Below are 55,439 nucleotides of genomic sequence, written 5' to 3'. Positions count from 1 at the left end.
GCCCCATGTCGATGACGTAGTCGGCGGTAAGGATCGCCTCCTCGTCGTGCTCCACCACCAGCACCGAATTGCCGAGATCGCGCAGTCCTCGCAGGCTGTTCAGCAGACGGGTGTTGTCGCGCTGGTGCAGGCCGATGGAGGGCTCGTCGAGGACGTAGAGAACCCCGGTCAGGCCCGAGCCGATCTGGCTGGCCAGGCGGATGCGCTGGCTCTCGCCGCCCGACAGCGTGCCCGAGGACCGCGACAGGTTGAGGTAGTTGAGGCCGACGTCGACCAGGAAGCGCAGGCGGTCGTTGATCTCCTTCAGGATCCGCCGGGCGATCTCCATCTGCTTGTCGCTCAGCACCTGCTCGAGCGAGGCGAACCAGTCGCGGGCGTGCTGGATGGACAGGCGGGAGATCTCGCCGATGTGGCGGCCGTCGATCTTCACCGCCAGCGCCTCGGGCTTCAGGCGGTAGCCCTCGCAGGCCTCGCAGGGCGTCTCGGACTGGTAGCGGCCCAGTTCCTCGCGCACCCAGGCGGAGTCGGTCTCGCGCCAGCGCCGCTCCAGGTTCGGCAGCACGCCCTCGAAGGTCTTGTTGACCTCGTACTTGCGGGCGTTGTCGTCGTAGACGAAGTGGATCTTCTGGCCCTTGGAGCCGTGCAGCACCACGTTCTTGGCCTCGTCCGACAACTTCCACCACGGCTCGTCCATGGAGAAGCCGTAGTGGCGCGAAAGCGCCTGCAGCGTCTGGGTGTAGAGGGGCGAGGGACCCTTGGCCCAGGGCGCGACGGCGCCCTTGTGCAGCGACTTTTCCTTGTCGGGCACGACCAGGTCGGCGTCGAAGGCGAGCTTGGCGCCCAGGCCGTCGCACACCGGGCAGGCGCCGAAGGGATTGTTGAACGAGAAGAGCCGCGGCTCGATCTCGCTGATCGTGAAGCCGGAGACCGGGCAGGCGAACTTCTCGGAGAAGATGATCCGCTTCGGCTCGGTCTCGCCCTCGGCCACGTCCGCCCATTCGGCCACCGCGATGCCGTCGGCCAGGCGCAGGGCGGTTTCCAGGCTGTCGGCGTAGCGGCTTTCCTGCTCGCCGCGGGTGACCAGCCGGTCCACGACGATGTCGATGTCGTGCTTGAACTTCTTGTCGAGGGCGGGCGCGTCCTCGATCGGATAGAACTCGCCGTCGATCTTCAGCCGCTGAAAGCCCGCCTTCTGCCACTCGGCGATTTCCTTGCGGTACTCGCCCTTGCGGCCGCGCACCACGGGCGCCAGCAGATAGAGGCGCGTCCCGTCGGGCAGGGCCGTCAGCTTGTCGACCATCTGGCTGACGGTCTGGCTCTCGATGGGCAGGCCCGTCGCCGGCGAATAGGGCACGCCGACGCGCGCCCACATCAGGCGCATGTAGTCGTGGATTTCGGTCACCGTGCCGACGGTGGAGCGCGGATTGCGGCTGGTGGTCTTCTGCTCGATCGAGATGGCCGGCGAGAGGCCTTCGATCAGGTCCACGTCGGGCTTGCCCATCAGCTCCAGGAACTGGCGGGCATAGGCCGACAGGCTCTCCACATAGCGGCGCTGGCCCTCGGCATAGATGGTGTCGAAGGCGAGCGAACTCTTGCCCGAGCCGGACAGGCCGGTCAGCACCACCAGCTCCCCGCGGGGAATATCGACGCTGACGTCCTTCAGATTGTGCTCGCGCGCGCCGCGCACGCGGATGAAGTTCAGCTGATCGGCCATGTTGTCCTGGAAGTCCTGGGGAGGGGGCGGGTTCCCCCTCCGCTCGATCCTTATTTAGTGCGCGGACTCACAGATAACACAAGAACAAGAGGGGAACAAAGCCGCGGCGTCAGCGCGTCGACTTCGCCTGGGCCTCGCCGAACACGCGCAGGGCGTTGCCGCCCCAGAACTTGTTCAGGTCCTCCTGGGTGAAGCCGGCCGCGACCAGCCGCGCGGTCAGGGCGGGGTAGTCGGTCACGTCGTCCAGGCCGGCGATGCCGCCGCCGCCGTCGAAGTCGCCGGAGAGACCGACATGGTCGATGCCGGCGACCTCCACCGCGTGCAGGATGTGCTGCATGAGGTCGTCGAGATCGGCGCGCGGCACGGGGTATCTGGCGTCGATGGCCCGCCGTTCGGCCATGTAGGCTTCGCGCACCGCCTGGGTCTGCGGCTGGCCGGCGTACTTCTGCGACAGGGCCGCGAGGGCCGCGCGGCGTTCCGGGATGTCCGGCTGGTCGGTCATGTAGCCGGAAAAGGCGTTGATCTGGATGACGCCGCCCTTGGCCGCCAGTTTGCGCAGCAGGTCGTCGGGGATGTTCCGCGGATGGTCGTAGACCGCCTTCACCCCGGAGTGCGACAGGATGATCGGCGCCGTGGACAGGTCCAGCATCTGGTCGAGCACGGCGTCGGAGGCGTGGCTGGCGTCCAGCAGGACGCCGAGCGCGTTGGCCCGGGCGACGAATTGCTTGCCCTTGGCGCTCAGGCCGTTGAACTCCGGCCCCTTCGGATCGGTGGCGGAATCGGCCAGGTCGTTGTTGGCGAAGTGGACGGGCCCCATCATGCGGACGCCGAGCTTATAGAAGGCGTCCATCAGGGTCAGGTCGCCGGCGACGGGCGCGCCGTTCTCCATGCTGATGAAGACGAACTTCTTGCCGGCCGCATTGGCCGCGGCGGCCTCCTGCGGGGTGGTCACAAGGGCGAAGTGCTCGTGCTCGCGCGCCACCATCTCGTGGATTTCGGTCAGGCGGACCAGGGCGTGGTCGCGGGCGGCGACATCGGCCTCCGGACCCCGGGCGCGCTGGGGGGTGAACACCACGAAGACGCCGCCGTCGACGCCGCCCTCGACCATGCGCGGATAGTCGACCTGGGTGCCGTCGGCCTCGTGCTCGTGCCGGTCCATGATGCTCCAGCCGGGCAGGGCGAAGTTGGCCGGGGTGTCGAAATGGGTGTCGAGCACCACAGCCTTTTCGTGCATCGCCTTCGGGTCGGCGGCCGGCGTCTGGGCCAAGGCGGCGGTGGCGGCGGTGGCCAGAAGCCCCGCCAGCAGGAGGGAATGGATCTTCACGGAAAGCGCCCCAAGGAAGGAATGAGAGCTCAGGTTAGGGCCAGCCGCAGCGCGAGCGCAACGACCGCGCCGGCGTTCGGAGCGATGATTTGCCTCCCGCGGGCCGCCCGCCTAGATAAGGGTCACACGAAGACAGGAGCCACGATCATGCGCATCGCGACGGACGCCCGCACCGCCCCGAACGCCCACGTCGCCATGGCCTCCTCGCATGTCCGCCCCCTTCGTCACCCTGGACGGTCTTTCCTGCCGCACGCCTGACGGCCGGCCGCTCTTCGACAACCTGACCCTGAGCCTCGCCGACGAACGAACCGGCCTCGTGGGCCGCAACGGCGTGGGCAAGTCGACCCTCATCCGCACCATCCTCGGCGAGCAGGCGCCGGCCGCAGGAACGGTCACCGTGGCAGGCCGCATGGGCGTGCTGCGCCAGGTGGTCGAGCCGCCGGCCGGCGCCTCTGCGGCGGACCTGATGGGGCTCGCCCCGGCGCTGGATCGGCTCGCCCGGATCGAGGCGGGCCATGGCGATGAGGCCGATTTCGTGGAGGCCGACTGGGACTTGCCCGCGGCGCTGGAGGCGGCCCTCGCCCGGGTGGGGCTGGCGGGCCTCGATCCGTCGCGGCCGGCCTGCACGCTCAGCGGCGGCGAGGCGACCCGGGCGGCTCTGGCCGGCCTGCTCGTCCAGGAGCCGGACCTCCTGATTCTCGACGAGCCGACCAACAATCTGGACGCCGCCGCCCGCGAGGGCGTGGCCCAGGTGCTGGCGAACTGGCGCGGCGGCGCCCTCGTGGTCAGCCACGACCGCAACCTGCTGCGCCGCGTGGACCGCATCGTCGAACTCTCCAGCCTCGGCGCGCGCATCTACGGCGGCGGCTACGACCTCTATGCCGAGCGGCGGGCGCAGGAGACCGCCGCCGCCGAGCACGCGCTTGAGGACGCCGAGAAGGCGCTGGCCCGCACGGCCCGCGACAGCCAGTCGGCCCGCGAACGGCAGGCGCGGCGGGATTCGGCGGGCCGGAAGTTCGCCGCCAGGCGCTCGGAGCCCAAGATCCTGCTGGGCGCCATGGCCGAGCGGGCGGAGAACACCGGCGCCCGGCTGAACCGCCTGGCCGAGCGGCGGCAGGCCGAGGCCGAGACCGACCGCGCCGAAGCCCAGGCCCGTGTGGAGCGGGTGCGCGCCCTGACCTTCGACCTGCCCAGCGCGGGCCTGCCGCCCGGCCGGAAGGTGCTGTCGGTCGAGGGCCTGAGAATCGATCTGCCGGACGGGCGTCGCCTGTTCGACAAGCTCGATTTCCGGATCGACGGACCGGAGCGGATCGCCCTGACCGGACCGAACGGGGCGGGCAAGTCCACCCTTCTGCGCGTGATCGTCGGGGCGCAGGCCCCAGAGGCCGGAGAGGCGCGCCTGCACGTGCCGACAGCGGTGTTCGATCAGCGGACGTCGATCCTGAAGCCGGAGGAGACCCTGCTGCAGGCCTTCCGGCGGCTCAACCCTGAGGCCGACCGCAATGCGGCCCAGGCGGCGCTGGCGCGCTTCCTGTTCCGCAACACAGCCGCCGAACGGACGGTGGAGACCTTGAGCGGGGGCGAGCGGCTGCGTGCGGCTCTGGCCTGCGTGCTGACGGGCGGGGAACCGCCGCAACTGCTCATTCTCGACGAGCCCAGCAACCACCTCGACCTCGACTCGCTCGCCGCGGTCGAGGCGGCGCTGCGCGGCTATGACGGCGCCCTGCTGATCGTCAGCCACGACCGCGATTTCCTGGCGGGCGTAGGCGTCGAGCGGGAGATCGCCCTCTAGCCCCGGCTGACGACGCGAAACACCCCGTTGGCCCGGGCGCACGGGTGGCCGTCGGCGGTGACGAAGGCCTGGGCGAAGCAGAGGGTGGAGCCGGGCTTCACGAAGGTGGTCTCGAAGGCCAGCCACTGGCCGATCTGGGCCGAGGCCAGGAAATCAAGGCTGAGGTTCACCGTCACCAGTGAGCGATCGCCGCCGACCCCGTGGGCGCAGGTCAGGCCCATGGCGTTGTCGGCGAGCGCCATCAGCAGTCCCCCGTGGACGAAGCCGCGGCCGTTGGCGTGGGCGGGCCGCGCCTGCAGGCCCAGGATGACGGCCTCCTCCGTGCGGCGGACGAAGATCGGCTCCCAGGGCTCGGTGAGCGGGCTCCTCCGGTCATGCGGGACGAATCCGTCGGGCGGGGCGATATCGGTCTGCATCGCCTGCCCTCACGCCGCCAGCCGGGCGAGGTTCTCGAGCGTCAGCACGCAGGCCTCGGCGGCCTCTGCGCCCTTCACCCGGAAGTGGCTGTGGAAAAAGTCCTGGTGGACCGCGTGCTCATGGAAGTGGTGGGGCGTGAGGACGACGGAGAAGATCGGCGTCTCGGTGGCCAGCTGCACCTGCATGAGGGCGGCGATCACCGTCTCGGCGACGAAGTCGTGGCGATAGACGCCGCCGTCGACCACGAAGCCGGCCGCCACGACGGCGGCGTAGCGTCCGGTGCGGGCGAGGCTCTGGGCGTGCAGCGGAATCTCGAAGGCGCCGGGCACCTCGAAACGGTCGATCTGATGGGCGGCGAAGCCCTTCTGCGCCATGGCGTCGAGAAAGCCGGCATGGGCTTCGTCGACGATCTCGCGATGCCAGAGCGACTGGACGAAGGCGATGCGGGCGGCGCGGTAGGCGCCGTTGGCGGTGGGCAGTTCGTAGGCGGCTTGGGTCATGGTCTTTCCCTGGGCGGGTTTCGAAAACCACGACTCAGGGGATCGCCAGCGCTCACGCGGACTCAGACTCCGCCCGTGCGCCAGCGGTTCTCATAACCGGACTATGACCGTCGGCCCCGGGATCGCACCGGGTCTGCTCGTCCCTGGAGCCGCAAGGCCCCAGGCGCCCGCGGGCTCGTCCCGGCGGAAGCCGGGCATTACCGCCGGTGGGGAGTTTCACCCCGCCCTGAGAACGCAGATCGCCGGAACGGCCCGGCGACGGCCGAAGCTTATGCCCGAGGCGCGCGCTTAAACAAGTGTTTGGATGCTCAGGCGCGCTGGTTCAGCGTGATCGCGCTGGCCGCGCGGTTCGCCGTCTGGGCGGACTGGGGACCATAGCCGACGCTCTGGCCGCGCTGGCTGGCGACTTCGTCGGCGATGGCCTTCACCAGGCCCTCTGTGATCGTCTTGGCCGCCTCGATCGCGCGCCCCTGGCGTGCGAGCACCGCGTCGAAGGCCTCGGTCGCCCGGACCAGGCGTGTCCGCTGAGCAAGCGAGGCGGCCGCAACCAGGCCTGGATCGGCCCGCACGCGGGCGGATTCGTGCCGATAGACATTGGCCAGGCGCGTCGTCTCCTCCAGGTCGGCGGCGGCGTCCTGGGGACGGCCTTCCTCGAAGCTCTGGGCGCTGCGGGCGACCAGCTCGGTCAGGCGCCCGGTGAGGATGATCAGTTGTTCGACGCGGTCCTGCGCGTCGGAGGCGGCGATCGCCATGACGGTTACTCCTGTTCCAGGCCCTGCAGCTTCAGCATTTCACGCGCCACCGTATCGGCGATCCCGACGCCCCCGGACTTCGTCGTCTCCCTGGCGAAGGCCTCGGTCAGGAACGACCGGAACATGGCTTCGCCCTGGCCGCCGCCGAAGGGGGCGGAGGTGTCTGTGGCGGTGAACATCTGCTGCATCATGATGCTGAGAAAGGAGGCTTCGAACTCCTGGGCCGTCTTCTCGATCTGGCCGCGCTTGGCGAGGTCGGCGGCCGTCGTGCCGGCGGCCGGCGCGGCCGTAATGGGGGCGGCGAGGGCGGAGAGGGCGCTCATCACATCACCTCGATGTCGGCCTGCAGGGCGCCGGCGGCCTTGATGGTCTGCAGGATGGAGATCATGTCGCGCGGCGTGACGCCGAGGGCGTTCAGCCCGGAGACCAGATTGGACAGCGAGGCGCCGCTCTGGACGGTGAGGAACTGCTTGCCCTTCTCTTCCTCGACGCTCACCTCGCTCTGCGGCACCACGGCGGTCTCGCCGCGGCTGAAGGGCGCCGGCTGGCTGACGGCGGGGCTCTCCTGGACCTTGATGGTCAGGTTGCCCTGGGCGATGGCGACGGTTGAGATGCGAACATTCTCGCCCATCACGATGACGCCCGAAACCTCGTCGATCACCACCTTGGCCGGGGCGTCGGGATTGACCGACAGATTCTCGACCTGGGCCATGAAGCTCGTCATGTCCTGGCCGGCGGGCGGCCGGACGGCGACGACGGTGGGGTTCTGGGCGTAAGCCGTGCCGGGATAGGCGCGATTGACCGCCTCGGCGATGCGGCGCGCGGTGGTGAAGTCGGGATTGCGCAGGGTCATGCGCATCTGGCCCATCGAGGCGAGCTGGAAGCCCAGCTCCCGCTCCACCAGGGCGCCGCCGGCGATCCGGCCGGCGGTCGGCACGCCCTTCGAGATCGAGGAGCCGGAAGCGCCAGAGGCCGAGACCGAGCCGGTCTGCACCGTGCCCTGCGCCACCGCATAGGCCTCGCCGTCGGCGCCCAGCAGAGGCGTGACCAGCAGGGTGCCGCCCTGCAGGCTCTTGGCGTCGCCCATGGCCGAGACGGTGGCGTCGATGGGCGAGCCGGCCGCGGCGAAGGCGGGCAGGCGGGCGGTGACCATGACGGCCGCCACGTTCTTGGTGTTCAGGTTGGCGTCGCGGGTGTTGACCCCCAGGCGCTCGAGCATGGCTTCCAGGCTCTGGCGGGTGAAGGGCGCGTTACGCAGGGAGTCGCCGGTGCCGTTCAGGCCGACCACGATGCCGTAGCCGACCAGCATGTTCTCGCGGACGCCTTCGAACTCGACGATGTCCTTGATGCGCGAAGCCGCCAGGGTCGGGCCGGCGAAGAGGCTGGCGGCGACCAGGACGGCGCTGAACAGTCGGACGGGGCGAAGCATGGGCGACCTGCGGACGGCGTGAGAACTCGCTGAGCCCTATGCGATGGTCGTGCCAGCGCGCGGCGTCGCGAAAACTGCAAATGAATCAGCGAAAGAGGCCGCGGCGGGGTCTGCGGGAAGCGACCCTGTGCAGATTTTGCCCGGCATTAACCATACCCTAAGCGGGGCGACGGAGAGTGCCGGCCAAGGTTCCTTCGAGTGATGTGGGGCGCATGAAGATCAGTGGTGCTGGCGGCCCGGGCGCCGCATCCGGCGCAGGCCGGGCCAAGGGGGCGAGCGGCGGGGAGGGCTTCCGCCTTCCGGGCGCCGGCGCAGCCTCGCCCGCCGCCTCCGCCGGGCAGGCGACGGGGGTGGCCGGGGTCGCCGGCCTGGGCGCGCTGCTGGCCTTGCAGGAGACCGGCGGACCTCTCGAACGCCGTCGGCGGGCGGTGAGCCGCGCCGGACGTCTTCTCGATGTTCTCGATGAAGTGAAGGCCGCGCTTCTTGGTGGCGACCTCTCCCTCGTGCAGATGGAGCGCCTGAGCCGGGCGATCCGGGAGGAGCGGCAACAGACCGACGATGCGCGACTGGAGGGCGTTTTGGACGAAATCGAAACCCGCGCCGCCGTCGAACTCGCCAAGCTGGAGATGGCGCGCGAGGCTTCGCGACCGCAGGTTGGTGAGTCGCGTTGAATGATCCGGCGGTTCTGCTATACAGCCGCCTCCCAAGTTCCGGGAACTAGTCCAGGGGCGTGAGGTAACGAGAATGACAGCCGCAGTCTTGGCTAAACAGGATTCTTATCGTCCGTCTGAAGACGAAGAATTCATGAACGAGCGCCAGCTCGAGTACTTCCGGCAAAAGCTGTTGACATGGAAGGAAGAGATTTTGCGGGAATCCCGCGAGACTCTCTCCCATCTCCAGAACGAGACTGAGAACCTGCCAGACGATGTCGATCGCGCCTGGTCGGCCACTGATCGGGCTCTGGAACTTCGCACTCGCGACCGGCAGCGCAAGCTGATCTCCAAGATCGACGAAGCGCTCCGCCGGATCGAAGACGGGAGCTACGGCTACTGCGAAGAGACCGGGGAGCCGATCGGCCTGGCGCGGCTCGAAGCGCGGCCCATCGCCACCCTGAGCCTGGAGGCGCAGGAGCGGCACGAGCGCCGCGAGCGGGTCCATCGGGACGAATAGAGCGAGACTTCGCCACGGGCGGGCCGGGATGCCGGACCCGCCCGTGGCGTTTCCGGGCTCAGGTCACGCGGCTGGCGGCTCGGGGAGCCTCGTCATCGTCGCCGTGGGCCAGGCGTTGCTGAATGGTCGGCAGGATGTCTTCCACGGTCTCCGCGACGGCGTAGCTCGTCAGGAAGTCCTCCGGCGTCAGGCGTGCGGCGACCGTATGCGCCAGCAGCTCGAACAGCGGATTCCAGAAGCCGTCGGGGCTGTAGAAGACCACCGGCTTGCGGTGCAGTTCGAGCCGGCGCCAGGAGAGGAGCTCGATCACCTCCTCCAGGGTGCCGATGCCGCCGGGCAGGACCACGAAGGCGTCCGACCTCTCGAACATGATCTGCTTCCGCTCGTGCATGGAGCGGACGACGATGGTCTTGACCACGTCCAGGGCGCGTTCGCGGCCGGTGAGGAATTGGGGGATGACGCCCAGCACGTCGCCGCCGGCCTCGTGGGCGGCCCGGGCGCAGGCGCCCATCAGTCCCACGCCGCCGCCGCCATAGACGAGACGCAGCCCGGCGCGGGCCAGGGTGCGGCCGAACGCCCCGGCGTCGGACAGGAACCGCGGATCGGCGGCGTCGGATGAGCCGCAGAAGACGCAGACGGACTCGATGCGATCGGGCGAGGCGCCCATGTGTGGACTATCTCCGGACGAAGGACGGAATCGCGCGTGCGTCGCGCGGAATCTGTCTAGCTAGGACCTGACGTGACACGATTCAACCCGACGCACCTCGCCGCCGCCCTGGGCCTCGCCGCGCTTGCGGCCTGCAGCGATCCGGCGCCTCAGGAGCCGGCGGCCGGTCGGGAGACCGCCGGCCGAACAGGCTATGTCGAAGCGCCTCGGGCCGTCTCGCTCACGGCGACGCCGGCCGGACTGCGCCTGGTGGGCCGGGCGGCGCCGGGCGCCCGCGTGCGGCTGGCCTCTCCGGAGGGCGAGGCCCGCTTCGCCGACGCCAACGGCGAAGGCGTTTTCGTGATCGACCTTCCGGCCGCCGACGCGCCCCGCATCTACGGCCTTTCCATGATGCTCGAGGAGCGTCTGGTGCAGGCGCAGGGTTACCTTCTCATCCTGCCGGAGCCTCGCCTGGTGCTGCTGCGCGCCGGCGCCGGCGCCGTGGTTCACGCCCCGAGCGGCGAGGGCCCGAAGATTCTCGCCTTCGACTATGACGCAGAGGGCGGGGCGGTGGTCTCCGGAGTCGCTCCGGCCGGCGCCAGCCTGGCGGCGCAGATCGACGGCCGGCCGGCCGCGACCAACGGCCGGGTCGGCGAGGATGGGCGGTTCAGCCTTCCCTTCGGCGCGCCGGTTTCGGCGGGCGAGCATCGGATCGCCGTCCAGGGCGACGGGTTCGAAGCCGAGGCCCGCGTCCAGGTCACGCCCGGCGAGGATCCGCAGAGCGGCGCCTTCCGGACGGTGACCACCGCCTATGGACAGAGGATCGACTGGCTGACCCCCGGCGGCGGCCTGCAGTCGACCCTTCTGCTGGATTGAGATCGTGACGCCGCACGGCTTGGCGCGGGGCCGCACGCAGCCGGCTGGCGCAAAGGATGGGCCGGGGGAGGGCTTCCGCTTCTGGCGGGCCATGGCCGACCTCGGCCGGCTGGTCGGACGTTCCGGCGCGCCGCAGCTTCGCCTGCGGATCACCCTGGCCGTTCTGCTGGTGCTGGCGGGAAAGGTGGCGGCCGTCCTCGCCCCGGTCGCGCTGGGGGAGGCCATCAACCGTCTGGCGGCCGCCGCCGCCGCCGCCGCCGTCGGGGCCGGCTTTCTCGGCCTGGCGATCGGCTTCGCCGGCCTTCGCCTGCTCGCCGCCTGCGCGCCCTACGCCCGGGACGCCGTGTTCACCGCCGTCTCGCAGGCGACCATGGCGACCGCGGCGGTGGAGGGCTTCGGCCACGCCGTCGGACTGTCGCTGGACTTTCACCAGAGCAAGCAGACCGGCGCCCTGGCCAGACTGATCGAGCGTGGCGCCCGATCCACCGACTTCCTGATCCGCAGCGTGGTCTTCAATCTCGGCCCGACCGCGGTGGAGCTGGCGCTCGCCGCCACCGTGATGTTCTTGCGCCTGGACTGGCGTTTCGCCGCCACGGCGCTGGCCACGGTGGTGATCTATGCCGTGGTCACCTTCAGGATCACGGACTGGCGTCTGGCCCATCGGCGGGCGCTGAACGAAGCCGATTCCCGCGCCGCCGGCGTGTCCGTCGACGCCCTGCTGAACTTCGAGACGGTGAAGACCTTCGGGGCCGAGGGGCGGACGGTCGGGGTGTACCGCTCGGCGTTGGGCGACTATGTCGGCGCGGCCGTGAAGGCGAACCATTCGCTCAACCTGCTCAACGCGGCCCAGGCGGTGATCCTCAACCTCGGCCTGGCCGTCATGACGGTGCTGGCGGGGCTGGAGGTGGCGGCCGGGCGGATGCAGATCGGCGACGTCACCATGGCCATTCTGCTGCTCACCGGCATCTATGCGCCGCTGAACATGCTGGGCTTCAACTATCGGGAGATCCGGCAGGCCTTCATCGACATGGAGCAGTTGGTCGCCCTGACCAGCCGGACCCCCGACATCGTGGACGCGGCGGACGCCCAGGACCTGCCGCCGGCCTCGGGCGCTGGGGCGCGACTGGCGTTCGAGGATGTCTCCTTCCGCCACGACGCCCGCAGCCACGGCCTGTCGCAGGTCAGCTTCACGGCCGAGCCGGGGACGACGGTGGCCCTGGTCGGCCCCTCCGGCGCGGGGAAGACCACCGCCGTTCGCCTGGCGCTTCGCCTCATCGATCCGCAGCAGGGCTGCGTGCGGCTGGACGGGGTCGATCTGCGGAAGGTCCGGCAGGCCAGCCTGAGGCGCGCGGTCGCGCTGGTGCCTCAGGACGTGGCGCTGTTCAACGACACGCTCCGGGCCAATATCGGCTTCGCTCGGCCCGATGCGGACGAGGCGGCGGTGCGCGCCGCCGCGGAGATGGCCGAGCTCGGCCCCTTTATCGACAGTCTGCCGGAGGGGCTCGACACCCTGGTGGGCGAGCGGGGCCTGAAGCTCTCCGGCGGTGAGCGCCAGCGGGTGGGCATCGCCCGGGCCCTGCTCGCCGACCCGCGGCTGCTGATCCTGGACGAGGCGACCAGCGCGCTCGACGGTCCGACCGAGGAGGCGATCCAGGCCACGCTGCGCAAGGTGCGGGCCGGCCGTACGACGATGGTCATCGCCCACCGCCTTTCGACCATCGTCGACGCCGACCTGATCCTCGTCCTGCGTCGCGGCCGCATCGTCGAGCGCGGGCCTCACGCCGAACTGCTGGCCGCGGGCGGCGAGTACGCGGCGCTCTGGCGGCGGCAGACGCGAGCCCGCTAGCGCCTATTCCGCCGCCCGGGGCAGGTGCGGTTCGTCATTGGCCGCCCCACCGCCGCCGCCCCGTCCGAAGCGGTGACGCAGATGGCCGAAGCCGCGCCGCATCCGGGCGCCATAGACCTTCGGCGCGGCCAGCATGACCGGCGTCAGCACGAGCGTCAGGAGCGTGGCGAAGGAGAGCCCCCAGACGACGGCGGCCGACAGCTGGACCCACCATTCCGAACCCGGCGCGCGATATTCCACATGGCCGCTGCGGAAGTTCGGGTGCAGCTGGAACATCAGAGGCAGCAGGCCGACCACGGTCACCACCGTCGTCAGGATGACCGGGCGGAAGCGCTGGGCGGCCGCGCGGATCGCCGCGTCGTCGGCGGCGTAGCCCGAGCGGCGGAGCTGGTAGAAGGTGTCGACCAGCACGATGTTGTGGCCCACGACCACGCCCGCCAGCGCCACGATGCCGGTCCCGAGCATGATCACCGACACATAGTCGAAGGTGCCCAGGAAATTCACCTGCACGCCCAGCAGCACGCCGACCGTCGACAGCGCCACGGCCGACAGGGTGACCAGCACGCCGTAGAAGCTGTTGAACTGCCAGAGGAGGATGACGCCCATCAGGAAGAGCGAGACCGCCATGGCGACGATGAAGAACTGAGCCGCCTCCTGGCCTTCCTCGTCGGCGCCGCTGAACTTCCAGCGGACGTCGGGATCGATCGGCGCTTCCTCCAGCCAGGGCCGAAGCTCGGCGATCTTCTGGTTGGCGGCCACGCCCTCGACCGCGTTGGCCTGCACCACCACAAGCCGTTGGCCGTCGCGGCGCTGGATGGTGGTCACCTGCTGAGCCGGCACCTGCTTGATGAAGTAGCTCGCCGGCACCGGGCCGAGCGCCGTGGAGATCTTGAGGTTGTCGAAGGCGGCCATGTTCCGCGCCTCCGGCGGGAAGCGCACGCGGATGTCGAGTTCGTCCTCGGCGTCGTCGGGGCGGAAGCGGCCCACCAGGACCCCGTTGGTGACGAACTGGATGGCCTGTCCGACAGACAGCACGTCGACGCCGTAGCGGCCGGCGGCCTCGCGATCCACGGCCAGGTTCAGCTCGATGCCGGGCGAGGTGCGGTTGTCCTCCAGTTCGAAGAGCTGCGGATCGGAGGCGAGCTTCGTCTTGACCAGTTCGGCGGCCGCGTTGAGGGCGGCCGGATCGTGACTGCGCAGCTCCACCTGCACGTCCTTGCCCACCGGCGGGCCGCCCTGGGGTTCGCGCACCTCGATCAGGACGCCGGGCACGTCCACCAGCCGGCGCCGGATCTCGCCCACGATGTCGGCGCCGCGCAGGCCGAGTTCCTTGCGCTCCTCGAAATCGACGAAGTCGATCTGCAGCCGCCCGACCGTGTCGTTGGGCGGCCCGCCGCCGCCGCCGCCGGGGCTGGTGGCGCCGGAGCGGGTGTAGATGGAGTTGATCCCCTTCACGTCCATCAGGCGGTTCTCCACCTGCCGGACCAGGACGTCGTGGGCCTCGGGCGAGAGGTTGCCGCGGGCCTTCACATAGACCTGCGCCCACTCCGGATCCTCCTCGAGGAAGAACTCGGTGCGGTGCGGACTCATGGCGAACCAGGCGACGATGGCCACCACCACCAGCAGGGAGGCGGCGAAGGTGCGTGTCGGCGCGTGGCTGAGCGCCCAGAGGGAGCGGGCGTACCAGCCCATGAAGCCCGACATGTCGCGCGGATCGCCGCGCTCGGACTTTTCGATCTCGGCCAGATGATGCTCGTCGACGCCGGCCTCGCGGCCGAAGATGGAGCCGAGCGCCGGCGTGAAGATCAGGGCCACGAAGATGGACGCGCCCAGGACGTACATCAGCGTCAAGGGCAGGAAGCTCATGAACTTCCCGGGAATGGAGTTCCAGAACATGAACGGCAGGAAGGCGCAGAGCGTCGTCAGCGTGCCGTTCAGCACGGGGAAGAACATCCGCTTGCCCGCCGCGGCGAAGGCCTCTTCCTTGGGCAGGCCCTCGGCCATCTTCCGGTCGGCGTACTCCACCACCACGATGCCGCCGTCCACGAGGATGCCCACGGCCAGGACAAGGCCGAACATCACCATCTGGTTGAGGGTCACGCCCGAGGCGTTGAGCATCAGGAAGGCGATCATGAAGCAGGCGGGGATGGCTGCGCCCACCATCAGCCCCTGCCGGATGCCCAGGCTGTAGACGATGATCATCATCACCAGGACGGTGGCGATCAGCAGGCCGGATTCCAGAACCACCAGGGTGCGGTGGATGAAATCGCTCTGGTCGAAGGTGTAGGAGACCTTGACCGTCTCGGGCCAGCGCTCCTGCTCTTCGGCCACCACCTCCCGGACCGCCTCGACCGTGTTGAGGATGTTGGCGCCGCTGCGTTTGGCGACCTCCAGCGAGAAGGCCGGCTCGCCGTTGAAGCGGGTGATGTAGTTCGCTTCCTTGAACGTCCGCCGCACGTCGCCGATGTCGCCGACCGTGATCACCCGGTCGCCGTTCTTCTTGATCGGCAGCTCCAGGATGTCCGACGGCTCCTCGACCACGCCGGGAACCTTGACGGCGAACTGGCCGGCCCCGGAGCGCAGGTTGCCAGCCGGGACCAGCTGGTTGTTGCGTCCGATCACCTGGGCCAGCTCGCCGGTGGTGACGTTGTAGGCCTCCATCCGCAGGGGATCGATGGTGACCTCGAGCAGCTCCTCGCGGCCGCCGGTCAATTCGACCTCCAGGACGCCGGCCGTGCCTTCCAGCCGCTCCTGAAGCGTGCGGGCGATCCCATAGAGTTCGCGCTCGGGCGCGGCGCCCGACAGCACGATGCCGATGATCGGCTCGCCGCTGAAATTGGCCTCCTCGATGATCGGCTCCTCGGCGTCGGGCGGGAACCGTCCGCGCGCCAGGTCGACCTTGGCGCGAACCTCGGCCAGCGCCTTGTCCTTGTCGAAGTCGGCGTCGAACTCGAGATTGACGATGGCCATGCCCTGGCGGGCCGCCGAGTTCATCTCCTTCAGGCCCTCGATGGCCTGCAGCTCCACCTCCAGCGGCTTGACCAGCAGCCGTTCGGAATCCTCGGGGCTCACGCCGGGGTAGGGGACGATGACCGCCACGAAGGGGAAGTCGATGTCCGGATTGGCCTCCCGAGGCATGGCGAGATAGGCGAAAAAGCCGAAGATGGAGGCGATGAGGGCGACCCCCAGCACGACCTTTCTTCGCTTGATGGCGCCGTCGATGAGCGGACCGATCATTGTCTCATGCTCTCCTGATCCCAGTCCCTAGCGGGCCTGGGCGACGCGGACGGTCTGCCCCTGGTCGACATAGGCCTGGCCGGCGGTGATCAGGCGGATGTCGCCCGTCAGCCCGCGCACCCAGGCGCCTTCGGCCGTCTCCTCCATCACCTGGACCGGCGCAAAGCGAACGACGTCGCCCTGCGTCACGTGACGGACGCCCTGCCGCCCCTCGGCGTCGAGCACCAGGGCGGAGGGGGGAATGAGGTGGGCGGGACCCGACGCCGTGGTCACCCGCACATCGGCCGAGAGACCCGAACGCACGGCGTAGTTCGGATTGCGCGCCGTGACTTCCAGCCGGTAGGTGCGCGTCTGCGGATCGGCGTCGCGCGCCACGTATCGGACCTGGCCTTGCAGGCTCTCGCCGGAGACCAGGGTGGCCACCGCGGGCTCGCCGATCCGGATCCGCCCGGCCTGGGTCTCGGGCACGTCGCCGACGATCAGCAGCGGGTCGAGTTCGATCATCGTGCCGCAGGCCTGGCCCGGGGACAGGTAGGTCCCGATCTCGGCCTCCCGCCGGTCGAAGACGCCGGTGAAGGGGGCCCGGATGTTGACCTGTTCCAGGGCGATCTCGGCCTGGCGCACGGCCGCGGCGGCGGCGTCGAGGTTGGCCTGGTCCTGAAGGACCTGCGTCTCGGAGCGGTAGCCCTTCTCGGCCAGCGCCGCGGAGGCCTTGCGCTGCAGCTCGCGCGAGCGCATGGCGGCCCGCGCCTGGTCCAGGGTGGCCTGGCGCGCGTCGACCGACAGGCGGCAGAGGACGGCGCCCTTCTGCACCACGGCGCCTTCCCGCGCGGGGGTCTGTTCCACGACGCCGGCGGTCTCCGAGCGGACGACCACGGCGCGGGCCGCTTCGGTGCGGCCGCGAAGCACCACGGCGTAGGGGCGGACCGCCTCGGGCACGAGCTTCACCTGGACGGTCGGCACGTTCGTCGTCTTCGAAGCCGCGGCCTGCGCCGGCTCGGCCTCGCCGCCGAAGATCGACCGGATGGCGAAGTAGGCGACGAGCAGCCCGACGACCACGATAATGAAGATATGAGACGACTTCAGTCGCATGTGCGTTTCCCCGGCCCCATCCGCGGCTGGAAAGCGCGGTACGGTCACATCCCAGTGTTCGCTGGACACCGGCGGTTGTGCTGCGGCGAGGGTTCCTTCGCAAATGAAATCGCGGAAAGGATGCCCGAAGGTTGGGGACTGTGCCTGGCGATCCTCAGCTTCCGGCATAGATTTGCAGGCGACCGAGCCGGCCGCAGCGGCCGCCGCCCCACGAGATCCTCAGGAGACTGCCCGTGAGATACCTCCACACCATGGTCCGCGTTCGCGATCTGGACGAGTCGCTCGCCTTCTACTGCGACAAGCTCGGCCTGAAGGAAGTGTCGCGGATGGAGAACGAGGCCGGCCGCTTCACCCTCGTCTTTCTCTGCGCTCCGGGCGACGAGGCCGCGGCGAAGGAGAAGCGCGCGCCGACCGTCGAGCTGACCTACAACTGGGACCCTGAGGACTATCAGGGCGGCCGCAACTTCGGCCACCTGGCCTATGCCGTGGACGACATCTACGCCGCCTGCCAGCGCCTGATGGACGGCGGGGTGACCATCAACCGGCCCCCGCGCGACGGCCGCATGGCCTTCGTCCGCTCGCCCGACGGCATCTCCGTGGAGCTGCTGCAGGCCGGTCCGGCGCTCGCGCCGGCCGAGCCGTGGGCCTCCATGGCCAATACGGGCACCTGGTGATGAGGAGCCCGGAACTGACCCTCAACGACGGCCGTAGAATGCCGCAACTCGGCCTCGGGGTCTGGCGGACCCCCGCAGACGAGACCGCCAGGGTCGTGGCGACGGCGCTCTCTGCGGGCTACCGCGCCGTCGACACGGCGGCCGTCTATGGCAACGAGGCCGGCGTGGGCGAGGGGATTCGCGCCTCCGGCCTGCCGCGCGGGGAGGTCTTCGTCACCACCAAGCTGTGGAACGAGAGCCAGGGCTACGACCGCGCCCTGCGGGCCTTCGACAAGAGCCTCGAGCGGCTCGGGCTCGACCATGTCGATCTCTACCTGATCCATTGGCCCTGCCCGCAGCAGGATATCTTCGTCGAATCATGGAAGGCGCTCGTCCGCCTGCGGGAGGAGGGACGCGCCGGCTCGATCGGGGTCTCCAACTTTCGGGTCGGGGATCTGGAGCGGATCATCGGCGAAACCGGCGTGACGCCCGCGGTCAACCAGATCGAGCTGCATCCGCGGTTTTCGCAGGCCGGACTGCGCGAGGCCCACGCGCGGCTCGGCGTCCTGACCGAGTCCTGGAGCCCGCTCGGCCAGGGCCAACTGCTGGACGAGCCGGTCCTGACGCGGCTGGCCGAAAGGCACGGCAAGACACCCGCGCAGATCATCCTGCGCTGGCACGTTCAGCTCGGCCTGCTCGTCATCCCGAAATCGGTGAACCCGCAGCGCATCGCCCAGAATCTGGATGTCTTCGACTTCGAACTGGACGAGGCGGAGATGGCCGCCGTCGCCAGCCTCGACGTCGAGGACGGCCGCATCGGCCCCGATCCGGCGGAGTTCGGCTGATCGTCGCCCTGGCGGCGGCGCGGCGGCGATTCGGACACTGGAGGCGGGCGATTCGCCCCGGTCCCGACTCGGCCGCGCCGCGAGCGTGTCCTGACGCATGCGGTTGCGCCGATCCGTGACGATCCGGCGTGGGGAGGGCGGCTTGCTTGTGGGACGGAGGCCCCGAAGGTCCTTGGTGCGGTGGCTCCCCGAGCAGGACTCGAACCTGCGACAAGTCGGTTAACAGCCGACTGCTCTACCAACTGAGCTATCGGGGATCAGCACCGTAGGGCGGCGCGTATACGCTGGCCTCGCCCCCAACGCAACCCTCCGTTCCCGGCTTTCCACAGCCCCCGGCGCCGGGGGCGAAAAAAGAGCCCGGCCGAAGCCGGGCTTGAGAAGGTCGGTGATGGTGGGGTGTCTTCAAGGAAGACGTGATGAGGGTCGGCGGTTATGGTTAAGCGTCCCTTAACGCGATGCTCCGCAGTGGCGGCCAGGTCGCCTGAGGCGCCGCCCGGGTGCTCGCGCGATCATCACGCCTGCGGCGAGGCGGCGGTTCAAGAAAACGGCAGGAACTGTTCGGGCTTTGTCGGGAGGCGGATAGACGAACACCTGGGACAGAACTAGGTAGATCGACGCCGGGGACGATCGTTCGGCGAGCGGGGCGGGTGAATGCGTCTATTCGAGCGGAACCTGCTCCTGGGCTACGGCCTGGCGATCGTGACCGCAACGGTGGCGCTCTATGTGCGCTTCGCGACGGACGACCTGCTGCCGCCGGGCTTTCCCTACCTGACCTTTTTTCCGGCGGTGATCGTCACCGCATTCGTCGCCGGACTGTGGCCAGGCATCGTCTGCGCCGTCCTGTCCGGCCTGGCGGCGTGGTGGTTCTTCATTCCGCCGGCCGGGTTCGCGATCACCGGCGCCGGCGCCGTGACCTTGATCTTTTACGCCTTCGTGGTCGGCGTCGACATCGCCCTGATCGAGGTGATGCGGCGGGCGATGGCCAAGCTGCAGGCCGAACAGGAGCTGACCGCCCGGCTCTATGACCAGCAGCGCGTGATGTTCCAGGAACTGCAGCACCGCGTCGCCAACAACATGACCTTCGTCGCCTCGCTCCTGCAGCTGAAGCGCCATGGCGCGACGCCCGAAGCGGTCCAGGCGCTGGACGAGGCGCATGACCGGCTGATCACCATGTCCCAGGTCCACCGGCGCCTCTACGATCCGCAGGCCATGGAGATGAGCCTGGGGGACTGCCTCTCCGCCCTCTGCGAGGACCTGGTGCACGCCGTCGGCGCGAAGGACGTGGTCTGGGAGGTTCGGGCGCAGGACGTGCAGATCGACACCACGCGTCTGGTCACCCTGTCGCTGCTGGTCGCGGAGGTGGTCACCAACGCCCTCAAGCACGCGTTCAAGGGGCGCGACGGCGGCAGGATCGTCGTCACCCTCGAACAGGCTGCGGGCGAAGCCGACGCCGTTCTCGAGGTGCGCGACGACGGGCCGGGCTTTCCGGGCGAACCCGCCTCGCCGGGGGCCAGGAGCCTCGGCTTCGGCATCATGCGCAGCCTGGCCGCCCAGCTCGGCGGCCGCCTGGAATTCCCCAGGGGCGAGGGCGGCGTGGTGCGGCTGAGCTTTCCCTGCGGCTGAACGTCAGACGACGGATCAAGGGCTTGAGCGCCCTTCCGCCGGGCTCGACAACCGGCCTGGCGATGGAGGCTGGCCGCCGCGCCGTGTCACGCCTGCGACACGTCGGGGTGCGACACCGCCACACGCCGGGCAGAGACAGCCGGCGAGGTTCCAGGCGTAGGGGCGAGACATGCGGCTCACCGGCGCGATCCTGGCGATGGCGGGCGTGGCGCTCGCCGGCTGCGGGGGCGAGGCGAAGGTCGCCGACGGCGACTGGCGCGGTCAGATGAAGGAAGTGCGCATGGCGGTGCGCGGGTCGGAGGACGACCCGATGATCACCCGGCGCCTCAACGGCTACAAAACCTATATCGGACGGGCGACCGGCCTGCCGGTGAAGCTGTTCGAGAGCTCCGACTACAACGGCACGATCCAGGCGCTCTCCAGCGGGCAGGTCGACATCGCCACCATGGCGGGCGGCAGCTACGCCAATGTGGACGCCCAGATCGGCGAACTCGCCGCGCCGATCCTCACCGTCCGCCAGGCCGAGGGGGAGACCGGCTACTATTCCGCCCTGCTGGTGAAGGCCGACAGCCCCTACCGGTCCATCCAGGACCTGAAGGGCCGCACCCTCGGCTATGTCGATTTCAACTCGACATCGGGCTACCTCTTCCCCCGCTCGGTGATGCGCGATCAGGGCATCGATCCGGACGCCTTCTTCGGCAAGTCGAGCTTCGCCGGCGGCCACACCCAGGCGGTCATGGCCCTGGAGAACGGCCAGTTCGACGCCACCATCATCCAGGCGGGCGGCGGCGATCCGGAGCACGGTTTCACGACCGGCGCGCATTACACCATGGCCCGGCGCGGCCTGGTCGACCTGGAAGACTTCCGCATCATCTGGACCGCCGGGCCCATCCCCAACACCTCGGTGGTGCTTCGCACCGATCGGCCGCAGCCCTTCATCGACGCGGTGCGGGGCGCGATGGCGGCCCTGCCGTACGACGATCCCGACACCTGGCGCGACATCGGCCAGCCGGACGGCGCCACCTTCACGGCCGTGACGCGGGACCACTACGCCAAGATCATCCAGTTGCGGGCGGAAGACATCGCCGCGCGCCGCAATGGGGCCCGCCCGTGAAGCGTCTGCTGCTCGCAATCGCCGCGCTGCTGGCCAGCGCCGCTCAGGCCCAGACGCCGGGCGCGCCGCTGCGCATCGCCCAGCTGTCGGAGACGACCGCGCCCTGCCGGCCGCTCGCCGCCGGCGACCCGCCAGGCCAGCGCGCCTATCATCGCCTGCTGGGCGAGCGGCTGGGCGTCACGACTCAGACCTGCGCCTTCGCCGACCGCGCCGCCGCCGCCCAGGCCCTGGCCCGGGGGCAGGTGGACATCGCCGTGCTGGATGGCGAGGCCTATCGGCCGGTGGCCGGAGAGGTCCGCGCCGTCATGACGGTTCGCCCGCGCGGCCAGCTGACGCGCCTGCCGATCGTGCTTTCGGTGGCGAAGGATTCGCCGGCCCGGACCCTCGCCGATCTTCGCGGGGCGGATCTGGTCTTTGGCGGCCGGATGAAGGCGCATCTGGATGCGCCGCGGCGGGCCCTGGCCGACTACGGCGCGCCGGAGAGCTTCTTCGGGGAGGCCCTGGTGGCCGCCGACTACGAGGAGGCCGCGGCGCGCCTGCGCTCGGGCGAGGCTGCGGCCATGGCCCTGCACGCCGGCGCCTGGCAGCGTCTCTGCCGCGGCAACGCGCCCGGAGAGGACCTGTGCGACGACCTTCGGGTCGTGTGGCGCGCTCGTCCGCTCGCGGACCTCGCCCTGGCCGTCCGCAGGGACATGCCCGACGAGCGGCGCTTCCGCCTGATCGGCGTCCATGTGGCCATGCACCTGGAGGCGCCCGAGGCCTTCGCCTGGGCTGCGGCCTTCGTGCCCGAGGCCGAGGAGTTCGAGCCGACAGAGGCCGAGGCCCTGGTCCGTCAGGGCGCAGGCGTCGAATGACCGTCGGCGTGGTCGAGGCGTTCGAGCGCGACCGCCGCCGCCTGCTGATGCGGCAGCGCGCCGAGGCGGCCATCGGCCTGGCCATATTCTCGATCCTGCTGGCGGTGTCGTTCCAGCGCAGTCAGTTCTTCGGCTCCGACCTGGGCGGCGACCCGCTGGGCCGCATCGGCGACTTCCTCGACCGGATGATCCCCGACCTGCGCGCCGAGGCTCTGTTCGAGGGACGGCGCACGCAGGGGTCGCTGGCCTCCTGGTTCTACGCCCTGCCGCTCTGGCTGCGGGCCGCGTGGCAGACGGTGGAGATGGCGATCCTGGCGACCGGCTTCGGGGCCGTGCTGGCGCTCTTCGCCTCGTTCCTGGCCGCGCAGAACCTCATGCCCTTCGCCCCGGTCCGCTTCATCGTGCGGCGGGCCCTGGAGGCGATCCGGACCCTGCCCGACCTGATCATGGCCCTGATCCTGGTGGCGGCCTTCGGCGTCGGGCCGCTGGCTGGCGTGCTGACCCTGGCCATCTCCACGCTCGGAGGCCTCGGAAAGCTTTTCGCCGAGATCAACGAGGAGATCGATCCGCGCCAGCTCGAGGCCCTCACCGCCAGCGGCGCAGGCCCGGTGAAGAAGATCCGCTACGGCGTCCTGCCCCAGGTGCTGCCCAACTACGCCTCCTATGCGCTGATCCGGCTGGAAGGGAATCTGGCCGGCGCGGCGGCGCTCGGCATCGTCGGGGCAGGGGGCATCGGGCTCGAGCTGCAGCGGGCGATCACCTACACCGAGTTCGACACCTACCTGGCCATCCTGATGATCATCATCGGCATGATCTTCGTCATCGACCTGGTCTCCGAGGCCGTGCGGCATCGGCTGATCGGGCTGGAGAAGGCGTGATGGCCGGCGCGACCGTCGAACAGGCCCGGGCGATCGCGCCGGAAGTGCTGCGCCCCGCCTGGCGGCGCCGCGCGAGGGGGCTGGTCTTCACGGTCGCGGCCCTGGCCGCCTTCCTGGCCATGGCGATCGATCTGCAGCTCGCGCCCGGGGCCTTCATGTCGGGCTTCGGCAAGCTCGGCCGGTTCCTCGGCGAGATGGTCCCGCCCAGCTCGGGCGGGCAGTTCGTCCGGATACTGAAGGCTCTGGCCGAGACCTTCGCCATGGCCTTCGCCGGGACGGCGATCGCGGCCCTGGTCGCCCTGCCGCTGGGCGTGCTTGGGGCCAAGACGGTCGTCTCCCACGGCGTGCTCCACTTCCTTTTCCGGCGCTTCCTGGATGTGTTCCGCGGGGTGCCTGCGCTCGTCTGGGCGCTGATCCTGGTCTCCGCCTTCGGGCTCGGCCCCTTCGCCGGCGTGGTGGCCCTGGCGCTGGCCGACATCCCGAACCTCGCCAAGCTGTTCTCGGAAGCCCTGGAAAACACCGACGGCAGGCCGCTGGAAGGCGTCCGCTCGGCCGGCGCCTCGCCGCTGAACGTCATGCGCTACGGTCTGGCGCCGCAGTTCGCGCCCGTGGCCACCAGCCAGACCCTGTTCTTTCTGGAGGGCAACTTCCGCAATGCCGGCGTGCTCGGCATCGTCGGCGCGGGCGGGGTGGGCTTCGAGCTGGAGGAGCGGATCCGCATCTTCGCCTTCGACCAGGCCGCCTTCATCATCCTGCTCTACATGGTCGCGGTCGCCGCCCTGGACAGCCTCTCGCGCTGGCTGCGCAACCGCCTGGCCTAGTCGCCGGTCGGGTAGGGCCGATAGAGTCCGGCCGGCGCGTCGACCGGGGCGGAACTGGCCAGCTCCACCGTCGCCGCGCCCCAGGCGCTGGCGTGCGCCAGAGCCGCCTCCATCGCCGCGCCGGCGCGCAGCGCGTCCAGAAGGCCGGCGGCGAAGACATCGCCGGCTCCGGTGGAATCCAGGGCCCGCGCAGGCGGCGGCGCGGCGAACAGCTCGTTGCGTCCGTCATGGGCGCGTGCGCCGTCCGCCCCATAGGTGACCACGACCCAGGTGAGGCGCGGGCCGAGGGCCGCCCGCGCGGCCTCGAAGGGTGCGGCGAGAATGCCCCGCGGAAGATCGTCGGCCGAACAGACGACGACATCGGCTGGGCCGTCATAGCCGGGCGCCGGCCAGTGCAGCACCACGGGGCCGGCGGAGCGCGCCGCCCAGGCCGCGGCGCCCGGATAGGGCGTGCGCACATAGACGCCCTCCGGCGTCAGGTCGGACCGCTGGTCCGGAGTAGGGAGAGGCGGCGGCGCGGGCAGGGGGCTCGCCGCATCCAGGCCCATGACCACCCGCTCGCCGTCAGGATCGATCAGGAGGAGCGTCATGCGGCTCTCGCCGGCCCGGCGGACCACCAGGTCGACGTCCAGGCCAGCCTCCCGGGCGCGGGCGAGGACGTCGTCGCCGCCGGCGTCCGCCGCGACCGCGCTGGCCACGGCCACCCGATGTCCGGCCTTGCGCAACGCCACCCCGGCATTGGCCGCGCCGCCGCCGAGCCTTGGCTCAAGCCGTCCGCCCAGGGTGCGGCCGATCACGCGGCCGCCGCGCTGAATCGGCGCCGAGAGCCAGACCGGCCGGTCCAGGGCCAGGGCGCCGATCACCAGGAATTCCGCCACGGGTCACCTCCGCGCAGCTAGCTAGGCGACCGCCGTGACGGCGGCGAGACAGCGCGGGTGCGCCTCTGCGACAAATCCCTTGTTGGTTCAGGACCTTGCCGGAATTTGCGTCACGTCCGGGTCACCGCTTGCCCCTAGGCTTCCAGGATCGAGCCAAGCGGGACCTGGAGGCAGGATGCTGGAGCTGCGCGACGTGACCAAGCGGTTTGGGGAGGTCAGCGCCGTCGACGGCGTCTCCCTGCGCTGCGACCGCGGGGAATTCATCGGAATCATCGGCCGCTCCGGGGCCGGCAAGTCCACCCTGCTGCGCCTTATCAATCGTCTCGCCGAGCCCAGCTCCGGTCAGCTGCTCTGGGACGGACAGGATGTCGGCGCCCTGAAGGGCCGTCCCCTGCGCCAGTGGCGCCGCCGCTGCGCCATGATCTTCCAGCAGTTCAACCTGTGTCCGCGGCTGGACGTCGTGACGAACGTCCTGGTCGGCGTGCTAGCTGAGCGTCCGCTTTCCACCTCGCTCCTGAAGATCTTCCCGGCCGAGGATCGCGCCCGCGCCATTCTCGAGCTCGACCGCCTCGACATGGCGCAGGCTGCGCTGCAACGCGCCGCCACCCTGTCCGGGGGCCAGCAGCAGCGGGTCGCGATCGCCCGGGCCATGCTGCAGGAGCCCGACATCCTGCTGGCCGACGAGCCCGTCGCCTCCCTCGATCCGATCAACGCCGAGGTGGTGATGGACGCCCTCCAGGACGTCTGCCGCCAGCGAGGCATTCCCGTGATCGTCAATCTTCACAGTCTGGATATCGCCCGCCGCTACTGCACGCGGGTCATCGGCATGTCCAAGGGCAAGGTGGTCTATGACGGCGCGCCCTCGGGCCTGACGCCCGAGGTGGTGGACCGGATCTACGGCTCGCGGAACGGCCGGCAGGGCTTTGCGACCCCGGTGGTGGCCGCCGCCTGATGAGTCTGAAGCTTTCCACCCGGCCGCTGGAGCCGGGCTACCGGTACTTCGAGCGTTTCGTTCCCCCGGCCGAGCCCGCGGGCCGGCCCAAGGGGCCCGAGCCGCACATCAGCGCCGAGGCGCAGGTCCACGACAGCATCCTCGGCCCCTGGTGCCGGGTCGGCGCGCGCACCAGCCTGTCCGAGACGGCGATGGGCGCCTACAGCTACATCGTCAACGATTCCAGCGCCGCCTATGCGGAGATCGGCAAGTTCTGCTCGATCGCCCGCGACGTGCGGATCAATCCGGGCAACCATCCCACCTGGAAGGCGGCGCAGCATCACTTCAGCTACCGCGCCGTGTCCTACGAGATGGGCGAGAGCGACGACGAGGACTTCTTCGAGTGGCGCCGCTCTCATCGGGTGACCCTCGGCCACGACGTCTGGCTGGGCCACGGGGTCACCATCCTGCCGGGCGTGACCGTCGGCACGGGCTCGGTCGTCGGCGCCGGCGCCGTCGTCTCGAAGGACGTGGCGCCCTTCACCATTGTGGGCGGCGTGCCGTCCAAGCCGATCCGAGAGCGCTTCCCCAAGGCGGTGCAGGACGGCATCCTCGCCATCGCCTGGTGGGACTGGGAACATGAACGGCTCGCCGACGCCCTTGCAGACTTCCGCGCCCTCGACGCCGACGCCTTCGTCGAGAAGTACGTCTGAGGCGGGGCTCCTTGTGCTGGTCGTCGGCCCGTCCGGCGTCGGCAAGGACACCCTGATGGACGGCGCCCGCGCAGCCCTGGCCGACGATCCCAGGGTTGTTTTCGTCCGCCGTGAGATCACCCGTCCGGCCGAGGCCGGCGGCGAGGATCATCTCGAGGTCGACGAGACGGAGTTCGGTCGGCGGGAGGCGGCCGGGGACTACGCCCTCTCATGGCGCGCCCATGGTCTCTGCTACGGAGTCCCCGCCGACATCCTCCCCCAACTGGCGGCCGGCCGACGGGTGGTGGCCAACGTCTCCCGCGGCGTCTTGGACGAGGCTCGCCGCAGATTCGGCGCGATGCGGGTGATCTCGGTCACCGCGCCGCCGGAGGATCTGCGGCGGCGCCTGCAGTCGCGCGGCCGGGAGACCGCAGCCGAGATCGCCGACCGCATCGCCCGGGCGAGCGCCTACAGCGTGGTGGGGGACGATGTCGTGGAGTTATCCAACGGCGGGTCACGAGAAGCCGGCGTAATGGCTATGATAAGGGCCATCACGACCTGATCCTTTGGGCTGATCCTGAGGCGCGGCTCTGATAGCAGGGCGCGCCTCCCGCCGCTTTCGGATACTCGCCCGTGGTCGACTCGCTCCAGCCCGCCCTGACGAACCTGCTCACGCCGGCCATCCTCTTCTTCCTGCTCGGTTTCGGCGCGGGCTGGTTCAAGTCGGATCTCGCCGTGCCCGAAGGCGCGGCCAAGACGCTGGCGCTGGTCCTGATGCTCTCCATCGGCTTCAAGGGCGGGGTCGAGGCCGCGCGGGCGGGCCTCAGCGCCGACTTCATGAGGGCCGCGGGCCTTGGCCTTGCGCTGAGCTTCGGCATCCCCGTCATCGCCTTCGGCGTGCTGCGGCTCATCAGCCGCCTCGATCGGACGACGGCGGCCGCCACGGCGGCCCACTACGGATCGGTCTCCATCGTCACCTTCGTGGCCGGGACGGAGTTCCTCAGGGTCAGCGGCGTGCCCTTCGGCGGCTACATGGTCGCGGTCGTGGCCTTGATGGAGACGCCGGCCATCCTGTCGGCCCTGATCCTGGCCGGCGGCGGGGCGCCCGGCCGCCAGGGGCTGCGGAGCGAGCTGTTTCGCGAGGTCGCGCTCAACGGCTCGGTGGTGCTCCTGATCGGCGCCTTCCTCGTCGGCCTGCTGACCGGCGACGCCGGCATGGCCAAGATGGAGGTCTTCGTCGGACCGGTCTTCCAGGGCGTGCTGGTGCTCTTCCTGCTCGACATGGGCCTCGTCGCCGCGCGACGGCTCAGCGCCGCCCGGTCGCTGACCTTGCCGCTGGTGGGCTTCGCCCTGGTCATGCCGCTCGTGTCTTCGGCCCTGGCCCTGACTCTGGCGCTGATCCTCGGACTGGCCCCCGGCAATGCGGCCGTGCTGGCGATCCTGGCCGCCAGCGCCTCCTATATCGCCGTGCCTGCGGCCATGCGCATCGCGCTTCCGGACGCCGATCCCGGGGTCTATCTGACGCTCTCCCTGGCCGTGACCTTCCCCTTCAACCTCGTCTTCGGCGTTCCGCTCTACGCCGCCGCGGCGCAGGCCTTCATCGGGTGAGCCCATGCAACTGACGCGACGCAAGAAGCTGGAGATCGTGATTGAAGCGCCGGTGCTGAGGCGGGTGGAGGCCTTCCTGAGCGAGGCCGGCGTGCGTGGCTGGACCGTCCTGCCGAGCCTGGCCGGCGCGGGCGACAGCGGGGAATGGCGCAGCGGCGACTTCACGCCGGGCCAGGAAAAGCGCCTGATCCTGGCGCTCGTCTCCAGCGAGGCGGCCGAAAAGGTGCTGGCGCGCCTGGCCGACTTCTTCGCCGACTATCCCGGGGTGGTCGCGGTGTCTGATGTGGAAGTGCTGCGCGGCGAGAAGTTCTAGCGACAATCGGCGCTGTAATCGTCTGGCCACATCGGCGGGCGGCTCCAGGCGCGGCAGTCTTCGAAAAAACGGAGACCTGCTATGGCCTATCTCGTTCGCGGCCTGGACAGCCGACTGTTCCAGCCCCTCTTCGGGCTCAGCGACGCCGAGCTCACCGCCCGAGGCGTCGTCCGCCAGGAGGTGGACGCGCCTGTCGGCTATCCCTGCCGGATCAGCCTCGCGGACGCGCCTGCGGGGGCCACGGTCCTGCTGCTGAACCATGTCCACCAGCCGGCGGACACGCCCTATCGCGCCAGCCACGCCATCTTCGTGGAGGAGGGGGTGATCGAGACGGCGGAGGTGAGGGACGAGATCCCGCCCGTTCTTTCCCGCCGGCCGTTCATCTCCCTGCGCGCCTTCGATGCGCAGGGGATGATGGTCGATGCGGACCTCTGTCCAGGCGCTGATCTGGATGCGCCGGTCCGGCGCCTGCTCGGCCTGCCTGGCGTCGCCTATCTGCAGGCGCACTTCGCCGCACGCGGCTGCTATGCCGCGCGCATAGAACGCGCCTAGGCCGGGCTCGCCGCCGCCTGAGCCGAGAAGCCGAAACGCTGCATCACCTCGAAGGGGGCGTCACGATCGGCTTGGCGGTAGATGGCGACGCCGTCGAAGCGATGCGGTCCGCTGACATAGGCGAAGAGCTGGCGCAGAGCGTCCAGCACGCGCTCACGCAGGGAATCGTCGTCGATCCTGTTGGTCAGCGTCATGTGGAAGCGGAAGTCTTCGAAGATGTAGGGATAGCCCCACTGCAGCATGCGCGCGTCCTGGGCGGGCGTCAGGTCCGCCTTGCGCCGCCGGGCGATGTCGAACTCGGAGAGCGGGGCCCGGAAGGGGTCGAATTCCTTCACGCAGGCCGCGGCGAAGGCGCTCATCTCGGGACAGGGCGCGTCCAGCCGGAAAGCCAGGAAGCGCCCCAGCGCCTGCGGCGAGATCGCGGCCGTGAAGGGCGAGCGGCCCTTCGCAAAACCCTCGGCGAAGTCCAGCAACTCGACCTCGCGCCGCCCCTCGGCCAGTTCGAACGGCGCCTTCAGAGTCGCGTGGAAGCCGTAGCCGCGCGGGCTGGCGGTGAGGGCGTCGAGATCGACATCGGCCAGGCCGGGCATGTCCGGGCGTGCGCAACTGGTCTTGCGATGCGGGTCGCGGCCGAGCCAGGCGCAGGCCAGGTTCCAGAGCTGCCCCTGCGGATCGGGCGCGTAGTAGACGGCGTAGCGGGCGCTCATGCCACCCGCGCGCCCTGACGCCAGACCTCGACCGGCGCCGGCCAGCCGCCGCTGCGTCGCGACACGCGGACGAGATCGGCGCGCTGCCCCGCCGCGAGCTCGCCGCGGTCGGTCAGGCCGACGCTGCGCGCGGGGCCGGAGGCGACGGTGGCGATCGCCCGCTGCGGCGTCCAGCCCAGGTCGTCGATCAGCATGAAGGCGGAGCGGATCATGGAGAGCGGCACATAGTCGGAGGCGAGGATGTCGAGCGCGTCGGCCTGGGCGGCCTCGCGCGCCGACAGATTGCCCGAATGCGAGCCGCCGCGCACGAAGTTCGGCGCGCCCATGGCGACGAACATGCCGTATTCGCGCGCCTTGCGGGCGGCGGGCAACGTCACCGGAAACTCGGCGATGACGCAGCCGTCGTCCTGCGCCTCGTCGACATGTTCCAGCGTCTCGTCGTCGTGGGCGGCCAGCGGCAGGCCGTACTCGCGGGCGAAGGCCACCACCTTGCGGCGGTTGTCATAGGCGACGCCGGGATCGCGGCCGGCGTGACGGCGGGCCATGATCTCCTCGATCTCCTCGGCCGAACGGCCGGCGGCGACCAGGCGCTCGTGCATCCGTTCGACGTTCGCCGTCTGACGCTGGCCCGGCGTGTGGTCCATGATCGACAGCAGCTTGAGCCGCGGATTGTCGGCGTGCGGCTCCAGGAGGTTGAGCAGCTCCGGATTGGTCACCTCGCAGCGCAGGTGCAGCAGGTGATCGGCGCGCAGGGCGCCGTCCTTCTGCGCCTGGTCCACGCCGGCGATCATGGGCCCGAGCGCGTCCTTCCGGTCCAGTCCGTCCTTGCGGCCGTGCAGGCTGAGCGAGTCGAAGACCGTGGTGATCCCCGCCGTCACGCACTGGCCGTCGTGGGCCAGCGCCGCGCCATAGGCGTCCCAAAGGGCGCCGGGCCTCGGCTGATAGTGCTTTTCCAGATTGTCGGTGTGGATATCCACCAGCCCCGGGATCAGCACGTCGCCGCGCCAGTCCAGGGCCGCGGCGGACGGCGCGCTCTTGGGCTCCACGGCGGCGATGGTTTCGCCCCGGACGATCACTTCGGCGGCGATCTGGCCCTCCGGCGTCACCACCTGATCGGAGAAGATGCGGGTCTCGGTCATGGTCCTCAGGCCGCCGCCTTGAATTGGGAGACTTCGAACAGTCGCGTGGCGACCGCGTCGCGGACGTCGTGGTCATGGAAGATGCCGATCATGGCCGCGCCTTCGGAGAGCGCCTCCTGGATCAGGCGGACCACGATCGCGCGGTTCTCCGCGTCCAGCGAGGCCGTCGGCTCGTCCAGCAGCATCACCGGATACTTGCGGATGAAGCTGCGGGCGATGTTCACCCGCTGCTGCTCGCCGCCGGAGAAGGTGGCCGGCGGCAGGTCCCAGTGGGCCTCGGGCAGGCGCAGCGCCGAGAGCAGGGCGCAGGCGCGCTCGCGGGCCTGCGCCTCGGCCACGCCGTTCTCCAGCAGAGGCTCCATGACGAGCTGCAGGGTGGGGATGCGCGGGATGACCCGCAGGAACTGGCTCACATAGCCCAGGGTGCGCCGGCGCACGTCCAGCACCTCGTGCGGGCTGGCCCGGGTGATGTCCACATACTGTCCGTCGTGCAGCACGCGCACCGCGCCCTGGGTGGGCAGGTAGTTGCCGAAGATGGAGCGCATCAGGGTGGACTTGCCCACGCCCGACTCCCCGGCGAGCACGACGCATTCGCCGCCGGCCACCTCCAGCTTCAGGTCCTGGAAGACCGGGATGACGGCGGACTCGGCGTTGTGGAGGACGAAGGTCTTGGCCAGGTCCTCGACGATGATCAGCGGCTGGTCGGTCATGGCTCTAGATCTGCAGGACGGAGGAGACGAGGAGCTGGGTGTAGGGATGCTGGGGATCGTCCAGCACCTGGTCGGTCAGGCCGGTTTCGACCACGAGGCCGCTCTTCATCACCATCAGCCGGTCGGCCATCAGGCGGGCGACGGCCATGTCATGGGTGACGATGATGACGGCCAGGCCGAGGTCTCGGACCAGTTCGCGCAGCAGGTCGAGCAGGCGGGCCTGAACCGAGACGTCCAGGCCGCCGGTGGGCTCGTCCATGAACACCAGGCGGGGGCCGTGGATCAGGTTGCGGGCCACCTGGATGCGCTGCTGCATGCCGCCGGAGAAGTTGCGCGGCTTGTCGTCGATGCGGCGGGTGTCCAGCTCGACGCGATCCAGCCAGTCGATGGTCGCCTGGCGCATTTTGCCGTAGTGGCGCTGGCCGAGATTCATCAGCGGCTCGGCGACATTGGCGCCGCCGGAGACGCGCATGCGCAGGCCGTCGCGCGGGTTCTGGTGCACGAAGCCCCATTCCTCGCGCTGCATCCGCCGACGGTCCGGCTCGGACAGGCCATAGATGTCGGTCAGGCCGAAGCGCCGGGTGTCGAAGCGCACCTGGCCCGAGGTCGGCGTCAGCTTGCCCGACATGCAGTTGAGCAGGGTGGTCTTGCCTGAACCGCTCTCGCCGACCACGCCCAGCACTTCGCCGGGCCGCAGCTCGAAGGAGACGTCGCGGCAGCCCAGCACATGGCCGTACCACTTGGTCAGGCCCTCGACGCTCAGCAGCGGCGCGGGCTGGATGCGTCCGGGAATGGCGTTCATTGGGCAGGTTCCTTGGTCGCGGCGTCCTGGTCCAGCGCATGGCCGGCCATGGGACCGGCGTGGCCGGCTTCGCGGCGTTCGGCGCAGTAGTGGCTGTCGGAGCAGACGAACATCTTGGCCCCGGCGTCGTCGAGGATGACCTCGTCCAGGTAGGAGTCCTCGGCGCCGCAGAGGGCGCAGGTCTCCTCCCAGGTCTGGGTCTCGAAGGGATAGTCCTCGAAATCCAGGCTGCGGACCCGGGTGAAGGGCGGCACCGCATAGATGCGCTTCTCGCGTCCGGCGCCGAACAGCATGATGGCTTCGTTCTGCGCCATCTTCGGATTGTCGAACTTCGGGATGGGCGAGGGCGACATCAGGTAGCGCTCCTCGACCATCACCGGATAGCCGGCCGTGGCGGCGATCCGTCCGTAGGCGGAGACGTTCTCGTAGAGCGAAACGTACTGCAGGCCATACTCCTCGTAGGCGTGCATGGCCCGCGTCTCGGTCTCCCGCGGCTCCAGGCCCCGCAGGGGTTCCGGCTGCGGCACCTGGTAGACCAGCACCTGGCCTTCCTTCAGCGGCTTCTCCGGGATGCGGTGCCGCGTCTGGATGATGGTGGCCTCGCCCGTGTCCTCCGTGGTGGCCACGTCGGCCACCTTGGCGAAGAAGTGACGGATGGAGACGGCGTTGGTGGTGTCGTCGGCGCCCTGGTCGATGCACTTGTAGACGTCGTCCGGGCCGATGATCGCCGCCGTCAGCTGGATGCCGCCCGTGCCCCAGCCGTAGGGCACCGGCATCTCGCGCGAACCGAAGGGCACCTGATAGCCGGGGATGGCCAGGGCCTTCAGGATCGAGCGGCGGATCATCCGCTTCGTCTGTTCGTCCAGATAGGCATAGTTGTAGTAGCGCTCGGGGGCGTTGCCGCGAGCCTCGGGGGCGGTCGTCATTCGGCGGCTTCCTTCAGGGCGGCGCGGCGCTCGAAGTGCTCCTTGCGGAGCCGGCGGATCAGCTGCAGGTCGGCCTGGAAGTCCACGTAGTGCGGCAGCTTCAGGTGCTGCACGAAGCCCGAGGCCTCCACATTGTCGGAGTGGTAGAGGACGAATTCCTCGTCCTGCACCGGCGCATCGGCCTGTTCGCCCACCTCGCGGTGGCGCAGCGCCCGGTCGACGATGGCCATGCTCATCGCCTTGCGCTCGCAGTGGCCGAAGGTCAGGCCATAGCCGCGGGTGTACTGCGGCGGGCGCTCCGCCGAGCCGGCGAAGCCCGACAGCATGGTGCACTCGGTGACCGTCATCTCGCCGATCTCGATGGGGAAGCCCAGCTCGTCGGGCACGAACTCCACGGCCACTTCGCCCATGCGGATCTCGCCGCAGAGCGGATGGGTGGAGCCCCAGCCGCGCTGGGAGGAATAGGCGAGGCTGAGCAGGAAGCCCTCGTCGCCGCGGGCGAGCGCCTGCAGGCGCTGGTCGCGGTCGGCCGGGAACTTCATCGGCTGGCGGGTCAGGTCGTAGGGCTCCTGGTCCTCGGCTGTCCGCTCGTCATGCTCCAGCAGGTCCTCGTGCCGGAACACCGAGGCGATGTTCGGCATCGGATAGGTCTGGGGCTCCTCGGCCTGCGGCGCGGGCGCCGGCGGGGCGACGCCGTCGGCGGCGAGCTGAAAGTCCAGCAGGCGGTGGGTGTAGTCGAAGGTCGGGCCCAGCACCTGGCCGCCCGGAATGTCCTTGAAGGCGGCCGAGACCCGCCGGCGCACGGCCATCTGCTCGGTCTCCACCGGCAGGGTGGCGCCGAAGCGGGGCAGGGTGGTGCGGTAGGCGCGCAGCAGGAAGATGGCTTCCGGCAGGTCGCCGCGGGCCTGCTTGATGGCCAGGGCGGCGAGGTCGCGGTCGTAGCAGGAGCCCTCGCTCATCACCCGGTCGACGGCCAGCGACATCTGCTCGCGGATCTGGGCGACGGTCAGCTCGGGCACGCTCGTATCGCCCCGGCGATCCTCGGCGAGCCACTGGTGGGCGTGGGTGATCGCCTTCTCGCCGCCTTTGACGGACACATAGGCCATGATCAGTCTCCCTTGGTCTGGGCGGAGGTGGTGCGCGGCAGCGCGATCAGCCGGTCGCCGGCGACCAGCATCACGTCGACGCCGAACTGGAACTGCGCCTGGTTGGTCTCGAGCTGCGCCCAGAAGTCGGCCGGCAGGCCTGCGGGCGCGATGTCTGTGGTGGTGCGGATGCCCGGGCCGCTCAGCGTCACCGTCGGACCGCCCTCCAGGGCCTGGACCTGCAGGATCACCGTGGTCGAACGGTCCGGATACTTGGCGTCGCCCTGATTGAAGGCCGAGAGGGCCGGCGCGGCGGCCATGTCGGTCACGATGGCGAAGTCCGCCTGGCCGGCCTCGCCGGTCAGCGGACAGCCGCAGTGGAAGCGCAGCCAGGACTCCGCCTCGGTCTCGCGCAGGGCCGGATCGAGCCAGACCGGCGTCTCGAAATCGAAGAGCGTGAGGGCGACCGCGCCGGCCGCGCGGGAGAGGCCGTGCGGCGCGGCGGCGGCGAAGCCGAGCTGGGCCACGCGGCCGGGCCGGGCGACGGACTCCATCACTTCCCGGAAGACGGCCTGGCTGTCGCGGACCGGGTCGGCGAAGCCCGGCGCGATGCGGCTGAGGTCGAGGGCGGCGGCGGTCATTGCGGGCCTCGCGTGCGGACCATGGTGAAGAAGTCGACCTTGGTGGCAGCTGCCTTGCGGGCGGCGGTCTCGCGCCGCTCCGTCTGGGCCTGGGCGAGCTTGTCGATCACTGCGCCTTCCACCGCGCCGCGCAGGGCGGGGGCCTGCATCATGGCGTCGAGACAGGCCGCCAGTTCGGCGTGCCGGCGATCGCGGCCGGCGACGTAGCCGACTCCGGTCTCGCCGCTCTCCAGGCGGACCGCGGCCCGGGTCACCGTCATCTCGCCCACGTTGAAAGCGTCGCCGGCGCCGCCCATGCGGCCACGGACGAGGACGAGCCCCGTCTCGGGCGCGCGAAGGGCCGAATAGGCCGGACGCTGGGGCAGGGCGTCCCAGGCGGCGGCCACCTCGTCGGGGCGCGCCTTGGCCAGGACGGACAACCAGTGGCGGCGGTCTTCGTTCACCGCAAGCTCGACCGGTTCAACCGGCATATCTCACCTCGACAACCAAGCAAAATGTTGTATTCGTCTTATGTATTGGGTATTCGAAGAGCGAATTCGCGACAACACGGCAAGTATGAAACTTATTTTACAGCAGTAAAACTTGTCTAGGACAGCCCGCTAACACTGATGTCGAGGTGCTGAAATGCCAGGTGGAATGCCGCTTTGGCGCGAGATCGCGCAGTCGCTGGAACAGCGCATCCGGTCGCGCGAACTGGTTCCCGGAGACAAGCTGCCGACGGAGTACGAGCTCTCGCGGCAGTTCATGGTCAACCGCCATACGGTTCGCCGCGCCCTGTCGGACCTGCAGGAGAAGGGGATCGTGGAGTCGACCCAGGGGCGGGGGAGCTTCGTGCGCCGGCCCACGCGCCCGGCCCAGCTGAAGCGGCGGCCGCGCTTCACCGAAGGCGTGCGAAACGGCGGCCGCGAGCCGGCGACCAAGATCATCAAGCTTGAGGTTCGGCCGGCCGACACCCGCGTCGCCGCCGCCCTGGAGCTGAAGATCGGCGCGCCGATCATCTTCATGGAGCGCCACCGGTTCGTGGACGGCGAGCCGACGGCCCTCGGGATCCACCACTTCAGCTTCGAGCGGTTCCCCACCTTCATCGAGATGTACAAGGTGCGCGGCACCATCACCCAGACCCTGCGCGACAGCGGCGTGCCCGACTACACGCGCCGCCGCACGGCCATCTCGGCGCGGCTGCCGACGCCTCAGGAGTCGGAGCTGCTGCGCATCCCGCGTCACGTGCCCCTGATGGTTCACCGCTATCTCAACGTCGACGGTCTCGGCCGTCCGCTGGAGTTCGGCGAGTCCCGCTCGACCAACGAGGTCGAGATCGTCTTCCCAGAGCCGGGGCGCGACGGCGGCGGCTTCTAGTTCGGATCGGAGAAGAGCGTGGAACTGGCGTTTCGAAACGCCCGCATCGTGGCGGGCGACGAGGAGTTCACCGGCAGCCTGCTGGTGCGGGACGGGACGATCGCGGCGGTGGACCGCGGGCGCGGCGGCGTCGGCGAGGACCTGGAAGGCGACGTCCTGATGCCGGGCGTCATCGACCTGCACACCGACAGCCTGGAGAAGCACTACTTCCCGCGGCCGAACATCGACTGGAACCCCGTCTCGGCCGCCGTCACGCACGACGGCTGCTGCCTCTCGGTCGGGGTGACGACCATCTACGACTCCATGTCGCTGGGATCATTCAACGCCTCGGCGGCCCGGGGTGACGACAATCTCCGCAAGCTGGTCGACGGCCTCGATCTGGCCCGCCGCGAGGGCATGCTGAAGGGCGATCACAGGCTGCACTGGCGCTGCGAGACGACGGCCGATGATCTGCGCGAGCGTCTGGACGGCCTGGCCGACCATCCCATGGCCGCGCTGTTCTCGCTGATGGACCACACGCCCGGACAGCGGCAGTACCGGAATCTCGAGAAGCACTTGGCCAACTGGCAGGCGAACGGGATGAGCGCGGAGGCCGCTCAGGAGCGCCTGGCCTGGGCCCGCGAGCGCCAGGCGCGCAATGCGGTCCAAAATCGCCGCTTCGTCGCCGAGGTGGCGCGGGCCCGCGGCGCCCCCCTGGCGAGCCACGACGACGAGGATGTCGCCCATGTGGACGAGGCGGCCGAACTGGGGGCGACGATCGCCGAGTTCCCCGTGACCGCCGAGGCGGCGCGCCGCTCGCGTGAGCACGGCATGGTCATCGTGATGGGCGGACCCAACCTGATCCGCGGCGGCTCCTATTCCGGCAACGTCCCCGCCGCCGAACTGGCCGAGGCCGAGCTGCTGGACGCCTTCGCCTCCGACTACGTGCCGCGCAGCCTCATCGAATGCGCCTTCGCCCTCACCGACGAGCGCTTCGGCTGGAGCCTGCCGAGGGCCGCAGCCCTGGTGACCTCTGCGCCGGCCGAGGCGGCGCGGCTCGACGACCGCGGCGTCATCGCGCCCGGACTGCGGGCGGACCTGCTGCGCGTGAAGGTGGCCGGGGGCCTGCCTCTGGTCCGGGGCGTGTGGACCGAGGGCCGCCGGGCGGCCTGAGGCCATGCGCATCGTCACCCTCAACACGTGGAAGAACGAGGGCGACTATGCGCGGCGCCTGGGGCTGATGGCGCGCGGGCTCCAGGCGCTGGGGCCTGACGTCGTCTGTCTGCAGGAGTGCTTCGCCGCGCAAGGGTTCGACACCGCCTGTGCGCTGGGCAAGGCGCTGGGCCTGTTTGTGGCCGCTCAGCCCGCGCGATCGAAGATCCGACCTCACGCCGGCCGCCCGACCCTGAGCACCTCGGGTCTCGCCATCCTCAGCCGCTGGGCGGCGGCGGGCGAGGAGCGGCTGGCGCTGGCCTCGGACCCGCGCGACGGCGAGCGGATCGCCCAGCGGCTGGACCTCGTCACGCCGGCCGGAGACCTGCGCCTGCTCAACCTGCACCTGACGCACCTGCGCGGCCCGGAAGGCGACCGGCTGCGTCGGCGCCAGCTGGAGGATGCGCTCGCCTGGGCCGGCGAGGGGCATGGCGGGAGCCTTGTCGTGACGGGCGACCTGAACGCCGGTTCCCGTGAGCCGGCTCTACAGGCGCTGGGGCCGGCCCTCGACCACGACATGCCGCCGACCCTGCTGGGCCCGCGTGAGGGCGCCGACGCAGATGGCCGCCCCGCCATCGACCACGCCGTGCTGGCGCGGCCTGTGGGCTGGCGCGTGACCGGCCGCGCCCGCGTGCTGGACGGCGTGGACTCCGAAGGCTGGCGCGCCAGCGACCACGCTGGCGTCATGCTGGACCTGGCCGAGCTTTAGACGCCTCCCGCTCCGCCGGAAAAGAAAAGCGCCCCGTGCGATGCAGGGGCGCCCAAGGGGCGGTCCGTCGCCGGACCGCCCGCAGGTGAGGGGATGATCAGAAGTTGGCGCGGACGCCGAAGAGGAATTTCCGGCCGAAGCTCTCGACCTCGTACGGCCGATCCTCGGAGCCCTGGTAGCGGATGCCCTTCTCGTCGGTGAGGTTGTTGGCGTCCATGAAGATCGAGACGAAGTCGTTGACCTGATAGCGCGCCGAGAAGTCCAGGCGCGTGGTCTCGTCCCAGTAGAGGTTCGAATTGGCCGCCGAGCCCGAGGGGAACACCTCGTCCAGCCAGTCGGTGCGGTACTGGTAGGTCAGGCGGCTCGAGAGACCGTACTTCTCGTAGAAGAGGGTGGCGCCGACGATCCGGTCGGACGTGCCCGGGAACTCGACGGTCGAACCGTCCGGCGTCTCGAACTCGCCCTTGGTGAAGGAGATGCTGCCCTGGAAGCCGAGGCCCGAGAAGGCGCCGGGCAGGAACTCCCAGGGGTGGTAGTAGACCAACTCGACGCCCGACAGGTGGCCGTCGCCGCCGTTCTGCGTGGAGTCGAGCACGTAGCCGGTGCGATCAGCGCCATCGAAGTCATAGCTGTCGTCGGTGATGACCTGGCTGGCGTCGAAGAGGACGTCCTTGACCTCGCGGTGGTAGGCGTTGACCGCCAGCAGGGCGGCGGGGGCGAAGTACCATTCCGCCGACAGGTCGAGGCCATAGGCGGTTTCAGGCTTCAGGGTCGGGTTGCCGCCGGACACGGTCTGGCTGGTGTCGTTCACCGAGACCGAGGCGCGCATGTCGGCCAGGGACGGACGCGCGGCGCCGGAGATGAAGGCGGCCCGGAGCTTCAGTTCGTCGGAATAGTCGAAGTTGTAGTGCAGGCTCGGGAAGACGAAGGTCTCCTCGCTCGAGAAGGAGATCGGGGTCAGTTTCGAGCCCACCACGGCCACGCCGTCGGTCTCCACCTCGGTCCGCTCGACGCGCAGGCCGGCGATCAGAGACTGGCGGTCCCAGGCCCAGCGGTTCTGCGCATAGCCGGCCAGGACCTTCTCATCGACCGTGTTCCCGGCCCGCGGGTCATTAGCGTAGACGGGGTAGTTGGCGCCGTTGGCGTTGGCCGCCCGCGCCGCGTCCATGATGGCGAGCATCTGGTCCGACATGGCCGGGTTGTGGATGTAGTTCGCCGTAAAGCCGAGGTCGAACGGGTCGAGCCAGGCGTTGTCGGTGACGAAGGCGAAGGGCGTCCAGGGCAGGCCGAGCTGCTGGGCGATCGTACGGATGTTGAAGGCGGAGCTGGACACGACCGTCCCGTCGGGACGCACCAGGGCCGTCGTCTCGCTGTGCTGGCTGCGGTCGTCGTACTGGAAGCCGGCGCTGAACTTGGAGTCGAGGCCGAAGCTCGTCCAGTCGCGCGCCACGTCGAACTTCGCCGTGTAGGCCTCGGTCTCGATCATGGAGCTGAATTCGCTGGCGAACTCGTTGGTGAACGACAGCTGGTTCAGGTTGGTGCGCTGCGGACCGCGGGTGACGGCGCCGCCGTTCAGGACAGTGTCGAACAGGGTCGCCTGCACATAGCCGCCCGGCTCGGCGTTCACGTCCAGGGTCATCGAGGGCAGCAGCAGCGCCGTGGTCGCGTTCGGCTTGCCCGAGCCCGTGGCGGTCTGCTGGGCGGTGGTGGGCGTGTTCGTGTTGAATTCGGTGGTGGTGTAGGCGAGGTGCCAGTCCACGTCCCAGCCGCCGAAGCGGTGCTGGCCGTTGAGGTCGGTGAAGGACACGCCGTTGGAATAGATGCCGTCCTCGAACGAGGCCACCACCGGCACGCCGACCAGTTCGGCGGTGTCGAAGTTGCGCGTGCCCGAGAAGGCGTTGGCGTAGTAGAAGGTGTACTGGTTACGCTCTTCGAAGTCGTTGAACTCGGTGTTCAGGTGGCTCAGCGTCAGGCGCAGGTCGTCCGACGGCGCGTATTCGATCTTTCCGGAGTAGGATTCGGTCTGCCGGGTGATGATGTACTTGGCGATTCGCATCTGGGTCACGCCGATGTTGTCGAAGCGCGGCTCGGCGTTGTTCGTGTGTTGCTCGAACTCGTAGTGCGAGCCGGCCACGGTCAGCCCCCAGGTTCCATCCGACCAGCCGAGCCGGCCTGAATACTGCTTCACCGGACCGTCGCCGTTGTCGACGAAGCCCCCGCCAGCGTCGAACGAACCGTGCAGGCCCGTCTCGCTCAGCGGCGAATAGGTGAGGATGTTGACGCGGCCGGCCAGCGCCTCGGCCGGCATGGAGGGCAGCAGGGTTTTGTTCAGCTCGACCTGGTCGATCTGCACGGCCGGGACGGAGTCGAAGCGGAAGATGCGGTCTTCGGCGCCCAGCACGTTGACGCCGTCGAGGGCGACCGTGGTCCAGCGGGTCGGCGCGCCGCGGATCTGGATGTAGCGCTCCTGGCCCTGGTCGCGCTGGACGCCGACGCCGGGCAGGCGGGCCAGCGCGCCCGCGGCCGTGGCGTCGGGGAAGCGGCCGATGGTGTCGGAGGCGATGACGTTGACGATGTTGTCGGAGGCGCGCTGGATTTCCAGCGACTTCTCGATCGAGTCACGGATCGGGGTGGCCGTGACGACCAGCTCGGAAACCGTGGCGTCCTGGGCGGCGGCCTGGCCGCCGGCGGCGGCGAGAATGGGCAGGGAGGCCGAAAGGGCCAGGATGGCGCGGCGACTGCGGACGGCGGAACGGCCCCCCGCGCGGCGGTGATTGGATGACATGGTCCGTCCCCCTTTGTTGCTGTGATCAGCGGACGGGAGCCTCGATTAGGCTCGGGGGGTGTCATCCATTCGGTGTTTTAGTGATGTGTCGGTGTAGCGGCCGCGACTTGTCGAATAGACAGGGCGCGAGGGCGGGCCCGGCCCGTGGACCGGACCCGCAGAAACTAGACCTCAACCGTGAAGCTTCTTGGCGGCCTCGGCGATCTTCTTGCCCTGATAGCGTGCGCCGGCGAGTTCGTTCTCGCTGGGCTGGCGGGACCCGTCGCCGCCGGCGATGGTGGTGGCGCCGTAGGGGCTGCCGCCGGTCACCTCGTCCAGGCGCATCTGGCCCTGGAAGCCATAGTCCAGACCGACGACCACCATGCCGAAGTGGAGCAGGTTGCCGATGATCGAGAAGAGCGTCGTCTCCTGACCGCCGTGCTGGGTGGCCGTGGAGGTGAAGGCGCCGCCGACCTTGCCGTTCAGCGCGCCCCTGGCCCACAGCCCGCCCGCCTGGTCGAGGAAGTTGGCCATCTGCGAGGCCATGCGGCCGAACCGCGTGCCGACGCCGATGATGATGGCGTCATAGTCGGCCAGTTCCTCGATCTTGGCGATCGGGGCCTCCTGGTCGAGCTTGTAGTGCGACGCCTTGGCCACCTCGTCGGGCACGAGTTCGGGAACGCGCTTGAGGTCGACCTGGACGCCCGCTTCGCGCGCGCCCTCGGCGACGGCCTTGGCCATGGTTTCGATGTGGCCATAGGACGAATAGTAGAGGACCAGAACCTTCGTCATGTCGCTGTCTCCTGTCGGTGAGAGGGGGAGGGGACGCGGCCTCAGGCCGCGTCCACCAGAACCAGTTCGGAGTCTTCCAGGGCGGTGATCCGCAGGACGCCCTCGTCGGTGATCGCCGCGCCGTCGCGGGCCTCCAGCGAGACGCCGTTCACCTCCACCCGGCCGGCCGCCGGGACGAGATAGGCGTGGCGGGAGGGATCGAGCGCGTATTCGGTCGTCTCGCCGGCCTTCAGCGTGGCCCCCAGCACGCGGGCGTCGGTGCGGATCGGCAGGGCCTCGCCGTCGTCCTCATAGCCGCTGGCCAGGGTGACGAAACGTCCGGAACGGTCCCCCTTGGGGAAGGGCTTGGCCCCCCAGGACGGCGCGCCGCCGTAGCGGGTGGGCTCGATCCAGATCTGGAAGATGCGGGTGGTTTCCGGCTCGAGGTTGTACTCGGCGTGGCGCACGCCCGAGCCCGCGCTCATCACCTGCACGTCGCCGGCGACGGTGCGGCCCTTGTTGCCCAGGCTGTCCTGGTGGGTGATCGCCCCGTCGCGGACATAGGTGATGATCTCCATGTCGGCGTGCGGGTGGGGCGGGAATCCGGAGTTCGGCGCGATCTCGTCATCGTTCCAGACCCTCAGGGCGCCCCAGTTCATGCGGCTGGGGTCGTGATAGCCGGCGAAGGAGAAATGGTGCCGGGCCTTGAGCCAGCCGTGGTCGGCGCCGCCCAGGCTGTCGAACTGTCTGCGTTCAATCATCTTTCCACCTCCGCGCCGCCCTCGGCGCGCTTGCTTGAGGTGAAGATAGGCGACAGGATCGGCGCATAAATGGAAACATCGGAAACTCATTGTTTCGGAAACTGACATGCCGCGCCTGCCCGACATGGAGGCCCTGGGGGTCTTCGCCCGTGTCGTCGAACTCCGCTCCTTCGCCGCGGCGGCCGAGGACCTGAAGCTTTCCAAGGCCACGGTCTCCAAAGCCGTCGGCCGGTTGGAAACGCGGCTCGGGGCCCGCCTGTTCAACCGCACGTCCCGCCGTCTGGCCCTGACCGAGACGGGCGCCCAGCTCGCCGAACGCGCGCGGCGGCTGCTCGCCGACGCCGAGGCGGCGGAGGACGACATCCTGGCCCGCTCGGCTCAGCCGCGCGGCCTGGTGCGTCTGGCCGCGCCCATGTCCTTCGGTCTCATCGAGCTGGCGCCGATCCTGCCGGACTTCCTGGCGCAGTATCCGGAGGTCTCGATCGACCTCCACATGAGCGACGACAAGGTCGATCTGGTGGGCATGGGCTTCGATCTCGCCCTGCGCATCGCCGACCTGCCGGATTCCTCCCTGGTGGCCCGGCGGATCCGGACGGTGGAGCGGATGGTGGTGGCCGCGCCAGCCTATCTGGAGCGGCATGGACGGCCGACCCACCCCAGCCACCTCGCCGAGCACGCCTGCCTGGGCTACGCCTATCTGCCCACGCCGGAAACCTGGCGGTTCTCCGGTCCCGGGGGAGAGCAGGTCGCCGTCCGCCCCGCCGGGCCCTTGCGCGCCAACAATGCCGAGGCCCTGCTGCCGGCCCTCGAGGCCGGGCTCGGCCTGGCCGTGCAACCGGACTTCATCGTTCGCGATTGTCTGGCGAAGGGGCGGCTGACGGCCGTGCTTCCCGAATGGCGCAGCCCGCCCATCGCGCTTCATCTGGTGTCGCCGCCGGGCGGACCGCGGCCTGTTCGCATCACCGCCCTGGCGGACTATCTGGTGCGCAGGCTCGGAGGCGGCAAAGCCCGTTGAGTCGCCGTCTGTTCCGTGGCCTGGATGGGGTCTTGCCGCCGCGGTTCCGGTCCGGTCTTCAGAGGGGATGATGGGCAGGTTTCGTTTCGTCGCACGGCTTTCGGCGGCCGTCCTGGCGCTTGGCGGCCTCGCAGCCTGCGGGACGATCTCGCGGGTCCCGCTGGACGCCCCGCCGGCGGACACGCGGCCGAAATCTCCGCTCGACGTCTTCCGGTTCTCGGCCACCGACGAGCCGGCGGGCGAGGCCTTCCTGGAGCGCTGGCGGGCCGAGCGGCTGGCGCACGGGCGCGAGGGCGTGACCGGCCTGGCCATCTCCGCGGGCGGCGCCAACGGCGCCTATGGGGCGGGGGTGCTGATCGGCTGGACGGAGGCGGGCGACCGTCCGGCGTTCGACGTCGTCACGGGCGTCAGCACGGGCGCCCTGATCGCGCCGTTCGCCTTCCTTGGCCCGGACTGGGACGACGAGCTTCGCGCCGCCTACACCGATGAGGACGCTGCGCGGCTCACCGACGGGCGCTGGGCCATCTTCGTGCGGCCGGCCCTGTTCGGCGGCCAGTCGCTGCGCGACCTGATCGGCAAGTATGTGGATGCTCGCCTGCTGGCGGCCATCGCCCGCGAGCACCAGACGGGCCGGCGTCTGCTGGTGGCGACCACCGACCTGGACGCCCAGGAGACCATCGTCTGGGACATGGGCGCGATCGCCCTCGCCGGACAGACGCCAGGCTATGAGGAGACCGCCGTCACGCTCTTTCAGACCGTGCTGGTGGCCTCGGCCAGCATCCCCGGGGTGTTTCCGCCGGTCATGGTCGACGCCGACGGCGCCGAGGGCGGACGGATGGAGATGCACGTGGACGGCGGCGTGACCACGCCCTTCGTCCTGGCGCCCGCGGCCATGTCCTTCTGGGAGCCGGACGGCGTGATGCGGCCCGAGGACCTCTTCGTCATCGTCAATGGCGAGCTGGAGCCGAGCTATGGCGTCACCCGGGGCGCGACGCTGCCGATCCTGATGCGCAGCTTCGACACCATGTCCAAGGCCGACCTGCGGGCCCATCTCGCCGCCAGCCAGGCCTTCGCCCAGCGGAACGGGGCGAGCCTGCGCTATGCGGCGATTCCGCCGGCGCTCGGCGCCGACAGCCTGGCGTTCGACAGGGAGTCGATGGAGCGGCTGCTGGAGGCCGGCCGCGCCGCCGGCGCCGAAGGCCGCGCCTTCGAGCCGGTGGCGCAGCTGCGGGGGCCTCGCTCCGCGCGATCGCCGCCGGTCGACTAGGCGGCGCTGGAGACCGGCTTGGCCGCGGGCGCGTCGCCCTGAGCGGGTTGAGCCAGACGGACGCTGCGGCCTTCGAAGACCGCGCCGGTCTCCATGGCGAGCTGCTCGTGGGCGATGTCGCCCTCGATGTGCGCCGTCCCGAAAAGACGCACCTGCCGCGCCTTGAGGGGACCCTTCACGTGCCCGCGGATTTCGGCCACCACGGCGACGACAGAACCCTCGATCCGGCCCTTGGGGCCCAGGCAGAGCTTGCCGACGCGGATGTCTCCGCGCACCAGGCCGTCGATCTGCAGCTCGGCTTCGCCGGCGAGATTGCCCTGAATGCACATCCCTTCGGCGATCAGGGACGCCGGTCGCGGCTTGGCGGCCGGCGCCGGCGTCGGCGCCGTTCGGGCCGGAGTCGGCTCGTCCAGGGTCACGGGACGGGCGGGCGGCTTGGGGGTCTTCTCAAACATGGCGGCGTCTCACCTCGGTACGGTCGCCCGAGTGGTTGCAAGCGCCGGGCCGCCGGTCAGTCTCCCGCCAGGGCCCCGCGCACCAGCCGAGCGTAAAGCCGTTCCTCAATGCCGCGCGGACGCGACAGTCCCAACCGCTCCAGGGCTTCACGAGTGAGTGAGCCCGTGCGGCCCGCCGTCACGCCCTTCCAGGCGAGGGCGGCCAGGTCGGCTTTGGAGGCGGCCGCCGCCTTGATCTTCTGCAGGGCCGGCGCCAGCGCCTGCTCGACCGGCGTCATCTCGCCGCCGAATGGAAAGGCCGGCAGGTCGCCCGCGGCCTGGAAGGCGTTCAGGCGGGCCGCCAGGGCCTCGGGCCGGTTGTCGGCGGCGTGGGAGGGCAGGCGGTGGCTGTTCGGCAGCTTGCCGGCGCTCTTGGCCTGGCCGACCAGTTCGTCATGGAAGCGGGCGTCGGCGACGTTCAGCATGGCGGCGATCACCGTCTCGTCCCGCGCCCCGCGCAGATCGGCGACGCCATACTCCGTCACCACGATGTCGCGCAGGTGCCGTGGAATGGTGGTGTGGCCATAGGACCAGCGGATGTTGCTCTCCGGCCCCTCCCGTCCCGTGCGGCTGGCCGGCAGGGTCATGATCGAGCGGGCCTCGGGCAGGGCGAAGGCCTGGGCCACGAAGTTGTACTGGCCGCCGACGCCGCTGACCACGCGGCCGTCCTCCAGGCCGTCCGAGGCCACTGAGCCCATGAGGGTGGCCACCATGGCGTTGTTGACGAACCGCGCCTTCTTGCGGCCGGCCACGCGCTGCTCATGGTCGGGGCCGAACAGCTCGTTGACGAAGCCCACCTCGCGCATCTGGAATTTGGCCCGCTCCTCCATCGGCATGTCGCGCAGGGCGGCGTAGAAGTCCCGCGGGGCCAGGAAAAAGGCGGCGTGCAGCACCGCCCCGTCCACCTCCCGCTTCAGGATTCCGGCGCGATAGAGCTCGAGAAAGGCGTCAACGAACATCTCGGTCGCGCCATAGAGGCCTTCTTCGAACGGCTGCGTGTGCCGTTCCAGCCGATCGTCGGGCGGCAGCAGGGCCGCCAGGATCTCAGCGAACCGCCCCGGCCGCCTGTGGCGCATGATCAGGGCGTGCGCGACGGCATGGCCCATGGAGCCGATGCCGATCTCCAGCGTGCCGCCGTCCGGGATCAGGCTCGCGACGTGGAAACCCATGGCGTAGTGGACGAGGCTGACCGGCTGCTTGGGAGGCCCGGGCAGGGGGAACTCCACCTCCGGGCTTTCCAGCATCCAGGCGAAGGCCTCGGGGGCAAGCTCGGCGGGCCCCGGCATATAGGGCAGCTCCGCATTCACCTGGCCGGCCAGCAGAACCGCGCTGCGCCCCTCCGCCTTGGCCTTCAGCAGCTCAAGGGTGATGTCGGTGTTGCAGGAGAGGCTGTAGGCGCCCCGGCGCTCGTCCATTGCGACCAGCTGCGCCACCACGTTGCAGCCTCGGTCGATCAGATAGCGGCTGGCGTGGGTGTAGTTGGCCGAGATGTAGCTCTGCTGCACCTCCGCATCGTTCAGCCAGACGCCGGCCTGCAGGAAGAACTCGTCGACCTCGACGTTTGGCGGCAGGCCCCCGGCCTTCAGCGCCTGGGCGTAGGCCAGCTCCGGATATCCGCCCAGGGTGCGTTCCAGGATCGGGCCCAGGAAGCGCTTCTCCAGCAGGGTCGACGGCTTGGGCGGAGTCAGCGTCAGGGCCGTGAAGATGCGCAGCGACACGCCGCGGTCCGTCGCCGCGCGAGCGTAGAGGGCGTTGGCGATGTGGTTGGCCTTGCCCAGCCCGAGCGGCAGGCCCAGCACGATGTGGCCGTCCAGCCGCTCGACGATCGCCTGGGCGACGGCGTCGGGATCCGCCAGGCGGCGGGGCGCCTCGCTCACGTCAGCCGGTCCCAGCCCGGATCGGGCGCGAAACGCTCGCCCTGGGTGCGGGCCAGCGCCTCCATCCTCGCCTTCAGGGCCGCCGGATCGTGCGTGCGGGCGTAGTGGATCGGGCCGCCGCGGAAGGGGGCGAAGCCGGCGCCGAAGATCATGGCGCCGTCCGCCACGTCCTCGTCCTCCACGACGCCCTTGCGCAGGCATTCGAGGCAGGCGTCGATCATCGGCAGGATGAGGCGGTCGGTCATCTCCTGGGTGGGCTTGGCGAAGGACCTGGCCTTGACCGGCTCATTGCCCTTCCACTCGTAAATCCCTTTGCCGGTCTTGCGGCCGAGCTCGCCGCGGTCGACCCTGCCGCGCAGGGTGTCCGGGGGCACGGGCAGGGGCTTATCGAGATTGGCCTTCAGGCTGTCGGCGACGGCGATGCCGATGTCGAGGCCCACCTGGTCGGCCAGCGTCGCCGGCCCCATGGGCATGCCGAAGGCCTCGGCGGCCGCGTCGATGGTCTCGGGCGCATGGCCCTCCTGCATCATGACCATGGCTTCGAGCATGTAGGGCGTCAGCGCACGGTTCACGAGGAAGCCGGGCGCGCTCTTCACCGGCGCCGGCAGACGGTCGATCTGGCCCAGGAAGGCCTTGGCCACGTCGAGGGTCTCGTCGCTGACGCCCTCGTGGGTGACCAGCTCGACGAGCTGCATCCGGGAGACCGGATTGAAGAAGTGGACGCCGATCAGGCGCTCGGGCCTATGCAGCCCCTCGGCCAGGGCTTCGAGGCGGATGGAGGAGGTGTTGGTGGCCAGCACCGCGCCCGGCTTCATCTTCGGTTCGAGGCCGGCATAGATTTTCTTCTTCAGATCAAGCTTTTCCGGCGCAGCCTCGATGATCAGGTCGGCGTGGCGCACGCCTTCGCCCTTCACGTCCGGGATCAGGCGGTCCAGGGCGTCGCGGGTCTTGGCGCTGTCGTGGCCGAGCTTGGGATAGAGTTCGGCGGCCCGGCCGACGGCCATGGCGATGATCTCCGGCTTCAGGTCGGCCAGGGTCACGCGCAGGCCGTGCCAGGCGGCCCAGGCGGCGATATCCCCGCCCATGGCGCCGGCGCCGATGACGTGCAGGTGTCGAGGTTTCGCAACGGAATCTGAGACTTCGGTGATCTTCTTCATCTTTTCACGGAGGAAGAAGACGCGGATCAGGTTCTGCGCCGTGTCAGTCGCCATCAGCCGCGCAAAGGAGGCGACCTCGGCCTTGCGCATGGCCTTCGGATCGTCGCCGTGACGTTCCCAAAGGTCGACCAGGGCGCCGGGCGCCGGATAGTGCTCGGGCGGCGCCTGCCTGGCCGCCTGGCCGCGCATGCGGTCGGCCACGGCGCGGCGGGGCAGGTCGGCGCTGAAAAGGCGCTCGGTGACCTGGCTGCGCAGGCGGTTGAGCGGCTTGACCTTCGGCTTCAGCTCCCCGTCGGCGACGGCCTTCACCGCCGTCCGCACATGACGTTCCTCGGTGACGGCGTCGACCAAGCCCAGCGCCTTCGCCTGACCCGGCCGCATGGTCTTGCCCGTCAGCATCATCTGCATGCCTTCGAGCGGGTCGATGAGGTCGAGCAGGCGGGCCGTGCCGCCGAGCCCCGGGTGCAGGCCGAGCTGCACCTCCGGAAAGCCGAGCCGCGCTTCGTCGCCCGCCAGGATCCGATGGTCGCAGGCCAGGGCGATCTCCAGCCCGCCGCCCAGCGCGTAGCCATGGATGACCGCCACGGTGGGGGCGGTCAGCGCCGCCAGACGGTCGACCACCTGATGGGCGCGGCCCATGCGCTGTTCGATCTCCGCAGGATCGCGGGCGCCGACGAAGGCCTTCACGTCGGCCCCGGCGAAGAATCCGCTCGCCTTGGCCGAGCGGATGACCAGGGCGCGCGGCGGATCCTGCTCCACCTCGGCGAGGACCTGGTCGAGTTCCTCCAGCACCTCTTCGGAGATGGTGTTGGCGCTCGCCTCTGGCTGGTCGGCGATCAGCCAGCCGATCCCGTCGGCGTCGCGCGACAGGCGCCAGTTCCTCCAGCGGCCGGCGCGCCCGTCGTCGGGGCCGAGCTCCATCTGCCGCGATTTCAACGTCTTCCAGACGATACCTGTCATCGGTTCCTCCCTCAGACCGCCTGGATCAACATGGCGCCGCCCTGGCCGCCGCCGATGCATTCGGTGGCCACGCCTCGCGGCTGCGACAGCCGGCGCATGGCGTTGACCAGATGCAGGACGATCCGCGCCCCGCTGGCGCCGACCGGATGGCCAAGGCCGATGGCGCCGCCGTCCACGTTCAGCCGCTCGCGGTCGATCTGGCCGAAGTCGCCCTCCAGTCCCAGAACCTCCCGGCGGAATTCGTCATCGTCCCAGGCCCGCAGGCAGGCCAGCACCTGGGCGGCGAAGGCCTCGTTCAGCTCCCAGATCGGGACGTCGGAGAGGGTCATGTCGTGGGCGCGCAGCAGCGGCGTGGCGCACATGACGGGGCCCAGACCCATGACCCGCGGATCGAGGGCGGCCCAGCGGCTGTCGACGATCTCGGCCAGCGGCGTCAGGCCGTGTTCCTTCACCGCCTCCTCCGAGGCGAGGATCACCCAGGTCGCGCCGTCGGTGATCTGAGACGAATTGCCGGCCGTCACCTTGCCCCAGGGCGGCTCGAAGGCCGGCTTCAGCTTGGCGAGCTTGTCGGGGCTGGAATCCGGCCGGACGCCATCGTCCTTGTCGTAGAGTTCGCCATCGGGCGCGAAGGCGGGCTCCAGCTCCCCCTCGAACCATCCTTCGCGCTGGGCGCGGGCGGTGCGCAGCTGGCTCTCGGAGGCGTAGACGTCGGCCTCATGCCGCGAGATGTCGAAGACCTGGGCCAGCACCTCGGCCGTCTGGCCCATGTTGAGGTCGGTGATGGGGTCGGTGAGCCCGCGTTCCAGGCCGATGACCGGCGACAGGAACTCCGCCCTGAACCCCAGCGCCGCCTTGGCCCGCGCCATGGGGCTGCGCGCGCCGTTCAGCTCGGCGAACCATTCGGTGGCGCTCTGACGCAGGACGAGCGGGGCGTGGCTGAGCGATTCCGCCCCGCCGGCCAGGATCAGGTCGGCCGTGCCGTCCTGGATGTAGCGGAAGGCGGTGTCGATCGACTGCATGCCCGAGCCGCAGTTGATCTGCACCGTGAAGGCCACCATGGCCTCGCCCATGCCGAGCCGCAGGGCCGCCACGCGGGCCGGATTCATCTCGTCGGCCACCACGTTCACGCAGCCCAGGATCACCTGGTCGAAGGCGTCGGGCGCGAATGGCTGGCGCAGGAGGAGAGGGCGGCCGCACTGCACGGCCAGGTCCACAGGCGTGAAGGGGCCGGGCTTGCCGCGCGCCTTGATGAAGGGCGTGCGGGCGCCGTCGACGATATAGACCGGCCGGCTCATTCGGCGGCCTCGGCATGGGCGCGTCCCGCGGGGATGGCGCGGCCGGTGAGTTCTTCAGGCGAGAAGTCGTCGACGGCCACCACCTTGGCCACGGCGGCGTCCGCTTCCAGAAGGCGCTCGTGATCGGCCTTGCTGATCAGGCCCTGATCCCAGGCGTCCTTCGGATCGCGGATCCGCAGCTTCTTGAGACGATCGCGGATCGGCTGCGTCTCCACGACGAGCTCCAGCGCCCGCTCGAGCTCGGCCACCGCGTCATCCCCGCCGCCGATGTAGACGTCCTCGGTCAGGCGATCGCGGGTGGCGGAGGGCTCCATGATGAGCCGCGCGCACTGCCGGGTGACGCGGTCGCTCGGACCGCGCCGTACGACCCCGAAGGGAAGGACGAAGATCTGCAGCAGCCAGGCGACGGGCCGGCTGGGGAAGTTGTCCAGGATCTCCTTCATCCTGCGCTCGATGGTCAGGAAGCCGTCCTGCATGATCCATTCGACCAGCGGCAGGTCCGCTTCCTGGCGGCCGTCCTCTTCCCAGCGCTTGAGCACCGCGCAGAGCATGTAGAGCTCGGACAGGATGTCGCCGAAGCGGGCCGACAGCATCTCCCTGCGCTTCAGGGAGCCGCCGATGGTCAACAGGGCCGCGTCGGAGGCCAGGGCGAAGCTGGCCGCATACCGGCTGAGCTTGCGGTAGTAGCGCCGCGTCGGGCCCGTCTCCGGCGCCGGGCCCAGCATGCCGTCGCTCCAGGAGCGGACGAAGGCGTTCTTCGCCGTCCGCAGGATGTGGCCCGCATGGGCCCAGACGGCGACGTCGAACGCTTCGAGGCCCCTCTTCGTGTCCTCGTCCGCCAGGGCCTCCATCTCCTTCAGGATGAAGGGGTGGGCGCGGATGGCGCCCTGGCCGAAGACGATCAGGCTGCGGGTCAGGATGTTGGCGCCCTCCACCGTGATGCCGACCGGCACCGAGCGGTAGAAGTTGCCCATGTAGTTCTTCGGCCCGTCGATCACCGCCTTGCCCGCATGGACGTCCATGGCGTCGTTGGCGGCGATGCGCATGCGTTCGGTGGCGCCGTTCTTCATGATCGCGGACACGACCGACGGATGGTGGCCGAGGGCGAGGCCGGCGCAGGTGAAGCGGCGGGCGGCGTCGAGCTGGTAGGCGTTGGCCGCGATGCGGGCGAGCCGCTCCTGGACGCCTTCGAACTCGCCGATCGGGATGCGGAACTGGGTGCGCACCCGCGCATAGGCGCCGGTCGTCCTTGCCGCCATCGCCGCGCCGGCGGCCGAAAGCGAGGGGAGGGAGATGCCCCGGCCGGCGGCCAGCGCCGCGTTCAGCATCATCCAGCCTTTGCCGATCTGCTCGCGCCCGCCGAGAATGGCGTCCAGCGGCACGAAGACGTCGTTTCCCCAGTTCGGCCCGTTCTGGAAGGCCTGCATGGAGGGCAGGTGCCGCCGGCCGATCTCCACGCCCTTCGTGTCGGTCGGAACCAGCACCACGGTGATGCCCAGGTCCTCGCCTCCGCCGAGCAGACCCTCGGGATCCTTCACCTTCACGGCCAGGCCGAGCACGGTGCAGATGGGGCCGAGGGTGATGTAGCGCTTGTGCCAGTTCAGCCGCAGGCCCAGCACCTTCCGCCCGTCGCGCTCCTCTTCGCAGACGACCCCGGTGTCGGTCATGGCCGCGGCGTCCGAGCCGGCCTCGGGACTGGTCAGTCCGAAGGCGGGGATTTCGCGTCCGTCGGCGAGACGCGGCAGCCAGTGCTGCTTCTGCTCGTCCGTGCCGAACTGCAGGAGAAGCTCGCCCGGGCCCAGGGAGTTGGGCACCATCACCGTGACGGCGGCCGTCACGGAACGGGTGGAGATCTTCCGCACCACTTCGGAGTGTGCGTAAGGGGTGAAGCCCAAACCGCCGAATTCCTTGGGGATGATCATCCCGAAGAAGCGCTCGCGCTTGATGAAGTCCCAGGCCTCCGCCGGCAGGTCGCGCTCTTCCCAGGTGATCTTCCAGTCGTCGAGCATGGCGCACAGCTGCTCGACCGGCCCGTCGATGAAGGCCCGCTCCTCGGGCGTCAGCTTGGCCGGCGGGATGTCCAGGAACTGGGACCAGTCCGGATCGCCCGTGAACAGGGCCGCATCCCACCAGACGTCGCCGGCGGCGATGGCCTCGGCCTCGGTGTCGGACATCTCGGGCAGGACGCCCTTGGCCATGTGGTAGATGGGCCGCGTGACAAAGTCGCGGCGCAAGGATGACCCGGCCATGCAACACCTCTTTTGTTCGGCTTCCTCCGCCCAACGCCTTCAGAGGCCTTTGGGTCCATAGATTCCGGTCAGATCGACGTGAGCTTGGCCTTGAGACAGATCAGGGCGGAAAATCTGCGGCCAAGCTCGAACGGCGCGGCCTTGGGCGTGTTCCCTCTCGCACAGATTGAGAGAGGAGAGTCCCGGATGGCCATCCGCCCTGAACAGACCGAAGTGGAAGCCCAGGACCAGGCCGAGACCCTGGACGAGGACAATGTCATCGGCGCCGGCGACGACGTGCCGCCGGCCGAGATGCGCACCTTCGAGAACATTCCCGACGTGCGGGACGAGACGTCCGCCCAGGGGGACGCCGACGACGACGCCGGCCTGATCGCCGAGCAACTCGACGACGAGGAGATCGTCGCGCTCGAGCGCGAGGGACTCGACGGCTTCTCGGTGACCGGCGACGACGATCCGCCGGTCCGGGCCGCAGAGCGCGGGGCGCCCGTGGCGGAAGACGAGGACGAGGTTTCCCTGCTCGACGCCGGCGACATGGACCAGGCGCCGGGAACCGACCGCGCCGACATCGCCCGCTACGAGTCCAGCCGGGTCAGCGACGAGGATCTGGACGATCTCGGTTATGGCGAGGGCGAGGAGAAGGCTTAAGGGGCGGACCGGAGTGGGCGGCCGCCTGCGGACGTGACAATCTCCGCCGCCCGACCATCCGACCAGGAGGCCGACGACTTGCCGTCCCCACCGCACGAAACCGCCGCGCCCGGCTCGCAGCTGGAGCGCCTGCTGGCCCTCGCCGTCGAGCCGGACCCCGTCCGCACCGCCGTCGTTCATCCCGTGGACGAGCTGTCCCTCTCCGGCGCGGTGGAGGCCGCAGCGGCGCACCTGATCGTGCCGGTCCTCGTGGGGCCGCAGGCGCGGATCCGCAAAGCGGCCGAAGGGGCCGGCCTCGACATCTCGGACTTCGAGGTCGTCGACGCGCCCCACAGCCACGCCGCCGCCGCGCGGGCCTGCGAACTGGCGCGCGACGGACAGGTTTCCGCCATCATGAAAGGCGCGCTCCACACCGACGAGTTGCTGGAGGCGGCCGTCAGCGCGGCCTGCGGCCTGCGAACCGACCGGCGCATGAGCCACGTCTTCATCCTGGACGTGCCGACCTATCCCAAGCCGCTGCTCGTGTCGGACGCGGCGATCAACATCGCCCCGGATCTCGCGACCAAGGCCGACATCGTCCAGAACGCCATCGACTGCGCGCGCGCCATGAAGGTCGATCGGCCGAAGGTGGCCATCCTGGCCGCGGTGGAAACCGTGAACCCGAAGATGGCCGCAACCCTCGATGCGGCGGCCCTGTGCAAGATGGCTGACCGGCGCCAGATCGTCGGCGGCGTGCTGGACGGCCCGCTCGCCTTCGACAACGCCATTTCCAAGGAGGCGGCGCAGACCAAGCACATCGTCTCCGAGGTCGCCGGCGACGCCGACATCCTGATCGTGCCCGACATCGAGTCCGGCAACATGCTGGCCAAGCAGCTCTTCTACCTGGCCCGCGCCCAGTCGGCCGGCATCGTCATGGGCGCGAAGGTGCCGATCATGCTGACCAGCCGCTCCGACGGCGTCCTCTCGCGGCTCGCCTCCTGCGCAGTGGCCCTTCTGGTGGCCCAGGCTGAACGCTCGAAGCCGGCCAAATGAGCCGCCGGATTCTCGTCCTCAACGCCGGGTCCTCGAGCCTGAAATTCGGCGTCTACGCCCTCGGATCGGAGCGGACGCCGCGCCTTCAGCTGAACGGCGCCGTCACACGTCTGCCCCATCAGCCGCATCTGCGGATCACCGACGCGTCCGGCGCGGTCCTCGCCGACGAGGCCTGGGCGTCCGCAGATGGTTCGGTGGAGGCCGCCCTCACGCGCCTGCTGCGTCTGTTCGCCGACTCCGGCGAAGCGCCCGACGTCGTGGGGCACCGTATCGTGCATGGCGGCCTGGCGTTCCGCGGGCCCGCGCGGCTGGACGACGCCGCCCTGGAACAGCTCCGCAGTCTCTGTCCCCTGGCGCCGCTGCATCAGCCGTTCAATCTGCAGGCGGTGGCCGCCGCCCGCGCGGCCTTTCCGGACGCCGTCCAGGTCGGCGCCTTCGACACCGCCTTCCACGCCGATCAGCCGAGGCTGGCGCGACTCTACGCCCTGCCGCGCGCACTGACGGAGGAGGGCGTCCTGGCCTACGGCTTCCATGGCCTGTCCTACGACTACATCGCGGGAACCCTGCGTGAGCGCCACGGCCCGTCGGCGGGCGGGCGCGTCATCGTCGCCCATCTGGGCAGCGGGGTCTCGCTCTGCGCTCTGTCGGAGGGGAAGAGCCGCGCCACCACCATGGGCTTCTCCGCCCTGGACGGTCCGCCCATGGGCACCCGCTCGGGATCGCTGGATCCGGGCGTGCTCCTCTACCTGATGGAAGCCAGGGGATTCTCCGCCGCCGATCTGACGGACCTGCTCTACCGCCGTTCCGGACTGCTGGGCGTGTCGGGAGAGAGCGGCGATGTTCAGGTCCTGCTGGACAGCGAGCGGCCGGAGGCCCGGGAGGCGCTCGACCTGTTCGCCTATCGCGTCGCCGAGGAGATCGGCCGCCTGGCCGCCGATCTGGGCGGGGTCGACCGCATCGTCTTCACGGCGGGCGTGGGCGAGAACGCGCCGGCGGTGCGCGCCGAGGTGCTGCGCCGCTGCGCCTGGCTGGGCTGCGACCTCGACGAGGCGGCCAATGCGGCCGGCGCGGGGGTCGTCAGCAGGCCGGGATCGGGGGTCGTGGCCGAGGTGATCGCCACGGACGAACAGATCGTCCTGGCCCGGGCGGCCGCGAGCCTGCTCGACTGACGCTCGCACAAACGAAAAAGGGCCGGAGGCGCTGGCGTCGCCTCCGGCCTTTCCGCGGGTCAGGTCCGGTCTAGGTTCTGAACCCATAAAGCTTGCTGGTTGAGGGCGACGCTGATTCAAGGCTTCCGAAAGGAGCTTGAGATGGCGCGCTACGACCTGA

53 protein-coding genes, 1 tRNA gene and 1 riboswitch (1 of these 55 running past the window's edge) are annotated in these 55,439 nt (G+C 69.9%); of the genes, 26 read left to right on the top strand and 28 right to left on the bottom strand.

Going from position 1 to position 55,439, the window contains the following annotated elements; translation table 11 throughout:
* Positions 1–1,714 carry the 5' portion of an excinuclease ABC subunit UvrA gene (gene uvrA, locus H2041_RS17110; protein WP_293414781.1) on the bottom strand. It extends 1,178 nt beyond the left edge of the window, so only the first 1,714 of its 2,892 coding nucleotides appear in the window; it begins with the start codon at positions 1,712–1,714; its stop codon lies beyond the left edge, outside the window.
* Positions 1,715–1,823: 109 nt separating this feature from the next.
* On the bottom strand, positions 1,824–3,038 hold the full coding sequence (locus H2041_RS17105) for a dipeptidase (RefSeq protein ID WP_293414780.1): 1,215 nt from the start codon (positions 3,036–3,038) through the stop codon (positions 1,824–1,826).
* A 208-nt stretch (positions 3,039–3,246) separates the two neighbouring features.
* Between H2041_RS17105 and H2041_RS17100 the strand changes: the two genes are divergently transcribed.
* Positions 3,247–4,830 (top strand): ABC-F family ATP-binding cassette domain-containing protein, encoded by a 1,584-nt coding sequence (locus H2041_RS17100; RefSeq protein WP_293414779.1) that lies wholly within the window; start codon positions 3,247–3,249, stop codon positions 4,828–4,830.
* On the opposite strand, the gene H2041_RS17095 is transcribed toward H2041_RS17100, so the two are convergent.
* The 5 genes from H2041_RS17095 to H2041_RS17075 form a co-directional block, all read right to left on the bottom strand.
* Complete coding sequence (locus H2041_RS17095) at positions 4,827–5,246, bottom strand: PaaI family thioesterase (RefSeq protein WP_293414778.1); 420 nt, start codon at positions 5,244–5,246, stop codon at positions 4,827–4,829. The genes H2041_RS17100 and H2041_RS17095 overlap by 4 nt on opposite strands.
* A gap of 9 nt (positions 5,247–5,255) precedes the next feature.
* Positions 5,256–5,747, bottom strand: coding sequence for a 6,7-dimethyl-8-ribityllumazine synthase (locus tag H2041_RS17090; RefSeq protein WP_293414777.1), 492 nt, complete (start codon positions 5,745–5,747; stop codon positions 5,256–5,258).
* Between the two features lie 82 nt (positions 5,748–5,829).
* Positions 5,830–5,985, bottom strand: a riboswitch (FMN riboswitch).
* Between the two features lie 70 nt (positions 5,986–6,055).
* Positions 6,056–6,499, bottom strand: coding sequence for a flagellar basal body protein (locus tag H2041_RS17085; protein WP_293414776.1), 444 nt, complete (start codon positions 6,497–6,499; stop codon positions 6,056–6,058).
* Between the two features lie 5 nt (positions 6,500–6,504).
* Positions 6,505–6,822, bottom strand: a complete 318-nt coding sequence (locus H2041_RS17080; RefSeq protein ID WP_363244941.1) for a rod-binding protein — start codon at positions 6,820–6,822, stop codon at positions 6,505–6,507.
* Complete coding sequence (locus H2041_RS17075) at positions 6,822–7,928, bottom strand: flagellar basal body P-ring protein FlgI (protein ID WP_293414774.1); 1,107 nt, start codon at positions 7,926–7,928, stop codon at positions 6,822–6,824. The genes H2041_RS17080 and H2041_RS17075 overlap by 1 nt, the downstream gene beginning before the upstream one ends.
* 176 nt (positions 7,929–8,104) lie before the next feature.
* On the opposite strand from H2041_RS17075, the gene H2041_RS17070 reads away from it, so the two are divergent.
* Both H2041_RS17070 and dksA read left to right on the top strand, forming a co-directional pair.
* The gene (locus H2041_RS17070) at positions 8,105–8,599 is read left to right on the top strand and encodes a flagellar assembly protein FliX (RefSeq protein ID WP_367134210.1); all 495 of its coding nucleotides are present in this window, start codon (positions 8,105–8,107) and stop codon (positions 8,597–8,599) included.
* A 73-nt stretch (positions 8,600–8,672) separates the two neighbouring features.
* Complete coding sequence (dksA, locus tag H2041_RS17065) at positions 8,673–9,098, top strand: RNA polymerase-binding protein DksA (RefSeq protein WP_293414772.1); 426 nt, start codon at positions 8,673–8,675, stop codon at positions 9,096–9,098.
* 58 nt (positions 9,099–9,156) lie between these two features.
* On the opposite strand, the gene H2041_RS17060 is transcribed toward dksA, so the two are convergent.
* Entirely contained in the window at positions 9,157–9,765 is a 609-nt protein-coding gene (locus tag H2041_RS17060; protein WP_293414771.1) for a TIGR00730 family Rossman fold protein, read from the bottom strand.
* A 72-nt stretch (positions 9,766–9,837) separates the two neighbouring features.
* Between H2041_RS17060 and H2041_RS17055 the strand changes: the two genes are divergently transcribed.
* Both H2041_RS17055 and H2041_RS17050 read left to right on the top strand, forming a co-directional pair.
* Complete coding sequence (locus H2041_RS17055) at positions 9,838–10,620, top strand: carboxypeptidase-like regulatory domain-containing protein (protein ID WP_293414769.1); 783 nt, start codon at positions 9,838–9,840, stop codon at positions 10,618–10,620.
* Between the two features lie 91 nt (positions 10,621–10,711).
* A complete protein-coding gene (locus tag H2041_RS17050; protein WP_293414786.1) occupies positions 10,712–12,466 on the top strand; it encodes an ABC transporter ATP-binding protein/permease in 1,755 nt (584 codons plus the stop codon).
* 3 nt (positions 12,467–12,469) lie between these two features.
* Here the strand turns inward: H2041_RS17050 and H2041_RS17045 are convergent, their stop codons facing one another.
* A complete protein-coding gene (locus H2041_RS17045) occupies positions 12,470–15,703 on the bottom strand; it encodes an efflux RND transporter permease subunit (RefSeq protein WP_293414767.1) in 3,234 nt (1,077 codons plus the stop codon).
* A 27-nt stretch (positions 15,704–15,730) separates the two neighbouring features.
* Positions 15,731–16,795: an efflux RND transporter periplasmic adaptor subunit gene (locus tag H2041_RS17040; RefSeq protein WP_293414765.1), complete on the bottom strand. Its 1,065-nt coding sequence runs from the start codon at positions 16,793–16,795 to the stop codon at positions 15,731–15,733.
* Positions 16,796–17,028: 233 nt separating this feature from the next.
* On the opposite strand from H2041_RS17040, the gene H2041_RS17035 reads away from it, so the two are divergent.
* Both H2041_RS17035 and H2041_RS17030 read left to right on the top strand, forming a co-directional pair.
* On the top strand, positions 17,029–17,469 hold the full coding sequence (locus H2041_RS17035) for a VOC family protein (RefSeq protein ID WP_293414763.1): 441 nt from the start codon (positions 17,029–17,031) through the stop codon (positions 17,467–17,469).
* 38 nt (positions 17,470–17,507) lie between these two features.
* Positions 17,508–18,293: an aldo/keto reductase gene (locus tag H2041_RS17030; RefSeq protein ID WP_293414761.1), complete on the top strand. Its 786-nt coding sequence runs from the start codon at positions 17,508–17,510 to the stop codon at positions 18,291–18,293.
* A 181-nt stretch (positions 18,294–18,474) separates the two neighbouring features.
* Here H2041_RS17030 and H2041_RS17025 read toward each other — a convergent pair.
* A tRNA-Asn gene (locus H2041_RS17025) sits at positions 18,475–18,550 on the bottom strand.
* A gap of 394 nt (positions 18,551–18,944) precedes the next feature.
* Here H2041_RS17025 and H2041_RS17020 point away from each other — a divergent pair.
* The 5 genes from H2041_RS17020 (at position 18,945) to phnE (H2041_RS17000) (ending at position 23,583) form a co-directional block, all read left to right on the top strand.
* Entirely contained in the window at positions 18,945–19,916 is a 972-nt protein-coding gene (locus H2041_RS17020) for a histidine kinase dimerization/phosphoacceptor domain -containing protein (RefSeq protein WP_293414759.1), read from the top strand.
* A gap of 169 nt (positions 19,917–20,085) precedes the next feature.
* Positions 20,086–21,030 carry a phosphate/phosphite/phosphonate ABC transporter substrate-binding protein gene (phnD, locus tag H2041_RS17015; RefSeq protein ID WP_293414757.1) on the top strand — a complete coding sequence of 315 codons (945 nt, stop codon included), beginning with the start codon at positions 20,086–20,088 and terminating at the stop codon, positions 21,028–21,030.
* Positions 21,027–21,884 (top strand): PhnD/SsuA/transferrin family substrate-binding protein, encoded by an 858-nt coding sequence (locus H2041_RS17010; protein ID WP_293414756.1) that lies wholly within the window; start codon positions 21,027–21,029, stop codon positions 21,882–21,884. Before phnD ends, H2041_RS17010 begins: the two co-directional genes overlap by 4 nt.
* On the top strand, positions 21,881–22,762 hold the full coding sequence (phnE, locus tag H2041_RS17005; protein WP_293414755.1) for a phosphonate ABC transporter, permease protein PhnE: 882 nt from the start codon (positions 21,881–21,883) through the stop codon (positions 22,760–22,762). Before H2041_RS17010 ends, phnE (H2041_RS17005) begins: the two co-directional genes overlap by 4 nt.
* Complete coding sequence (gene phnE / locus H2041_RS17000) at positions 22,762–23,583, top strand: phosphonate ABC transporter, permease protein PhnE (RefSeq protein ID WP_293414753.1); 822 nt, start codon at positions 22,762–22,764, stop codon at positions 23,581–23,583. The genes phnE (H2041_RS17005) and phnE (H2041_RS17000) overlap by 1 nt, the downstream gene beginning before the upstream one ends.
* Here phnE (H2041_RS17000) and H2041_RS16995 read toward each other — a convergent pair.
* On the bottom strand, positions 23,580–24,461 hold the full coding sequence (locus H2041_RS16995) for a PfkB family carbohydrate kinase (RefSeq protein ID WP_293414751.1): 882 nt from the start codon (positions 24,459–24,461) through the stop codon (positions 23,580–23,582). The two genes, phnE (H2041_RS17000) and H2041_RS16995, sit on opposite strands and share 4 nt — an antisense overlap.
* 175 nt (positions 24,462–24,636) lie before the next feature.
* Between H2041_RS16995 and phnC the strand changes: the two genes are divergently transcribed.
* The 6 genes from phnC (at position 24,637) to H2041_RS16965 (ending at position 28,557) form a co-directional block, all read left to right on the top strand.
* The gene (phnC, locus tag H2041_RS16990; RefSeq protein WP_293414750.1) at positions 24,637–25,413 is read left to right on the top strand and encodes a phosphonate ABC transporter ATP-binding protein; all 777 of its coding nucleotides are present in this window, start codon (positions 24,637–24,639) and stop codon (positions 25,411–25,413) included.
* Positions 25,413–26,105 (top strand): hypothetical protein, encoded by a 693-nt coding sequence (locus H2041_RS16985; protein WP_293414749.1) that lies wholly within the window; start codon positions 25,413–25,415, stop codon positions 26,103–26,105. Before phnC ends, H2041_RS16985 begins: the two co-directional genes overlap by 1 nt.
* 13 nt (positions 26,106–26,118) lie before the next feature.
* The gene (phnN, locus tag H2041_RS16980; protein ID WP_293414748.1) at positions 26,119–26,646 is read left to right on the top strand and encodes a phosphonate metabolism protein/1,5-bisphosphokinase (PRPP-forming) PhnN; all 528 of its coding nucleotides are present in this window, start codon (positions 26,119–26,121) and stop codon (positions 26,644–26,646) included.
* A gap of 71 nt (positions 26,647–26,717) precedes the next feature.
* Positions 26,718–27,692 (top strand): sodium-dependent bicarbonate transport family permease, encoded by a 975-nt coding sequence (locus H2041_RS16975; protein ID WP_293414747.1) that lies wholly within the window; start codon positions 26,718–26,720, stop codon positions 27,690–27,692.
* A 4-nt stretch (positions 27,693–27,696) separates the two neighbouring features.
* A complete protein-coding gene (locus H2041_RS16970) occupies positions 27,697–28,005 on the top strand; it encodes a hypothetical protein (RefSeq protein WP_293414745.1) in 309 nt (102 codons plus the stop codon).
* An 81-nt stretch (positions 28,006–28,086) separates the two neighbouring features.
* Entirely contained in the window at positions 28,087–28,557 is a 471-nt protein-coding gene (locus H2041_RS16965; protein ID WP_293414743.1) for a DUF1203 domain-containing protein, read from the top strand.
* Here H2041_RS16965 and H2041_RS16960 read toward each other — a convergent pair.
* The 8 genes from H2041_RS16960 to phnG are packed head-to-tail and all read right to left on the bottom strand — an operon-like array spanning position 28,554 to position 35,037.
* Positions 28,554–29,264 carry a DUF1045 domain-containing protein gene (locus tag H2041_RS16960; RefSeq protein ID WP_293414741.1) on the bottom strand — a complete coding sequence of 237 codons (711 nt, stop codon included), beginning with the start codon at positions 29,262–29,264 and terminating at the stop codon, positions 28,554–28,556. The genes H2041_RS16965 and H2041_RS16960 overlap by 4 nt on opposite strands.
* Positions 29,261–30,403: an alpha-D-ribose 1-methylphosphonate 5-triphosphate diphosphatase gene (locus H2041_RS16955; protein WP_293414739.1), complete on the bottom strand. Its 1,143-nt coding sequence runs from the start codon at positions 30,401–30,403 to the stop codon at positions 29,261–29,263. Before H2041_RS16955 ends, H2041_RS16960 begins: the two co-directional genes overlap by 4 nt.
* A gap of 5 nt (positions 30,404–30,408) precedes the next feature.
* On the bottom strand, positions 30,409–31,113 hold the full coding sequence (gene phnL / locus H2041_RS16950) for a phosphonate C-P lyase system protein PhnL (protein ID WP_293414737.1): 705 nt from the start codon (positions 31,111–31,113) through the stop codon (positions 30,409–30,411).
* 4 nt (positions 31,114–31,117) lie between these two features.
* Complete coding sequence (phnK, locus tag H2041_RS16945; protein ID WP_293414736.1) at positions 31,118–31,915, bottom strand: phosphonate C-P lyase system protein PhnK; 798 nt, start codon at positions 31,913–31,915, stop codon at positions 31,118–31,120.
* Positions 31,912–32,841, bottom strand: coding sequence for an alpha-D-ribose 1-methylphosphonate 5-phosphate C-P-lyase PhnJ (locus H2041_RS16940; RefSeq protein ID WP_293414735.1), 930 nt, complete (start codon positions 32,839–32,841; stop codon positions 31,912–31,914). Before H2041_RS16940 ends, phnK begins: the two co-directional genes overlap by 4 nt.
* Entirely contained in the window at positions 32,838–33,947 is a 1,110-nt protein-coding gene (locus H2041_RS16935; protein WP_293414734.1) for a carbon-phosphorus lyase complex subunit PhnI, read from the bottom strand. Before H2041_RS16935 ends, H2041_RS16940 begins: the two co-directional genes overlap by 4 nt.
* A 2-nt stretch (positions 33,948–33,949) precedes the next feature.
* The gene (gene phnH, locus H2041_RS16930; protein WP_293414732.1) at positions 33,950–34,567 is read right to left on the bottom strand and encodes a phosphonate C-P lyase system protein PhnH; all 618 of its coding nucleotides are present in this window, start codon (positions 34,565–34,567) and stop codon (positions 33,950–33,952) included.
* Positions 34,564–35,037 (bottom strand): phosphonate C-P lyase system protein PhnG, encoded by a 474-nt coding sequence (phnG, locus tag H2041_RS16925; RefSeq protein WP_293414730.1) that lies wholly within the window; start codon positions 35,035–35,037, stop codon positions 34,564–34,566. Before phnG ends, phnH begins: the two co-directional genes overlap by 4 nt.
* A 166-nt stretch (positions 35,038–35,203) precedes the next feature.
* Between phnG and phnF the strand changes: the two genes are divergently transcribed.
* From phnF to H2041_RS16910, 3 genes are read left to right on the top strand one after another with little or no spacing between them, the layout of a single operon-like run.
* Entirely contained in the window at positions 35,204–35,923 is a 720-nt protein-coding gene (gene phnF, locus H2041_RS16920) for a phosphonate metabolism transcriptional regulator PhnF (protein ID WP_293414728.1), read from the top strand.
* Positions 35,924–35,941: 18 nt separating this feature from the next.
* Positions 35,942–37,075: an alpha-D-ribose 1-methylphosphonate 5-triphosphate diphosphatase gene (locus H2041_RS16915; protein ID WP_293414726.1), complete on the top strand. Its 1,134-nt coding sequence runs from the start codon at positions 35,942–35,944 to the stop codon at positions 37,073–37,075.
* 4 nt (positions 37,076–37,079) lie between these two features.
* Positions 37,080–37,823 carry an endonuclease/exonuclease/phosphatase family protein gene (locus H2041_RS16910; RefSeq protein ID WP_293414724.1) on the top strand — a complete coding sequence of 248 codons (744 nt, stop codon included), beginning with the start codon at positions 37,080–37,082 and terminating at the stop codon, positions 37,821–37,823.
* 97 nt (positions 37,824–37,920) lie between these two features.
* Here H2041_RS16910 and H2041_RS16905 read toward each other — a convergent pair whose 3' ends face one another.
* From H2041_RS16905 to H2041_RS16895, 3 genes are all read right to left on the bottom strand, one after another.
* Positions 37,921–40,608, bottom strand: a complete 2,688-nt coding sequence (locus H2041_RS16905) for a TonB-dependent receptor (RefSeq protein WP_293414722.1) — start codon at positions 40,606–40,608, stop codon at positions 37,921–37,923.
* 171 nt (positions 40,609–40,779) lie between these two features.
* Positions 40,780–41,379, bottom strand: coding sequence for an NAD(P)H:quinone oxidoreductase (gene wrbA / locus H2041_RS16900; RefSeq protein ID WP_293414720.1), 600 nt, complete (start codon positions 41,377–41,379; stop codon positions 40,780–40,782).
* A 41-nt stretch (positions 41,380–41,420) separates the two neighbouring features.
* Positions 41,421–42,119 (bottom strand): pirin family protein, encoded by a 699-nt coding sequence (locus H2041_RS16895; protein WP_293414718.1) that lies wholly within the window; start codon positions 42,117–42,119, stop codon positions 41,421–41,423.
* A 106-nt stretch (positions 42,120–42,225) separates the two neighbouring features.
* Here H2041_RS16895 and H2041_RS16890 point away from each other — a divergent pair, with 106 nt between their 5' ends.
* Both H2041_RS16890 and H2041_RS16885 read left to right on the top strand, forming a co-directional pair.
* A complete protein-coding gene (locus H2041_RS16890; protein WP_293414716.1) occupies positions 42,226–43,134 on the top strand; it encodes a LysR family transcriptional regulator in 909 nt (302 codons plus the stop codon).
* 70 nt (positions 43,135–43,204) lie between these two features.
* The gene (locus H2041_RS16885) at positions 43,205–44,401 is read left to right on the top strand and encodes a patatin-like phospholipase family protein (protein WP_293414714.1); all 1,197 of its coding nucleotides are present in this window, start codon (positions 43,205–43,207) and stop codon (positions 44,399–44,401) included.
* On the opposite strand, the gene H2041_RS16880 is transcribed toward H2041_RS16885, so the two are convergent.
* Genes H2041_RS16880 through H2041_RS16860 form a run of 5 tightly spaced genes read right to left on the bottom strand, consistent with a single transcriptional unit; the run spans position 44,398 to position 52,433 of the window.
* Entirely contained in the window at positions 44,398–44,856 is a 459-nt protein-coding gene (locus H2041_RS16880) for a polymer-forming cytoskeletal protein (RefSeq protein ID WP_293414712.1), read from the bottom strand. The two genes, H2041_RS16885 and H2041_RS16880, sit on opposite strands and share 4 nt — an antisense overlap.
* Positions 44,857–44,912: 56 nt before the next feature.
* Complete coding sequence (locus H2041_RS16875) at positions 44,913–46,772, bottom strand: acetyl-CoA hydrolase/transferase C-terminal domain-containing protein (RefSeq protein ID WP_293414710.1); 1,860 nt, start codon at positions 46,770–46,772, stop codon at positions 44,913–44,915.
* Positions 46,769–48,889 (bottom strand): 3-hydroxyacyl-CoA dehydrogenase NAD-binding domain-containing protein, encoded by a 2,121-nt coding sequence (locus H2041_RS16870; protein ID WP_293414708.1) that lies wholly within the window; start codon positions 48,887–48,889, stop codon positions 46,769–46,771. Before H2041_RS16870 ends, H2041_RS16875 begins: the two co-directional genes overlap by 4 nt.
* An 11-nt stretch (positions 48,890–48,900) precedes the next feature.
* Positions 48,901–50,184 carry an acetyl-CoA C-acetyltransferase gene (locus H2041_RS16865; protein WP_293414706.1) on the bottom strand — a complete coding sequence of 428 codons (1,284 nt, stop codon included), beginning with the start codon at positions 50,182–50,184 and terminating at the stop codon, positions 48,901–48,903.
* Complete coding sequence (locus H2041_RS16860) at positions 50,181–52,433, bottom strand: acyl-CoA dehydrogenase (protein ID WP_293414704.1); 2,253 nt, start codon at positions 52,431–52,433, stop codon at positions 50,181–50,183. The genes H2041_RS16865 and H2041_RS16860 overlap by 4 nt, the downstream gene beginning before the upstream one ends.
* 186 nt (positions 52,434–52,619) lie before the next feature.
* Between H2041_RS16860 and H2041_RS16855 the strand changes: the two genes are divergently transcribed.
* From H2041_RS16855 to H2041_RS16845, 3 genes are all read left to right on the top strand, one after another.
* Positions 52,620–53,078, top strand: a complete 459-nt coding sequence (locus H2041_RS16855; protein WP_293414702.1) for a hypothetical protein — start codon at positions 52,620–52,622, stop codon at positions 53,076–53,078.
* 78 nt (positions 53,079–53,156) lie between these two features.
* Complete coding sequence (locus H2041_RS16850) at positions 53,157–54,110, top strand: bifunctional enoyl-CoA hydratase/phosphate acetyltransferase (RefSeq protein WP_293414700.1); 954 nt, start codon at positions 53,157–53,159, stop codon at positions 54,108–54,110.
* Complete coding sequence (locus tag H2041_RS16845; RefSeq protein WP_293414698.1) at positions 54,107–55,279, top strand: acetate/propionate family kinase; 1,173 nt, start codon at positions 54,107–54,109, stop codon at positions 55,277–55,279. Before H2041_RS16850 ends, H2041_RS16845 begins: the two co-directional genes overlap by 4 nt.
* Positions 55,280–55,439: the final 160 nt, after the last annotated feature.

This window comes from Phenylobacterium sp. (assembly GCF_013911965.1).
Classification (GTDB): Bacteria; Pseudomonadota; Alphaproteobacteria; order Caulobacterales; family Caulobacteraceae; genus Phenylobacterium.
This window is presented reverse-complemented; position numbering and strand designations above follow the sequence as displayed.

Bases quoted from the DNA above. Each gene is read 5' to 3' on its own strand.
- H2041_RS17100 (WP_293414779.1), top strand. From the start codon at position 3,247: ATGTCCGCCCCCTTCGTCACCCTGGACGGTCTTTCCTGCCGCACGCCT.
- H2041_RS17095 (WP_293414778.1), bottom strand. From the start codon at position 5,246: ATGCAGACCGATATCGCCCCGCCCGACGGATTCGTCCCGCATGACCGG.
- H2041_RS17090 (WP_293414777.1), bottom strand. From the start codon at position 5,747: ATGACCCAAGCCGCCTACGAACTGCCCACCGCCAACGGCGCCTACCGC.
- H2041_RS17085 (WP_293414776.1), bottom strand. From the start codon at position 6,499: ATGGCGATCGCCGCCTCCGACGCGCAGGACCGCGTCGAACAACTGATC.
- H2041_RS17080 (WP_363244941.1), bottom strand. From the start codon at position 6,822: ATGAGCGCCCTCTCCGCCCTCGCCGCCCCCATTACGGCCGCGCCGGCC.
- H2041_RS17075 (WP_293414774.1), bottom strand. From the start codon at position 7,928: ATGCTTCGCCCCGTCCGACTGTTCAGCGCCGTCCTGGTCGCCGCCAGC.
- dksA (WP_293414772.1), top strand. From the start codon at position 8,673: ATGACAGCCGCAGTCTTGGCTAAACAGGATTCTTATCGTCCGTCTGAA.
- H2041_RS17060 (WP_293414771.1), bottom strand. From the start codon at position 9,765: ATGGGCGCCTCGCCCGATCGCATCGAGTCCGTCTGCGTCTTCTGCGGC.
- H2041_RS17050 (WP_293414786.1), top strand. From the start codon at position 10,712: ATGGCCGACCTCGGCCGGCTGGTCGGACGTTCCGGCGCGCCGCAGCTT.
- H2041_RS17045 (WP_293414767.1), bottom strand. From the start codon at position 15,703: ATGATCGGTCCGCTCATCGACGGCGCCATCAAGCGAAGAAAGGTCGTG.
- H2041_RS17040 (WP_293414765.1), bottom strand. From the start codon at position 16,795: ATGCGACTGAAGTCGTCTCATATCTTCATTATCGTGGTCGTCGGGCTG.
- H2041_RS17030 (WP_293414761.1), top strand. From the start codon at position 17,508: ATGCCGCAACTCGGCCTCGGGGTCTGGCGGACCCCCGCAGACGAGACC.
- H2041_RS17020 (WP_293414759.1), top strand. From the start codon at position 18,945: ATGCGTCTATTCGAGCGGAACCTGCTCCTGGGCTACGGCCTGGCGATC.
- phnD (WP_293414757.1), top strand. From the start codon at position 20,086: ATGCGGCTCACCGGCGCGATCCTGGCGATGGCGGGCGTGGCGCTCGCC.
- phnE (WP_293414755.1), top strand. From the start codon at position 21,881: ATGACCGTCGGCGTGGTCGAGGCGTTCGAGCGCGACCGCCGCCGCCTG.
- phnE (WP_293414753.1), top strand. From the start codon at position 22,762: ATGGCCGGCGCGACCGTCGAACAGGCCCGGGCGATCGCGCCGGAAGTG.
- phnC (WP_293414750.1), top strand. From the start codon at position 24,637: ATGCTGGAGCTGCGCGACGTGACCAAGCGGTTTGGGGAGGTCAGCGCC.
- H2041_RS16985 (WP_293414749.1), top strand. From the start codon at position 25,413: ATGAGTCTGAAGCTTTCCACCCGGCCGCTGGAGCCGGGCTACCGGTAC.
- H2041_RS16970 (WP_293414745.1), top strand. From the start codon at position 27,697: ATGCAACTGACGCGACGCAAGAAGCTGGAGATCGTGATTGAAGCGCCG.
- H2041_RS16965 (WP_293414743.1), top strand. From the start codon at position 28,087: ATGGCCTATCTCGTTCGCGGCCTGGACAGCCGACTGTTCCAGCCCCTC.
- H2041_RS16960 (WP_293414741.1), bottom strand. From the start codon at position 29,264: ATGAGCGCCCGCTACGCCGTCTACTACGCGCCCGATCCGCAGGGGCAG.
- H2041_RS16955 (WP_293414739.1), bottom strand. From the start codon at position 30,403: ATGACCGAGACCCGCATCTTCTCCGATCAGGTGGTGACGCCGGAGGGC.
- phnL (WP_293414737.1), bottom strand. From the start codon at position 31,113: ATGACCGACCAGCCGCTGATCATCGTCGAGGACCTGGCCAAGACCTTC.
- phnK (WP_293414736.1), bottom strand. From the start codon at position 31,915: ATGAACGCCATTCCCGGACGCATCCAGCCCGCGCCGCTGCTGAGCGTC.
- H2041_RS16940 (WP_293414735.1), bottom strand. From the start codon at position 32,841: ATGACGACCGCCCCCGAGGCTCGCGGCAACGCCCCCGAGCGCTACTAC.
- H2041_RS16935 (WP_293414734.1), bottom strand. From the start codon at position 33,947: ATGGCCTATGTGTCCGTCAAAGGCGGCGAGAAGGCGATCACCCACGCC.
- phnH (WP_293414732.1), bottom strand. From the start codon at position 34,567: ATGACCGCCGCCGCCCTCGACCTCAGCCGCATCGCGCCGGGCTTCGCC.
- phnG (WP_293414730.1), bottom strand. From the start codon at position 35,037: ATGCCGGTTGAACCGGTCGAGCTTGCGGTGAACGAAGACCGCCGCCAC.
- phnF (WP_293414728.1), top strand. From the start codon at position 35,204: ATGCCGCTTTGGCGCGAGATCGCGCAGTCGCTGGAACAGCGCATCCGG.
- H2041_RS16910 (WP_293414724.1), top strand. From the start codon at position 37,080: ATGCGCATCGTCACCCTCAACACGTGGAAGAACGAGGGCGACTATGCG.
- H2041_RS16905 (WP_293414722.1), bottom strand. From the start codon at position 40,608: ATGTCATCCAATCACCGCCGCGCGGGGGGCCGTTCCGCCGTCCGCAGT.
- wrbA (WP_293414720.1), bottom strand. From the start codon at position 41,379: ATGACGAAGGTTCTGGTCCTCTACTATTCGTCCTATGGCCACATCGAA.
- H2041_RS16895 (WP_293414718.1), bottom strand. From the start codon at position 42,119: ATGATTGAACGCAGACAGTTCGACAGCCTGGGCGGCGCCGACCACGGC.
- H2041_RS16890 (WP_293414716.1), top strand. From the start codon at position 42,226: ATGCCGCGCCTGCCCGACATGGAGGCCCTGGGGGTCTTCGCCCGTGTC.
- H2041_RS16885 (WP_293414714.1), top strand. From the start codon at position 43,205: ATGGGCAGGTTTCGTTTCGTCGCACGGCTTTCGGCGGCCGTCCTGGCG.
- H2041_RS16880 (WP_293414712.1), bottom strand. From the start codon at position 44,856: ATGTTTGAGAAGACCCCCAAGCCGCCCGCCCGTCCCGTGACCCTGGAC.
- H2041_RS16870 (WP_293414708.1), bottom strand. From the start codon at position 48,889: ATGACAGGTATCGTCTGGAAGACGTTGAAATCGCGGCAGATGGAGCTC.
- H2041_RS16865 (WP_293414706.1), bottom strand. From the start codon at position 50,184: ATGAGCCGGCCGGTCTATATCGTCGACGGCGCCCGCACGCCCTTCATC.
- H2041_RS16860 (WP_293414704.1), bottom strand. From the start codon at position 52,433: ATGGCCGGGTCATCCTTGCGCCGCGACTTTGTCACGCGGCCCATCTAC.
- H2041_RS16855 (WP_293414702.1), top strand. From the start codon at position 52,620: ATGGCCATCCGCCCTGAACAGACCGAAGTGGAAGCCCAGGACCAGGCC.
- H2041_RS16845 (WP_293414698.1), top strand. From the start codon at position 54,107: ATGAGCCGCCGGATTCTCGTCCTCAACGCCGGGTCCTCGAGCCTGAAA.